Below are 57671 nucleotides of genomic sequence, written 5' to 3'. Positions count from 1 at the left end.
CTGTTCGACTTACGGGGCAAAACCCATCGCTATTGAAAGGCGGTTTTTGTGGGAGCAGGGACCGCCGGATTGACGCAAAAACCGCTTTATTTCATTAACTTGCCTGGAAGTCCTGACCCTTTTTCCTTTGCCGAACGTGTTTATGAAACCGATCGTCCGTTTGAGTCTTGCGATTGCGGTGCTGATGACCCTAACCTCGCTGGTCTGGCTGAGCGTGCGGGAAGATCGCGTCGATTTCAACACGCAGATCAAACCGCTGCTCAACAAAAACTGCATTGCCTGCCACGGCGGAGTCAAAAAAGCCTCGGATTTCAGTTTGCTTTTTGAACACGAGGCCACCGCCAAAGCCAAATCCGGAAAGCATGCTATTGTTCCCGGCAACGCCGACGCCAGTGAATTGATCCGCCGGTTGTCGCTCACCGATCCGGACGAACGAATGCCGCTGGATGCGCCCCCGCTGAAACCGGACGAAATCGAGCTGCTGCGCAACTGGATCGATCAGGGCGCCGAATGGGGCAAACACTGGGCCTACCAACCCGTCGAAAAACCGGACGTTCCGGCAATTGGCACCTTCTGGTCCCGACTCGGAGTGACCGACCGCGAAGAAACAACCTGGGCCCAAAACGAAATTGACCATTTTGTGCTGGCGAAACCCAAACCGGACGGCCTGAAACCATCGCCCGAAGCCGACCGCGTGACGCTCATCCGCCGGGTGGCGCTTGACCTGACCGGTTTGCCGCCCACCGAGCCGGAGGTGACGGCTTTTCTGAACGACAAAGCCCCGGATGCCTACGCGAAAATGGTGGACCGGATGCTGGCGTCGCCCGCGTACGGCGAACGCTGGGCGGGTTTGTGGCTCGATCTGGCGCGCTACGCCGATACGAAAGGTTACGAAGCCGATCTGTCGCGACCCATGTGGCGCTACCGCGACTGGCTCATCCGGGCTTTTAACGACGACAAACCGTTCAATGATTTTACCGTTGAACAACTGGCGGGTGATTTACTGCCGAAACCAGCCCCGAAAACCGGCGCTTCAGAAAGCGCTACCGATAACCCGCTGATTGCGACGGCGTTTCACCGCAACACGATGACCAACGACGAGGGCGGAACGCAGGATGAAGAATTTCGGGTGTCGGCGGTGATCGACCGCGTGAATACAACCTGGGACGTTTGGCAGGGAACGACCTTTGGCTGCGTGCAGTGCCACAGCCACCCCTACGATCCGTTCGTGCACGAGGATTATTACAAGTACATGGCGTTCTTCAACAACACCCGCGACGAGGACGTACCGAGCGATACGCCGACCCTGCGGTTTTACAGGGAAGCCGATTCGCTCAAGCTGCAGGGCCTGAAGGACTGGGTCCGCCAGCAGGGGATTGATTCGCGGCAAAAAGCGGATTTTCTGCGGTTTATGCGGCTGACCGAACCCAAGGTCAATTCGCACAGTTTCGACCAGTACGTGAATGCGTCGCTGATGGGAGCCATGTACACCGCCCTCCAGCACGGCGGTTCCACCCGCATCAAAAACCAGGATCTGACCAACAAAAACCGGCTCATCATTGCGTGGGGAACCCGGTCCAAAAAAGCCGTTGTAACCGTTCATCAGGACAGCCCGACCGGCCCGGTTTTGCTGCAGCAACCGGTGCCGAAAACCGGCAGTCCGTGGCGAGACACGACGCTGGTGCTGGCGCTCCCGGCGGTTTCGGGCCGGCATCACCTGTATCTCAGCCTCGACAGTCCGGGCGAGCCGCAGGAATGGGTGATGGTGAAATGGGTGGCGCTCCAGGCGGCTTTGCCCGGCCAGCCCAAAACCGCCCTCGGCGAAAAAGACCGCACCCTGGCCGAACTCCTGAACGCCAAAGCCGAAGTGTTGCCCGTGATGCAGGAAGGCACCGGTGATCAGTTTCGGGAAACCTTTGTTTTCCAACGCGGTAACTGGCTGGTAAAAGGCCGGAAAGTTACGCCGGATGTGCCCAAATCGCTGCCGCCAATGGACAAGGAATTGCCCAGAAACCGCCTGGGACTGGCGAAGTGGATGGTCAGCCGCGAACAGCCGCTGACGGCACGAGTGGCCGTCAACCGGTTCTGGGAGCAGCTGTTCGGCGCCGGAATCGTCGAAACCGTGGAGGATGTGGGCACGCAGGGCATCCCGCCGACGCACCGCGAATTGCTCGACTGGCTGGCCGCCGACTTCATGGAAACCGACCACTGGAGCGTCAAAAAATTACTGAGGAAAATGGTGCTGTCGGCCACCTACCGCCAGAGCTCCAAAGCCTCGGCCGAAGCGCTGGCCCACGATCCGAACAATGCGTTTCTGATGCGCGGGCCGCGCATCCGGCTGAATGCCGAGCAGGTGCGCGATCAGGTGCTGGCCGCCAGCGGTTTATTGAGCAAAAAACAGTTTGGCCCCAGCGTGATGCCCGCCCAGCCCGACGGCATCTGGCAGTCGCCCTACAGCCCCGAAAGCTGGAAACTGAGCCAGGGTGAAGACCGCTACCGCCGGGCTTTGTATACCTACTGGAAACGCACGGCCCCGTATCCGTCGATGATCACCTTCGACAGCCCCAGCCGGGAGTTCTGCCAGTTGCGCCGGTTGCGCACCAACACGCCCCTGCAGGCCCTGGTGACGCTCAATGATCCGGTGTACGTGGAAGCGGCCCAAAGCCTGGCCGACTGGATGCGATTTCAGGGAAAAACGCCCGAACAGCAGATTCAGGCCGGTTTTCGGCGAATTATGCTCCGGCCTTTGCCCACCGCCAAGCTGGCGGTTTTGACCCGGCTTTACCGCCAGACGCAGGCCCAGTATCAGCAGCAACCCGACGAAGCGAAAAAGTTACTGGCCTGCACCGAAGCCACGCCCGAACTCGCGGCCCTCACCGTGACGGCCAACGCCATGCTGAATCTGGACGAAGTGGTGACGAAGGAGTGAGAAGAGCCAGGAGCGGTTGGTCTTTTTTCTATCCTCTTTTTTGCCTCAGCGCCTGCTCGACTTCTTCCTTGTAATTACGGCCAATCGGAATCTGGTTACCGTTGATGATGAGTCGGTTGCGCTCGATGCGGGTGATGCGCGAAACCGCCACGATGAACGATTTGTGGACGCGGATGAAGCGGTTTTGGGGAAAAATATCGTGCATGGCTTTGATCGACCCTTTCAGGACGATTTTGCCGGTTGGGGTGTGAATGATCGCGTAATCTTTCAAACCCTGAATGTGCGTCACGTCTTCAAAATGCAGCTTGATGCGCTGCACACCACTTTTCACAAAAACGGAGCCCAGCGGTTCGTCGGCCGGGCTGTCGTCGAGCTTCGCGTTCTGGTCTTTCAGGGCTAAGAAGTCGCGAATTTTCTCGATGGCCTGCAAAAACCGGGCGTACGAAATCGGTTTCAGCAGAAAGTCGATCACGCCCAGCTCGAAGCCTTCAAAGGCGTAATCGCGGTAGGCGGTTGTGAAAACCGTCAGGGGCGGCTGCGGTACCATTTTCAGGAAGTCGATGCCGTTGAGTTCGGGCATTTCAATGTCCAGAAACAACACATCGGCCTCGTGGGTTTTCAGGTAATCGAGCGCGTTGCGGGCCTGGCCGAAGGTGCGGACTGAGCCCACAAAATCCAGCCGGTTCAGGTAGCTTTCCACCAGTTCACGAGCCAGCGACTCATCATCAATAACCACGCATTTCAGCATAAACAGGGTGGGATGTACGGTTTTCAGCGCGCGTCTTCCAGAATAAAAATGGCATTGGTATTCAGATCGTAAAAGCCAAATTCGTTGGTCTGCCAGGGCGTATGGGCCCGAAAAGCATCCGGCAAAACCGTACCCCGTTCAACCAGTTCGTCAAACAAGGGTTTGATGTTTTTCACCAAAATCCGGACCACCGAACCGCCCCGCAACGGATCGTCGGCCGTATCAGCGTGCCACTGCAGATGAAGGTACTGCCCGCTGCGGCCCAGAACGGCGTACATCGCGTCGCTGAACAGGCACACAAAACCGGTTTTTTCGCGGTACCAGGCCACATCCCGGGCAATGTCGGCCGACGGCAACACCGGAATCAGGTTTAACAATTCGGTCGTCATGAGCGGTCAGTTCGCTACGCGGTTCAGCGTATAACTTAAATAAGAGTCGCCAACCCGAAAATTACGCTGCTGATCGAGCACAAACAAGACGTTGTCATCCCTTTTCAGCAGGTAAATCGAAACCTCCGGCTGGTCCGGATCCAGTTGAATCACCACCGCGTCGGGGTCGGTTTTCGTGCCGCGCACCAGCGCCCACTTCCCTTCGCGGGCCGGGCGGGTTAACCGATAGGTCGTCGGCTGATGGGTTTCAGCGTCGTGATAAAGGGTCAAACGCCACTTCATCTTCACGCATTCCGGCCGAACGGGCTGCTTCCAGTCCTGATGAATTTCGGCGCAGGGAAACCGGCCGTCGAAAACACCGAATACCGGCGCCCCCTCGGCGACCGGCGTCCGGGACGTGGTTTTGGAGGGAACATTCGCAGCCCGGGCTTCCTGCGCGCGGGCGGTTTTGACGCCCAGCAGCAAACCCGCAATCAGAACCCACAAAAGGCGGTTTTTCATGGCCATAGAAGGTTATTTTCGGTTCAGGGTGTAACTCCAGCCGCCGTGCCCAATCATCAGTTTTCCGTCCGAATCGAGCAGGTGCAGCAGCTTATCGTCCAGCCGGACAAAGGAAATCGCGGGATTGGCATCATTGGGCGTCAGCCGATAAATGGTTTTGTTTTTACCGTCTTTCAACAACGACCAGTTCCCTTCTCTCAGGCCGTTCACCCGATCCGGCATGAAATCCGTGGTGGAAGGTTTCGGCTGGCCGTAGGTGTAATTCAGTTTATAAAAAGTCGGATTCTGGTTACGCGGGTCCCGGTAAAGCGTCAGTTCCCACTTGATCATTTCGCACTTCGCCGGGGCCGGAATCGACAACATCGCGCGGGGAATCTGGTCGCAGGGGCTGGTGGCCCAGAACGTCGCCGGATCGGGCGAAACGCGGCTGGCCGGCACAAAACCGACGGCCAGTGCCAGGAGCAAATACGGAATTGTTGCTTTCATGGTCGTTCTACTTTTTAATTTGACTGAACCTGCAAGCTCTAGGCGACCCCGTCTTCAAGACCTTGAGGTTGTATCGTTTACGAAAACAGAATGCTCAGCGACACTTTGTAACTATCCGGTTTTTCTTCGGTCTGGAACGTGTGCCGACCGGGATACAGCAGTTCGAGCCGTTTCCGGAGGTTGGTCAGTCCGATGCCGCCTTTGGCTTCCCTGAGCTGGGTTGCCGGTTTGTTGTTTTCCACCGTCACCTCCACCGCCGAGGGGTCGAGGGTGATTTTGCCGCGCAACCAGGCTTCTTTCGCCTGCCGGCCAACACCGTGTTTGAACGCATTTTCGATCAGCGGCAGCAGCAGCAGGGGCGCAATTTCCTGGCCGTCGGGATTGCCGTTGATCTCCAGCGCAATGTCCGAATGATCTCCGCAGCGGATTTTTTCGAGCTCAATGTAGTTTTGCAAATACCGGATTTCCTTTTCGAGCGGCACCCGCACATCATCACTGTCGTACAGCATGTACTCCATCATTTCGGACAATTTAAGCACCACATCCGGCGCCAGATCCGACTTTTTGAGCGTCAGCGCGTAGAGGTTATTGAGGATGTTGAACAAAAAGTGCGGATTGACCTGCGAGCGCAGAAAATTTACTTCGGCCTGCAATTTCTCGACGGTGATTTTCTGCAAAATCCGCTGCTGTTCGTACCAGTCGATGCTCAGTTTCAGCGCCACCATCAGCCCCAGGTACCACAGGGTGCTGAAAAAATTATACGACAGACTTTCCCACAAATCGCTGTTGCGCATCGGCCCGATGACGTAGCCGTACAGGTAATAATCAAACAGGCTCTGCGCAATCAGGTAGGCCAGGATCGACAGCAGCACCAGCGAAAAATACCGGCCATAGCGTCGCATCAGGAGGTAACGCGGCAGAAAATAATGCAAATTCAGGTAGGCAATAACGATCAGCATCGACACCCTCATTATCACGCAAACCGTAAAATACGACAGACTGGCTTTGTAGATCAGGTAGCGCTTTTCGTAGAGAAAAAAACCGGTGATCAGAATCCAGTAGACCGCGTGCACCAGCGCGTACTTGCGCGGCACCGTGCGGTTGGAAAGCGGTAGTTTGATCGGTTTGTCCAGAAAGTCCATGACGAATAACGAAAATACGGGTACGGTTTTTCTCCGTATTTCGCTGTAAATGAAACCAAAAGAACCGTACCCTTAAAATTATATCGACCAACGACCCAAAAAGTAGAGAAAAATAGGGGTCCGCCCTCTCCTCTACTTTTTGAGTCGTTGATCTACTTTTTTTGGCGCTCTTCCGAAACCGGTGTTGGTTTGCTTCACCAACGCATAAATTTACACCATGAAAAAGCCAATCATTGCCCTGTTCCTCAGTTTCAGCGCGGTTACGCCGGCCCTCTACGGTCAGAAAGTGGGCGGCCCCTGCGAGGGTTGCGAAGCGATTTACGAAAATACCGTGCCGTTCGAAAAGCTGGAGAGCTTCGTCAAACTGCCGGGAGTGACCTGGGACGGTAAAAAACCGCTGGGCATCAACGGCACCGTATACAGGGCCGACGGCAGCCGGGCCGCCGGGGTCGTGCTGTACCTTTACCACACCGACGAAACCGGCCATTATACGGCCAAAGCCGACGCGAAAGGCTGGGAAAAACGGCACGGTTCGATCCGGGCCTGGGTGCGTACCGACGGGAACGGTTTTTACAAATTCGGCACGCTCCGACCGGCCCCCTACCCCGGTCGCGATGAACCGGCCCACATCCACATCACGGTGAAAGAACCGGGCCTTAATGAGTATTACATCGACGAATTTGTGTTTGATGACGACCCGCTTTTAACCGCCGATCAACGGAAAAAGCTGGAAAACCGGGGCGGCAGCGGCATCGTCAAACTGGTCGATGTGGGGACTATGTACAAGGGCGAACGCAACATTTACCTCGGCAAAAACATCCCGAACTATCCCGGCACCAGGACCCAAACAACCCCCTAAGCTTTCCAAAAACCGCCCATTTCCGAACCGCACCCCCGGGCGCGGACGGCTACCCGCATGCCCAACCTCCGGTTAACCCGCTCTTTACTCCCGCATCAATCCAGTATGAAACCGCTCGTTTTCTTTCTGTTTCTGTTTGGCTGGCAACCGGCTTATCTGCGGGCGCAGGAGCTGGCGGATCAGGGCCGTGTACAAGGCGTGGTCGCGGATTCCCTGACCGACAAAACCGTACCCTTCGCAACCGTTGCCCTGTTTCGGGGCGATTCGCTGCTCACGGGAACGCTCACCGATAGTTCAGGTCGTTTCGAGTTGCGACGGATTCCGTTTGGCAGGTATCACCTGACGTTTAGCAGGGTGGGTTACCGGTCGGCGCAAACGCCGGTCTGGACGCTGAGCGCCGGAAAGCCCGGTCTGGATTTGGGAAAAACCGCGATTCGTCCGGATGCGAAAACCCTGCAAACCGTCACCGTTCGGGGGCAAAAACCGCTCGTTGAGCAGCGGGTCGACGGCCTGACGTTCAACGCGGAGAGCTTACCCGCCATTGCCGGCAGCAACGGCGCCGACGTGCTGCGCAGGGTGCCGCTGCTCACGGTCAACGCCAACGGCGAGCTGTCCATGCGCGGCAGTTCGCAGATCCGGGTTTTCATCGACGGCAAACCGTCCGAAAGTTACGCGACCTCGGTAGCGGATGCCCTGAAAGCCATCCCGGGCGAAACCATTGTCAAAGTCGACGTAATCACGCACCCGTCGGCCCGCTACGATGCCGAAGGAACCGATGGCGTGGTGAACATCATCACCCGGCGCAACCGCGAAAACGCCACCAGCGGCACGATCCGGGCGGTTTTGGCCAACCGCAGCGAACAACTCATGGCCGATGTGCAGCGCAAGTCGGGGCGGTGGCTGCTGAAAGCCGACGGTTTTCAGCAAGTCTACTGGAACCGGAACGGTGCCGTGCTGGAGCGGGAAACCGGGCGGTTTCGGATCGCGCAGAAAAGTGAATCCCGGCAGCGGGGCACTTATTTTTTCGGCGGGGCCAGTCTGCTCTACAGCCTGGATTCGCTCCATACGCTCAATGTGGGCTACCGCGCCCGGTCGACGCCGTTCCGGACCAAAACCGTATCGGACAATTTTTATGCGGAAAGCGAAATCCGGCAACCGGCCTTCCGGCGGACCATCGACGCGCCCATCGACAACCAGGGCCACACCTTCACCCTCGGGTATACGGGTTCGTCGCGCGACCGGCGGCAGGAATTTTCCCTGCTGGGCCTGTATTTTCGGTTCGGCGGCCTCAGCAGCTACGCACTGGATCAGGAACGGGACCACGCGATGGAGTACCGGGAGAACTTCAGGAGCCTGACCCAAAACCGCGATCTGATGCTTCAGGCGGATTATTCGCTCGCCTTCACGGATCAGCTCAAGTGGGAAACCGGGGCCAAGCTAACCCGGAAAACACTGCGGAGCGACAGCCGGTTTGGCATCTATGATGTTGATCAAGAAACCTACGCAAACGATCCGGTTCGCTCGAATTTCTTTTCCTACGTCAGCACGGTGTATGCGGTTTATACCAGTCTCAGTGTCCGCCGGAAAGCCTGGCAGCTGGTGGCCGGAACGCGCTATGAGCGAACGGATTTGGGGGCGGTTTTTAAAACCACAGCCCTCGAAATTCCTTCTTTTCAGAACCTGGTTCCCAATCTGCTGATCAGCCGCACGCTGAATCCGAAAAGTACGCTGAAAGCAAGTTATACCGTCAAACTGGTCCGCCCCTCTTTCAATACCCTGAATCCGACCGTAAACAACAGCGATTCCCTCAACATTCAATTTGGCAATCCGCGGCTGCAACCCGAACTGACGCGCCGGTATCAGTTGAGTTATGCCCGCAATGCCACCCGGTTTTTCACCGACATCAGCCTGTTCTACAACCACAACCGCAACAGCATCGAAAGCATCCGGACCGCCCGGCCCGACGGCGTTTTTGAAAGCACCTGGCAGAACATCGGCCGAAACCGGCGGCTCGGTTTGTCGCTTAACCTGAGCTGGAAACCGTCTTCCCGGCTGAACCTGAGCGCAACGTTTACTCCGCAGTATGGCTGGCTGGAAAGCCGGGTGCTCCACCTGGCCAACCGGGGTCTGATGCGCGAGCTGGTGCTGAACGGCAGTTACAAGCTCCCCCGCGGATTCAGCATCGACTTTTACGGTTTTTTCGAAGGCAACACCCTCCGGTTGCAGGGCTACCGGACCGGCTGGAAATACTACAGCCTGACCTTCAACCGGGAATCGACCAGCCAACGGTTCGTGATGAGTCTCCGCCTGGACACCATCCTGACGCCCCATACGTTCATCACGGAAGAAACCCGCACCGACGCCTTCCACCAAACGCAGACCTACCGCGTTCAGAATCAGCACATCCGGCTGACCTTTTCGTATAAACTCGGCAAAAAAGAAATCAAGGGACCGCGCGTCCGGCAGGCCGAAAACCCGGATTGACCCCGATTGTCCCGCTGGCGGCTGTGGTTACTTCGTCCGTTTGGCCGAATCTTTTCTGGTTTTGGGGCTCCCTTCCGGCGCTTTTTTCAAATACGGTTGGAGCTGGGCCGCCAACCGCCGGTAGCCTTCGGCATTGGGGTGCAGGCCGTCGCTGAAAAACGCTTCGTCGATTTTGCCGTCCGGTTTCAGAAAAACCGTACCGGGCTGGGCAAACCGGACGTTCGACTCCCCGGCGATCTGCGCCAGTTCCTCGTTGAGCGAAGCCAGTCGCTTTTCTTCGTTTCGGCGGGGCAAAATGCCGATCAGCAGGATTTCGGCCGTGGGCTGGCGAATCTTAACCGCCTGAATCAGAAACTTCAGTCCGGCGGCAATTTCGGCGTCCGAATTCCACTGGAGGTTGTTGGTGCCGATCATCAGCACCACCTGCGCGGCCGCGTAGTCATCCAGTTCGCCGTGGTACACCCGCCAGAGCACATTTTCGATACGGTCCCAGCCGTAGCCCAGGTTCTGAACACCCAGCGGTTCCAGCACGGTTTTCCAGGAATCGGCCCCCTGCGCGAGGGGCGCTTTCGGCTCCCCACCCCAGTAATGCGTAATGGAGTTGCCGATGTAAACGATGCGGGGCGGGTTGGTTTTCAGCCGGTCCATGATCGCGCGGTGGCGGGTTTCCCAGTCGTACAGACGGGAATCGCGGGATTGAATCCGGGGTTTCATGGTCGAAACCGGGCCCGATGGTTCCTGCAGAATGACGCGCAGCGTTCGTTCGTACGCATCGGCGTACTGCTGCATCCCCAGATCGGTCGGGTGCGTGCCGTCCACCATCGCGTCCGGTTCCAGGTTGATCTGCGCTTTGGGCAGCGAATAAAGCCCGTCGATGCCCTCGCCTTTCAACTGCAAAAAGGCCTGCCGCATGATTTCGTTGACTTCACCGTACGACCGCCGACGCCCCGGGTTGATCTCGCCGTCGGTATAGCCCGCGTGCTCGACCAGCAGAATCGGCACCGCCGGGCGTTTCTGCCGCAGCGTCCGGACCGACTCCAGAATGCGGTTTTTTACCTCTTCCGCCGTTCGTTCGGGCGTCGTGATCAGGTTGGGCAGGCAATCCAGCACGTAAATTTTAGCGTCGATTTGCGGCAGTAGCTCCACAATTTCCTTTTCCAGCCGTCCGTTGCCGGAAAAGGCCAGGTTGATCAGCGGCCGGTCGAGTTTCCGGCCCAGAATCGCCGTCCAGGCCATGCCGGGCCGCGACGCACAGGCGCCCTGCGCAATGGACGTGCCGTAAACCACGATGGGCTTGTCGGGCCGGACGGGCAGGGGCGTCAGCGTTACGTTTTTGGGCACTCCGATTTCGAGCCATTTCACCGAGTTATACAGCGGCAGATACAGGCGGTATTCGCGGCCTTTCTGGTGGTAGGTGTCGTTGGGTTGCAGGTTGGCAAACTGGTACTGGATGGTATCGCCAAAGGTAAACTTCCCGGTGCAATACAGCCAGTCGCCGTCGCTAGTTCCGGCGTAAAGATCGACCCCACTGGCGCCGGTTGCGGCCATGTGCGGCAGGGCGTGCTTGCCCTCAACGGCGTACCGGACCACGATCTTATCGGTGCTGGCCCGAAACCGGATCATCAGACCGGCGGCATTGCGGGACAGGTTCCAGACCGCTTTTCGAACGCTCCGCTCGGATTCGGACGGCAAGCGATCGTACGGATTCCGGAGGGTCTGGCCCGACCAGGCCTGGCCTTCGATTACCGGAACGGTGACGCTGGCGGGATTCCACCAGACGTAATCATCGGCGGTTTGGGCCAACGGGGCGGGTCCATTCAGGAAAATGAACAGGGCAAAAAAGAGCAGCGTTTTTTTCATCGGAGTCGGGTTCAGGCGCCGGCTGGCGGGGCAGCCGGTGATTCGTCAAAAATACGCAGGAACTCGAAAAATCCACTTTTTATTCAGCCGGTTTCAGCATTAGGTCCCGGCAATGGCTCCGGCTAGTTTTCAAACCGAAGCGGGAAGTTGGGGGCGGATGCTTGTTTTGACAAACGTTCTGAAGATGAGGATAAAACAAACCCGGCCTAAAATAGGCCGGGATGTAATACATATTCTCTGTCTTACCTAAACACAGGTAAGCGCTACAAATTTTGCAATTTTAGCACCGAGTAACTCCTGTTTAACAAAAAAGTTTTTCTGATTACAAAAAAGTTATAAAATGATTTTTGCGTAAAAGCCATCTTATTGGTTGCTGAAACGATTAAACGGGTCACTTTCAAGCGATAAACAGTCAATTCTAAACTTCCACGCTCGTCTTTGTATGTACTTAAATCTATAAATAATCCTATTCATTTAATTTTAGCAGCCCATCTCCTCAACGGCCGCCTTTCCTGCGGGAAGCAATTTGATGCACACTATGGGCAATATTTACCCCACGGATAGGGCTACCCGGATCAGTACTTCAGGAAATGATTTGTCCAATTTTCCCGGTGCAATGGAAAAACCAAACCATTTACCGGCCGGCCGGACGAATCAAAATGTGCCGGGTTCGTATCTGTTGGCCTTTTTTATCAATGAGCTGGGCGATATGGTAGCCGAATTCCGTTTGAAACGGTTTGGTAAACGCATGGACCGCTAGCGCTCTGACTTCCTTCTCGAAGGCATCCACAAACGTACCCGGTTTTGACCACCCTAAATCCCCACCCTTTTCACCCGATCCTACATCCTGGGAATACTGACGGGCCAGCTCCCCAAAATCGGCGCCTTTTTGCAATTGGTCGTACAGCTTTTCGATCTGCTCTTTGGCCTGCTGATCCGTATACGCCAGCTTGTTCTGAGCCGCTACAGGCACCGCCAGACCGAAAATGAAAAGCAAAGAAACAAGTATATTGTTCATCAGGTATGGGTATTTAAAGCAAGTAACGCAGCCCATACCCGCCGATTATGCCGCTATCTCCCTTTTTAGCTTAATTTAACAAATCAGGCGGGTCCGCGCCCTTTTTACCGAAGAAAACCGGGGCATCCGCTTTCAGCGCGGGCGGTGCGGATCCGAAAACCGGGGGTTATTGACAAAAACCGTATCGGTCAGCAGGTTCAGGAAAGCGAGGAGATCGGTTTTTTCGGCACTCGTCAGGCCCAGTCCACCGGCCCGGCCCGGAATCAGTTCGCGGGGCAGCGCGGTATTGTCCTGAACGTGCTCGCTGTAATGATCGAGCACGGCCGCCAGCGTGGCAAACCGGCCGTCGTGCATGTACGGAGCCGTCAGCGTGATGTTGCGCAGCGTCGGCACCCGAAACCGGCCGTGATCGAGCGTCAGCCCCGTCACCTCCTGCCGCCCCGGATCGGCAGCCTGCTGATCCAGCCCGTTGTTATGAAATAACTCCTGCATGAGCCGGGGGCCGCCGTGGCAGTGGGCGCAGCTGCCACCCCGAACGCCTTTTTCGGGGTTGGGAACCGCCGAAAACAAGCGCAAGCCGCGCTCCTCCGGGGCCGTCAAGGAATACGTCCCGGCCAAATACCGGTCATAAGGCGAATCGGCCGATATCAGGCTGCGCTCAAACTGCGCGATGGCCTTGCTGATCCGGGCGTCGGTGATGGTGTCGGAGCCAAAAACGCGCCGGAACAGGGCCGGATACGGCGCGTTTTTCTGCAACATTCCGGCCGCGTCGCCCGGCCCCGCGCCCATCTCGTCGGCGTGTGCCAGCGGAAGTAAAGTCTGTTCTTCGAGGCTGCCCGAGCGTCCATCCCAAAAAAACCGCCTGACCCACAGCAGGTTCACCAGCGACATGGCATTCCGGCGCGTCGGTTTGCCACTCACGCCAACGCTCAGCGCCAGCCCGTCCGTAAACGCCCGCGCCTGCTGGTGGCAACTGCCGCAGGAAATCGTACCGGTTTTCGACAGACGCGGTTCGTAGAACAAAAGCCGCCCCAGGTGAACGCCTTCCTGCGTCATCGGGTTGTCGGCCGGAATGCTGAACCGCCCGCCAAACGAAGCCGGAAAATGCAGGAGAAAAGGCCCAGTCGGCACCGGATCGTCAGCGGTTTTCCAGGCTGCCAGCCCGGCCACCGACACCATCCCGAAAAGAAGTAACCACCTGCCGATCATGACCTTTATTTTGCAAACCGCACCTCAATGCTTTTCACCTCCCGAACCCAGCGAGCCGGTTTTTTCTCACCGGGAACCACAATCCGGTACGGCCCGACGCCCGTAGGCAGGGGCGCTCCATCGACGCTGTCGGCGAGAAGGATGGTCCGCGTTGCAAAGTCCGGGTCCAGTTCGGGCAGCGCAAACAGCGCTTCGTAACCGTCGATGGCCTTAACAACCACGTATTTCATCAGGTTTTCGCCCCGCAGCTCCCCGCCCTGCGTGGCGCCGGCCTGTTTGAGCAACTCGGTCAGCGGAATACCCGCATACCGGTGTTCTTTGCCGTCGCGGTCTTTGCCGGTCACCTCCACGTGCGGCATCGCTTTCAGATCGGCGGCCTGAAGCGCCAGCGGTTTGGTGACTTCACCGGAAATGGATAATTGCCCGAAACTGCTGCCCGCCAGCAGGCAAAGGGCGAACAGCCCAGCCGCCCGGCGAGCCAAACCAGAGCAAAGCGAAAGTGGAAGCCTCATAAATTGGTGATCAAAAGGTTGATAAAGTAAGTGCGGCCGGGTTCGGGGAAGCCTTCAGCCAGCGCGTAATTGCGGTCGAACAGGTTGTTTACGCCCCCTTCCAGACTTATGTAACGCCAGATTCGGACGGAAGCCTTGGCGTAAGCCACCAGAAAACCGCCCGCCCGGGTGCCGTAACTGGTGCTGTAGCGAGCCGAATTGTGTTCGACATTCGCCACCAGCGTTGCCCGACGCAGCAGCTGCGCCTGGGCAAAAACAAGCACTTTATGATCGGGCACATCCAAAAACTTCAGCTCCGGATTGCTCAGGTTCGCCCGGTGAATGTACGAATACTGCGCTCCGGTCTGGAAAGCCGCCCCGATTGGCACCCGTACCGACGCATCTCCGCCGTAAAACTCGGCGCGGCCGGTATTCTGAAACTGATAAACGCCCGGCTGCACATTATTCACCTGCTGAATGGCATCGCTTAACCGGCTGTAAAACAGATTACTCTGAAAACTTACGGCCCGACCCGGTTGGCTCATCGCAAACTGACTGGTGTATGCGGCTTCAAGGTGCGTGGCCGTTTCGGCTTTCAGATCCGGATTCGGGATGGCGGCTCCCATGCGGTACGAATACCGGTCTTTGATGGTGGCAAACCGGGTTTTCCGCGCCACCGTCAGGCTCCATTGCCGGTTTTCGGCCGGATTGTAGAATAAACCGGCCTGCGCGTTCAGGGCCGAACTGTTGTTGCCGGTGAAGGGCGTAATCAGTTTGGTGGTGCTTTCGTAGTTTTCCGCCCGCAGGCTCTGCCGGGCGTTGTAGCTGACGCCGGGTACCAGCGACAGCCGGCTGGTCAGGCGATACACCTCCTCGACACCCACCGACAGCGTCTGGTCGATAAACGTCCTGACCGGTTCGCCGAGGTTGTTTTCGCGGTGCCGATCCTGTTTGTAGTGAAACGATGCTTTCAGATTGTGGCGGTTGCCCAAGCGGTTGCCGTATTCAAGCGAACCGCCTTTCGTATCGTCGTTGTAGTAACTATTGAACGATGCCCCCCGTCGCTGGGTCGAGTAGGTGTTGTCGTCGAAAGCGCTCAGGAGGTTTTTGAAGCGGTCGTAAAACAGCCGGATTTTCAGGTAGCTGCTGGTGGTCAGGGCCGTGCGTGAGATAAAATACCAGCTTTCCTTGTTCCAGTAGGGCCACTGCCAGAACCGCGCATTCTGCCGGGAATCGGTGCCCGCGTAGGGCGGGGTGCCCTTGGTGCCCTGCTGGTTGACGTAACTGAGGGTGTATTCGTCGGTGGCGTTGGGCGTAAAACCGGCTTTCAGGCTGTATTTCCGGTCGTTGCGGTAGGCGTTTTCCCGATTCCCGCCGTCCTCCTGCGGCCGGGCTTCAAACTGGCCCGAAAGCGGAAACGTTTCCTGCTTCAATTGCGAAACGGAACCCTGGAAGTAAAATTTCCCCAGGTTCGTACCGAGATTCAGGTTCAGCCGGTGTCCCTGGCCGCTCATCAGACCGGCCCGCCCTTCAAATTCCAGCCGCTGCTGCGGTCGGCGCGACACCAGGTTGATGGCCCCTCCCATCGTGTTCGGCCCGTAGGTGACCGATGAAAATCCTTTGGCCACATTGACCTCCGCCAGATCGAAGGTGGTGAACCGGCCCAGGTCCACGTAGCCGTCGTAGGGCACATACACCGGAATTCCGTCGATGAAAACCGGCACCTGCCGCAGATCAAAACCGCGCACGTGAATCATCGTTTCGTTCCGGGCGCCCACGTTCGACAGTGTAATACCCGGCAGCAGGTTGAGTGCCCGCCCCACGTCGAGCCGGTTGAACGCTTCCATCTGGCGACTCGGGGCCGTGCTGGTCGAATCCAGGCTCCGGCGGCCCAAAACCGTTACCTCCCCCAACCGAAACACCCGGCCTGAGTCGACCTGACTAACCGATTGCGCACACGCCGGCTGGATCAGGGAAATCAGGCCAAGAAAACTTCCTAAAAAGGTGCAGCTAGTAGTGATTTTCATCCAGTCAGGGTTAAAAACAAAGCGTTATATTTTGACAAATATAACGCTTTTACTGAATGGACAGGGGCCGTTGGCTACAAACCGGCGCTTCTCAGTGAAAAAAGTGGACGCCGATCATCAGCAGGTGCAGCACGACGTTGATCGCAAAAAGCTGGAGACAAAACCGCACGGACAACAGCCCCAGGTTGGAAACCAGCACGGCAAAAAAGCCAGCCACGGCGATTCCGGCAAAAACGTCGCTGTAACCGAAATCAAAATATTGGAAAATCAGCAGCGAAATCGGGCTCAGGATGCAGCCCTGCACCATCAGCATGGCGCCCATCATGGTAAACCGGTAGTCGCCGGTTTCGATCAATTTGATCAGGTTCGTATAGCGGGTAGACCCGTTTGTGGCCGTGTTGGCAATCGGTTGGGCGGGAAGAGCAAGTTTCGTGTTCATCGTCGTATCAGGAAGAAGTTGATGACACAAAGATGGCCGTTGCAATGCGCCGGAGGGATGACCGCCGTCAGTCGCCCGCCTGATCTTCCCATACGGTTTTGGCTGAGGATCGTTAGCCGGAAACCTGACGAATGTCATGGCAGAAAACCGGCCGAACCGGAACCTTTGCGGGAAATATCGACCGGATGGAATCCTCAAAAACGTCAATCAGTGCCCCGGACCCGCTCCAACTGGAGTATTGCCGCACCGAAAACCAGCGCCGGACAACGGCCCTGACCACTTATCAGCAGGAAATCAGCCAGTTACTGGCGTTGCTCGACGACGTGCTGGCGCAATATAATCACCCGAATCTGCGGCACCGGGCCATCGACTACCACCAGCGGCTCGGCCAGTTGAAAAGCTGGTTTAGCCGGCTGCGTTCCGACCTGATCTGCGAAACCTGCGCGCCCCACACCCCGCTGCCCTGCCAGGCCGTGCGGTTTAGCCGGACGATCCCGCTTCCCGCCCAGTTCGCCAGTCTGTCCGATGAGTTTGCGCGCACCAAAGCCGGTTGCTATCAGTTTCTGTCGGTCATGGTGCAGTTGAATTTGCTGTAAGGCACAGGAAGAATACGGTGCGGGATAGCAACGGCGCCGACCGCCCGGTTCTACCCCGTACGACGGTTCAAGCCTCACCTGCAGCACGCGGCTGGTTCAGCATCGGTTGCGGTTTCCAGTACGTCAAACTGCGCCAGAGCCACTCCAGCGGGCCAAAGCGGAAGTAATGCAGCCAGATCGGCGAGGCAATCAATTGAAACAGCCACACCGCGCCAACCACGTAGAAAAGCGCGTGGTACGACAGTTTGCCGTAATACCCCAACCCGTATCCGTTGAAAAACAAGGTGCAGATCAGGCTCTGCATCAGGTAGTTGGTAAACGCCATTTGCCCAACGGCGATCAGCGCCTTCATCAGCCAGGGCACGACGCCGGAGCGGTAGATCAGGATCAGTAAACTGGCGTGGCCGACCGCCAGCAACACCCGCCGAATGTCGTACAGAACAAACGGAAACACGCGGTACGCATCCACCGCCGACCCCTGATCCCGGAGGTAATTTTCGTAAAACTGGACATAATTCCAGCTGACAGGCAGGCCCAGACCGTAGCCCAGCAGCAGGGTGACGGCGTAGGTTCGGGTGGATAATTTGCCGGATAGAAACCCCCAATAGAGCAGGGCCATGCCCACAAACATCATTCCCAGCATGTCCCAACCGCCCGAATAGGTCCAGATTTCGCTTTGACTGCTCTGGGGCATGATGTGGGCAAAAACCGCCGGATAGTCGCCCCGCATTTCCGTCAGCGTTTTCGCATCTTTGGCCGAATCCGCTTTGAAATAACCCGTAAACGTCTCCCAGCCCGCTTTGGCTTCCAGCTGTTTCGGCGACGGTTTTTTATGCTGCTTTTCGAGTTTGACGGCTTCGAGGTAACCCGCCCGATTGTCGCGGACCTGACTGTCCCACTGGTTATTTTTAAACACGCCGATGCCCGCACAACAAAGCGCCAGCCCCAACAGCCAGCCCGGTTTCAGCCGCCGGAACGGATAGAGCAGCATCCCGAGCAACCCGTAGGCAAAGAGAATATCGCCCTCCCACAGCAGCACAAAGGCATCGAACAGCCCAAACAGCACCAGCCACAACAACCGGCGGTAGTAGAACTCAACCACCGACGGACCGTTCGCCAACTCGGGTTTGTTGGTGGCAAACAAAATCATACCCGCCCCAAACAGCATCGAAAAAAGCCCGCGCATGGTGCCTTCGAACGCCGTGCCGACAAACATAAAGGCAAAATAATCCCAGCTGTCGTGGTGTTTAACGATATCCAGCACGCCCGACCGCAGGTAACCGAAGCTGGGAATGTTCATCATCAGGATGCCCAGCAACGCAAAACCCCGAATGAGGTCAATACTGGGCAGTCGCTCGGCACCCGAAACCGGGCGGGGCGACTGGGTTGGGGGTGCCGCTGTATAATCGGCGACAAGGGAGCCACCGGCCGTGTCGGTAATGGCTTGAATTTGTAACGGATTCACTTCCATAATACACTGGTTTGGCAATCGGATGATGAGGAAAGTCAGGTTGTTGCAACGGCGGTTTGGGAAGCCGCAGCGACCGGTTCGGACCGGCGGAAAGGCGGTTTTTCGCCGTAGGTCAGCGATCGCCAGAGCCATTCGGCGGGTCCCAGGTGAAAATACCGCAGCCAGACCACGCTAAAGACCAGTTGCAGCAGCCAGATTTCGGCCACCACCAGGTAGAGTTTGTAAACCGGCAAACTGCCGAAATAGCCCAGGCCGTAGCCGTAGAAAAAAACCGTACCAAACACGGTCTGCATCAGGTAGTTGGTCAACGCCAGTTGCCCCACGGCCCCCAGGGTTCGCCAGAGGCCCGCTCCCACGCCCAACCGATACAGCCACACCACCAGCCCGGCCCAGCCAACCACCGAAAAACCGCGTTCGAAGGGCTGCACCAGTTCGCTCCACGGCAACGTGCCCGACCGGTGCAGTTCGGTGAAATTTCCGATCTGGAGTTCATACGACGGCAGCGCTGCCCAGGCCAGCGTTTGCCCGATCACCAGACCACCGACGCCCAGGATCGCCAGCCGGCCGGTGGTCAACCCGCCGGTAAAAAAGCCCCACCGCAGCAGCGCCATGCCGAGCAACATCATCGACAGCACATCCCAGATGCCCCGGCGGTAGAACGCATACGACTGGAGCGACTGAAGCGGTTCCATCAGAAAATTCCAGACTGTGGCGTAATCGGAGCGCATCGAGGTGATGTCGGCCTGGACGGTTTTTGCGTCGTAAGCCCGCCATTTCGTCACGCTTTCCCAGTCCGATTTGTCTGCTTTCTGTTCATCGGTCAGCTTCACTTTTTTGTTTTTTTTCTCCAGCGCCACCACCTTCGCGTACTTCTGGTATTTCTGCTGCTGTTCCGCGTAATTCCAGTAGCTTTTCCCGCTGAAAAACAGGCCGGTCACCAGCGCGCCCACGAGCAGCGCCCGCGCCGACAGCCGGTGCAGCGGAAACAGCAAAATACCCGCCACGCCGTATTGAAACAGCAGGTCGTTCGGGCAGAGCAGAATCAGGGCGTTGACCAGCCCGAAAGCCATGAGCCACAGTTGCCGCCGGAGAAACAACTCGGGAACGGCCAGCCCACCCGGTTTTTTGGCTTTGGTCAGAAACAGGATGAGTCCCGCGCCGAACAGCAGCGAGAACAGCGCCCGCATTTTGTGCTCGACCAGCACATGCGCGATAATCAGCAACCAATAATTGCCGCCCTGGGGCCCGGCGATGAGTTGGCCAACCTGCATTTCCGTCAGGCCGAAGCGCAGAATGCTGATGAGCAGAATGCCCAGCACGGCCAGTCCGCGCAATATGTTGAGGGTCGGGATGCGGCCGGTCCGATCCATTCCGGAATGCGGAAACGGTTCAGGCGCGGCCGGATGCAGTTCGGCCGTAACGGAAACAGAAGATTCCATTCAGACAAGGGGTAGGTTAAGAGATGGTAGATAATAAATCTATGTAAGATAAACACTTACGATTTTGTCCCAATTAAGTTTTGATTAAAAGGCAAAACCCTCGTTAGGCATCGGAACGCTTCGGTTTTTACCAAACCGGTATCCTAAACCGGAAAACCGCCCGGATCCGATCCGGCGCCAATTGAAACGGAAACGCCTTTTTTTATTCGGCGGATCCGGTTTTTCGCCGGATTGGTTTTAGGCAAAGTCCGGTTTTGCATGACTTAACGAAGCTACGAAGGACATCCGGACGGTGATTGTATTTTTGCGACATTCGCCCGCGCAGGGGATGGTGGGCTGTCGATCTTACCGGATGCGGAGGTGAAGCACCTATTTAATCCCGGCCTGCTTGTCCAGCTCCGGCAGTTGCTTTTTGTATTCGGCCACATCCCAGGCGATGTTCCAGCGTTTGACGTAATCGGCCAGGGGCGGCAGACCCACCTCCGCCCGCCGTTGATCGACGTGATCCGGATCATTCAGTGGCAGCACGTAGGCTTTGCCGGTTTTTTCATCCTGCCCGATCTGGCTGCCGTAGCTCTGGCGTCGGCCTTCGCCCAGCGCCACGCGGTCTTCGAGCAACGCCAGAGCGCTGGCCTCCGCTTTTTCGTCTTTCACGGCCTGTCGCATCATCGGCAGGTACCGCTGCTGCGTAGCCAGATCCGCGTGCTGAATCACCAGAAACAGCGTCATGTTGGCTTGTGGCCCCACTTTGTCTTCGCCCACCCAGCCGTGCTCATCGAGAATGTTTTTTATCTGAATCAGATTCAGGCTGTCTTTTTCCTCAATGGTTTTCCAAAGTTCCTTGATCTCTTTCGACTCAAAACCGTATTTTTCGCCCAGCTCATTGATTTTCAGCCGGTCTTTCTGGTCACTTTCGTAAATCGCCAGCAGCCGGTTTTGCAACGGTTTATCGTAACTCGCTTCAAGTTGATCGACCTTGGTTTGCAGGTTGGCCACCAGCTTTGTCCACGCCGTTCGGCCGTGCAGCCCGGTCAGATCGCGGTCGGTTTTCAGGTGACGGATGTTAGTGAATCCCTGGTCGATGGCCTGATTCAGCCACTTCAGCGCCAGTTTCGAATCTTTCGTCAAAGCCGCCGAACAGGCCGCATTGTAAAAATCCGAGCCGGTTTCCGATTCCAGTTTGAAGGCCTTTTTGTAAAGACTGACCGATTCCTCATACGCTTTATCGGTGTATTTTTTTTCGGCTTCGCGGATCAGCGAAGCATACTCCTGCCCGTGGGCCAGCGCGTGAAACAAACCAAAGAAGAGCAGAAAGGCGGTTTTCATGGGCGGTTTTGCAGAATGGGCCCGGCAAGATAACTATATAGCTAGTTATTCTTTAGCCTCCCGCTGAAAATTTTAAACCGGAATTTCCCGCTGCTCGTCAAACTGGCTGCTGTACTCCGTAGGCGTCTGGCCAAACTGGGCGCGAAAAGCCCGGCTGAAGTACTTCGGATCGCTGAAACCGACCGCAAACGCCACCTCGGCGACGGACGCTTTCCGCTGTTGCAGCAGGTGTTCCGCTTTTTTGAGCCGCGTAGTCCGCAGCATATCAATGACCGACAAGCCCGTCAGCATCTTCACCTTCCGGAACAAAACCGGGCGGCTCATGCCCATCTCGCCCACCAGACTGCCCACGTTGAACTCGGCGTCGCTCAGGTGTTTGTTCAACACGCCCATCAGCTGGCTCAGGAATTTGTCGTCGGGATGCTCCAGCGCCTGCGTTTGCGGTTCCAGCATCACCATGCGGTGGTACTTCGTCTTCAGTTGCTCCCGCAACAGCAGCAGATTCGTCACCCGGGCCTGCAGCAAAACCGGGTGGAACGGCTTGGTTACGTAATCGTCGGCTCCGGTTTGCAGGCCCGTCAACTGATTTTCCGTGGTTCCTTTCGCCGTCAGCAGAATAACCGGAATGTGGCTGGTCCGGGCGTCGGACTTGATGCGGTGCGTCAGCGCAAAACCGTCCATGAGCGGCATGGCCACGTCGGTAATGACCAGATCGGGCAGCAGCTGCGCGGCTTTTTCCCAGCCCGCCCGGCCGTCGGCGGCTTCGATCACCTGAACCATTCCGCCCAGCAAATCCCGGATGTACGCCCGAATATCTTCCTGATCCTCCACCACCAGAATAAGCTTTTTGCCCGGAACCGTCCCATTTTCCGCGTCCGCCGGCGCGCCGATGGCATCCGCAAAAGCCGGGAATTTCACCGACAGCGGTTCCGGTTCGGCGGCCCAGTCCAGCCGGGGTGCGGCCAGGTCGGGGCGGGTTGCGGGCAACGTAATGAGGAACCGCGTAAAGCCCGCCGTTCGGTCCTGCTGCTCCCGGCTCTCGACGCGGACGTGCCCCTGGTGCTGATCGACAATGCGCTTGCTCAGCGCCAGACCCAGCCCAAAACCGGTGTCGCGCCCGTTGACCTGATTGACCTGATAAAAGGGATTGAAAATATGATCGAGTTCAGCCGCCGGAATCCCGCGCCCCGTGTCTTCAACGGTGATCACGGCCTGGTCCGGGGTTTCCGACGCGCCAAAATCGGACTGCAAGCGGACCGTGATGGAGCCACCGGCGGGCGTAAATTTGAACGCATTCAGCAGCAGGTTAGACACCACTTTCTCGATTTCACCGGCGTCGATCCAAACCAGAAAAACCGCCACTTCCGATTCATTGATCAGCGTCACCTGACGCGAGCGGGCGTGTTCGCGAAACGAATCCGTGATTTTTTCGAGAAAAACCACCAGATCGGTTTCCCGTTTTTGCAGGCTGACGTGCCCGGTTTCGTGCTTTCTAAAATCCAGCAACTGGTTCAGCAGCCGCAGCAGCCGGTCGGTGCTCCCGCGCATAATGGTCAGTTGTTTCTGCAGAAATGCATCGTCGGGGCGGTGGCTGGTCAACACCTCGATGGGGGCCATCACCAGCGTCAGCGGGGTGCGGATTTCGTGGGCAATTTCCGTGAAAAAATTCAGCTTGGTCTGGTGCAGCTCCTGCTGCCGGGCTTTTTCGGTATGCTCCAGTTCCAGTTCGTGCGTCAACCGCAGCCGGTTTCGGTTGACCCTCGACCAGAGCCCCAGCAAACCCAGGAAAGTCAGGACGTACAGCCCGTACGCCCAGGCGGTTTTCCAGATCGGCGGCAACACCGTGATGCTCAGTTCCAGCGGTTTAGCGTTCCAGACACCGTCGTTGTTGCTGCCTTTCACCTGAAGCACATACGCGCCGGGGGCCAGATTCATGTACATGGCCCTGGGTTCGCTCACGTAATTCCAGTCCTTGTCGAAGCCCAGCAACTTGTACGCGTACCGGTTTTTAAAGGAATTGACGAAATTGAAAGCCGCAAAATCCAGCGAAAACACGTTTTGCCGGTGCGTAAACGTCAGCCCTTTTTCGTACTGAATGCCGGCCGCCGACAGGCTGCTCACGGGTTCGTTGAATAACCGCAACTGCGTGAACGCCAGCCGGGGTGGCGTGGTGTTGCGCCGGATGCTGTCGGGGTGGAAATAAACGATGCCGTTGTAGCCGCCGAAATACAGAAAACCGTGGCCGTCCTGGTGCGCCGAATTAGAGGTAAACTCCTTGGAAACCAGTCCGTCGTACTGGTTGTAGGAAACGATTCGGGACGTTGCCGGATCGAGTTGCGCCAGGCCGTTGTCGGTGCTGATCCACAAGCGCCCCCGCGCATCTTCCCGAATCCCAAAAACCGTGTTGCTGGGCAACCCCTGCGCCGTGGTGTAGTGCCGGAAGGAGCGCTGGTCGGGCAGGAGCCGGTTCAGGCCGCCGTCGCGCGTGCCGATCCAGAGCCGGTGCTGCCGGTCTTCAAAAAAACAGGTAATGTGGTTGCTGCTGATCGAGCGGGCGTCGTGGTCGCGGTGCAGAAAGTGCACAAACGCAGCGCGGCCCGGCTGTTTCCGGTTTAAACCGCCCGTCGTGCCCACCCACAACTGGCCCCGGCTGTCGATCAGTAAACTGGTGGCGTTGTTCGAGCTGAGCGAGTTTTGATCCGCCGGTTGATGGCCCAACTGCACAAACGACTGCGTTTCGGGCACAAACCGACACAGCCCGCCCAGGTTCGTGACAATCCAGAGGGTTCCGGCCGCATCGCGTTTGAGGTCGTAAATGCGGTCGTTCGGCAGCGAATGCGGATTGCCGGGTTCGTGCAGATACCGCGTGATCGTTTGCCGGCGCAAATCGAGGTAATTCAAGCCCTGAAGGGTGCCGATCCACAGGCCGTCCGGCCCGTCGGTCAGCAGGCATTTTACCTTGTCGTTGGACAGCGAATGGCGGTTTTTGGGGTCGTGGACGTACTGCCGGGCGATGGTTTTGTCGGCATTGAGCAGAAAAAGGCCGCGATCTTCGGTGCCGAGCCAGAGCTGATCCGGGGTGCTGGCGGGCAACATCGGGCCCGCAATTTTAAACGGCATTCCGCCCGCGTCGCCCAGGGGATGGTAGGACCCAAACTGCCGCGCCAGCGGACTGTACTGATCGACGCCCCCGTAATACGACCCCACCCAGACCGAACCGTCGCGGTCGCGAAAAACCGACCGCACCGAGTTGTCGCTGAGCGAAGCGGGATCGGTGGGCTGGTTGGTCAGCGTGCGAAACCGGGTGCCGTCCTGCGTCACAATGTGCAGTCCCGACATCGTTCCCACCCAGAAATTGCCTTTGCCGTCCGGCTGAATGACCCGAATCGCCTGCGTACTGAGGTCCAGACCGGGTACGGCATTCCACGAAATCACCCGGCCGCGCTGCTTATCAAACCGCGCAATTCCGTGCCGTTCGGTGCCCAGCCACAGCCGCCCCGCCCGGTCTTCGGCTATCGTGCTGATGCCGTTGAACGGGTTGTGATACACCAGATCCGTTGGTTCGAGCGAATACGGTTTCAATTGGTACTTCCCGGAAGGAGTCGGACGCAGGCTGACCAGACCGCCGTTCGTACCGACCCAGAGGGTATGGTCCGCGTCTTCGTGCAACGCCCGAATCTGCTGGTTTTTCAGGTTCAGCCGGTCCGGAAGCAGCTTGGCCAGCGGTTCAAACCGGCCCGCGTTGTCCGGCTGTAAGCGGTATAAACCACGCAGCGTTCCAACCCAGAGGTGACCCCGGTGGTCTTCGGTCAGGCTCATGATCGTGGAATCCGCAACGGCCGCCGAACCGGGATCGTTGAACGAAAACCGCTGAAAATCATTCCATTCAGGCCGAAACAAGGCCAGGCCTTTCGTCGTACCGATCCACAGCCGCCCCTTTTGGTCGACCAGCAAGCTGTTAATGGTGTTGGACGCCAGGCTCTGCGGATCGTCGGGCCGGTTTTTGTAGACCACCACCTGGCGGGAATCGTAGCGGTTCAGCCCGTCGCGGGTACCGAACCACATAAAACCGCGACCATCCTGCGCGATGGCATACACGCTGCTTTGCGACAATCCTTCCTCCACGCCGAGGTGGCTGAACGCCTGGCCGCCCGGCTGTCCAAAAACCGCCGGAAGCAGAAAAAACGGATGGAGAACGCCCAGCCAGAACCAGGCGCGGAGTTTGTGATGAATCATCTTCGTATTCATAAACCATTCCGCCACCGGATTAATTGCCTACCGGAATGCATTTATTGTACAAAGATGCCGAACGGTTTTTCCTCCTTACGGACCCACGGACTTTAGTCCGTGTTTATAAAGTCCGTGGGTAGCTTACCAGCGAACGGCCTGAAATTTCCAGCCGGGTTGTTTTTTCTGCATTTCCGGCTCGTCGTCCCGTTTTTTTAAGCCACATGCCCCGTAATTCTGGTGCAGGGCGGCCAGGGCCGTGCGGTCGAGCTCGACGCCCAGACCGGGCTCCTGCGGCACGGCAACGGCGCCTTCTTCAAACGAAAACCGCCCGCCCACAATGACTTCGTCCGACTGCCACGGATAGTGCGTATCGAGCGCATACGGCACCTGCGGCAGGGCCGCGCCGAGGTGCACCATGGCCGCCAGCGAAATGCCCAAATGGCTGTTGGAGTGCATGGACAAGCCCCGACCGAAGGTTTCGCAAATACCGGAAAGCGTCATCGACGACCGCAAACCGCCCCAGAAATGGTGATCGCTCAGGATGATATCTTCGGAACCCAGGGCAATGCTGCTCGGAATGTCTTCGAAAGAGGTCGTACACATGTTTGTCGCCAGCGGGGTTTTGAGGGCTTTCCGCACCTTCGCCATCGCTTCCTGCCCCCGCACCGGGTCTTCGAGGTATTCCAGAATCGGCTCCATTTCCCTGCCGTACTGAATCGCGGTTTCCACTTTCCAGAGCGCATTCGGGTCGATGCGCAGCGGTACATTTGGCCCAAATTCCTGGTGCAGCGCAAACATAGCGTTGACCTCCTGCCGGGGCTCAAACACGCCCCCCTTGAGCTTGATCGACTGAAAACCGAACTCGGCACACATGGCTTTGGCCTGGGCCACAATTTCGGCCGGATTCAGGGCGCTGGCCTGCCGGGCAGCCGCCCAGCCCGTGGCGTGCGGATCGGTGTTGAAGGCCAGCTGGCCACCGGCCCCTTCGTATTTGTAAAACAGATAGGCCGAAAACGGCACCCGGTCGCGCATTTTGCCGCCCAGCAGATCGACCACCGGCCGGCCCACCACCTTCCCGATGATGTCCAGACAAGCGACTTCAATGGCGCTGAAAATGTGCACCATCTTGCGCTGATCCCAGGGCGCATCGCCCCGCTGCGCGGCCGTGTCGGTGCCAAAATGCTGGATCAGCACCTGCCGGATTTCGCTGAGCTGAAAAACGTCGCGCCCGATCAGCAACGGTTTCGACGCTTCCAGGGCCGCGTCGATATCGCTGTTTCCGGGAATTTCACTGATGCCCGAAATGCCGTCGGCCGTCACCAGCTCCACGATCGTCCGCAAGGCATACGGCGCGTGCAAACCGGCTGCGTTCAGCAGGGGCGGGTCCACAACGGCAATGGGCGTAATCGTAATTTCCCGGATGGTCGGCCCGGTTTTGTCAATGATGTTCACCTTCATACGCAACGCATTAATCCATTCTGTTAACTTCTTACTTCATCCGAAACCGCCTGCAACAAGCCTTTGATGTACCCGTAGGCAAACGAAAAGGCCTGGGGTCCGCTTGCGTGATCGGCGTGGTGCGGCACGTGATCCGGCATCACCATGCCGGAAAAACCGACATCGCGCAGCGCCCGCACGACGTGCAGGAAATTCATGTCGCCATTGTCCGGATACACCTCCTGAAAGTTGTTCCAGCCGCCTTTGATGTTCCGCAAATGAACGTTAAAAATCTGATTCCGCTCCCCCACCCACTTAATAATCGGCAGAATTTCGGTTTTCGGGTCTTTCAAGCCTTCCGCAATCGAACCGATGCAAAAGTTAAAGCCGTGGTATTCACTGTCGTAGAGTTTGGCAAACCGCTGAATGCCCTTGAACACATCCGGGCTGTTCCAGCGCGTAATGCCCCGGTAGCCCACGGGTGCCGGCGGATCGGCGATGTGGTTGGCCAGCCTGACCTTGTATTCCTTCGCGACGGGCAGCAGCCGGTCCAGCAGGTACGTAATGCGCTCAAACATCTGCTCGATGGTTACGTCGCCCGCGATGGTCTTCGGGTGGTTTTGCTTCAGGGCCTCTTCGTAATTCCAGGTGCTGTAGGTAGCATTGCCGCGCTTCACATCGGTGGTGCGCCCGGTGCGCAAAACCGGCAGGATCGTGGTGTTGTAATTCAGGACTTTAATGCCGGTTTTGCCGGCCACCTGAATCATCTGCTGCAAAATCTCGATGTCGCGGTCCCGTTCCGGGCTTTTGCCGAGCATGATGTTGGGGTATTCGGCTTTGTCGATGCCGGACGAAGCCAGCGGAAAATGGTAGGCATCCAGGCTGATGCCGTATTTCTCGCAGGCTTCCCGTTTTTTCATCGAGTCGTCGAGGTCCCAGCCTTTGCCGGCGATCGTTTTGGGCGCTCCGCCATCGAGGTTGTAGACCCCGTGCCGGGCTTTGAATTCGAGGTTTTCGACCGTCGTTCCGCCCGACTGGCAGCCGACTTTCATCAGCACTTTTTTGGGCACGGCGCTGCTTTCAGCGTTCGCCGATTCGGGGCCGAAAGCAGCCGCGCCGACCGACCCCACTGTAATTGCCTGGATAAAACTTTTCCGTTTCATGCTGGTAAGGGCTTTTTGGTGAATGGTTTACTCGTAAGCTGTTCGCGGTTTGCTGCCGCTGCTGATCAGGGGTTGTTATCCTGACGAGCCGTTTCCAGTTGCCGGACAATCGCGCTGTGGTCCAGTTCCGCGTCACCGGATTCGATGGCGGCTGTCATTTGTTCGGCAACCAGGGCCGTGGCTTTCAGCGGCACCGAAAATTCTTCGCCCGATTGCAAGGCGATTCCCAGGTCTTTTTTGTGGAGTTTGATCTTAAAACCGGGCGTAAAGTTGCGCTCGATCATTCGCTTGCCGTGCAGGTCGAGAATCCGGCTCTGGGCAAAACCGCCCAGCAACACCTCACGCATTTTTTCGAGATCGACGCCGGCTTTTTTTGCGAGCGTGAACGCTTCCGAAACCGCCTGAATGGTGATGCCGACGATCATCTGGTTGCAGGCTTTGGTCGTTTGCCCCGCCCCCGGTTCGCCAATCAGCACGATGTTTTTGCCCATCGCCTGAAAAACCGGCAGGGCGCGCTGGAAAGCCGCTTCGCTCCCGCCCACCATGATCGACAGCGCGGCCGAAACCGCCCCCACCTGACCTCCCGAAACCGGCGCATCCAGCGCGTCAACGCCTTTTTCCTGCATCGACTGGTGGATGGTCCGGGCCGTGGAAGGCGAAATCGTGGACATATCAATGAACAAAGCCCCCGGCTGAATGCCCTCCAGAACACCATCCGGGCCGGAAACCACCTGCTCCACGTCCGGCGAATCCGGCAGCATGGTAATCACGATGTCGGCCTGTTCGGCCAGGGCTTTGCGGTTCGGAAACGCGCTGGCTCCGGCTTCCACCAGTTCACCAGCGGCCTTGCTTTGTTCCAGAACCGCTACCGGAAAACCGGCTTTGAGCAGGTTCAGCGCCATCGGTTTTCCCATGATGCCCAAGCCAATGAATCCTATTTTTTGCATGTTTTTAATCGTTTACGGATATACGGTTTTCGGTATACGGTTTACAGTATTCGGTCTACAGTATTCGGTTTACGGTGGGCTGACGCGTGCTCCCTGCCGGAACCAGTAGATAGACCACAAGAATGCGGCAGCCCACCGTAAACTGAAAACCGTATACCGAAAACCTATTTTTTTAAATCAACGGAAACAGTTGCGCGCCGATCATGATGACCACCAGACCGGTTAGCCCCATGACGACCAGCAGGGGCGAAATCGTTTTCAGCGCTTCCTGTTCGGTTAAGTTGCTCAGTTTGCAAATGATCCAGAATCCGGCGTCGTTCATCCACGGCACCAGCTTGGAGCCGCAGCCGATGGCCAGGCCCAGATAAACCGGATGAAACTCCAGGTTCGCGTTGGTCGCCATGCCCGACAAAATGCCGGACGCGGTAATCAGCGCCACGGTGGCCGAGCCCTGCGCGGTCCGGACAACGGCGGCAATCAGGAACGCCAGCGGAATCAGGGCCATCTGGTATTCTTTGGTCATGTCGGCAATGCGGGTGCTGATGCCGGTTTGCTGCAACATGCCGCCAAAGGCCCCGCCCGCAGCCGTGATCAGGATAATGCCGCCCCCGCTCATCAGAGCCGCCTGCACAAAAGGCGTCAGCCCTTCTTTGCGGTCTTTTTTCTGACTCGCCAGAACCAGCAGCGCCACAATGCCCCCGGTGACAATGGCAATGTTTTTATCGCCGAAAAACTTGATCAGTTTCAGGAGGTTATTCAAAAAAGCCGACTCCGTCAGCGGTTGGCCGGGCGTCGCCATCGTGTTCAGCGCGGTATCGGCGCAGATAAACACCAGCGGAATCAAAACCGGCAGCAGCGAAACGCCCAAACCGGGCAGGTGGCCGTCTTCTTTGGCCGCAATGATTTTGATGTCTTCCAGCTTCGCATCGAGTGAATCGCGCAACGGAATCGGCCATTTGCGGTTGGCCCAGAGCGCGAAGAAATAGCCCGCCGTGATGGTAAAAAGTCCCACGATGGTCCCGGCAATCATCATCAACCCAATCGGGATGTGCATTTCGCCCACCAGAAACAGGGGTCCCGGTGCGGGCGGTACCAGGGAGTTGGCCATCGCGGCCCCCGCCATGATGCACAGCACCAGCAAGAGGTAATTCTTTCCGATGCGCAGGGTCATGGCTTTGGCGAGCGGCATCATCAGGAAAATAACCGTATCGAAAAAAACCGGGATGCCCAGAAAGAAGCTGCTGACCAGAAAGGCAATCGGCGCTTTTCCGATGCCCGTCAGCCGCAGCATGGAACGAATGATGCGTTCGGCGGCCCCGCTTTCCAGCATGCACTTGCCAATGATGGCGGCCATGGCAATCAGGATGCCGATTTTGCCGCAGGTGTTGCCAAACTCGGTGGCGATGCGCTCGCCGATGCTTTTTTTCGCCAGCGCCTGGGCGGCTGTCGGGGCCGTTCCTTTGGCGATGGCAAACTGTTCGATGGCCGACGCGGGCGTCATCAGGGCTACCACGAAAGCGCCCAGCAGGAGCGCCAGAAAAGGGTGCAGTTTTAATCCAATGATGCCACCGACAACGATCAGTACACCAACGGCCAGAATAAGAAGCGGATCAGACATCAGGGCGGTTTTAGGGTTTAGGCATTTTGAGTTATTGAGTCAGTTATTTCGCGGAGTTAAGCGGAGTTTTTTATAAAAATTCGTTTCCTTCGCTTACCTCGGGGCAACTCCGCGAAATAATCACTTGTAAACATTTCGGAAGGCATCCAGCTTTGTGGCCAGATTCCGCGCACCGTCGGCGACGAAGGTTCCGTCGGCACCGCAGGCAATCATCCGGATGCCCAGCTCATGGTACCTCCGGTAATCGTCCGGATTGAAAAAGAGAATGCCGGTGGCTTTCCCGGCTTTTTGGGCTGCGTTGACGGTTTCGCGCAGGGCTTCCCTGAACCGGGGGTGGTCGAACTGCCCGAAAATGCCGAGTTCCATCGACAGATCGGCGGGTCCGATGAACAGCACATCGACCCCGTCGATTGCGGCCACTTCGTCCAGATGATTCAGCACCTCGACGGTTTCGATCTGCACCACGCCCAGAATGGTGTCCCGGGCGTCGGCGTAATACTGCGGGAAGTTTTGCGCAAAACCGGTGGCCCGCACCATCTTGGCCACCCCGCGACTGCCGTGGGGCGGATAATGCAGGCCGTTGACGACCTTTTGCGCGCCCTCCGGATTCAGAATTTTCGGACACATGATGCCTTCCGCGCCCATGTCCAGCACACGGTGAATCCGCTGGCTTTCGGAGCTTTCGACCCGTACAATGGCTCCCGCAGCGGTGTGTTCCAGCGCCTGCAGTTGATACAGCACGTCTTTTTCCGACCCCGCCCCGTGTTCCAGGTCGATCAATACCCAGTCAAAACCGGACTGCCCCACAATTTCCGCCGTGAGCGAGCTGCCCAGATTTAACCAGCACCCGTTCAGGGTTTCGCCTTGTTTCAGTCGTTTTTTCAGATTTTTCATTTCCTAGAAAGGCGAAAAAGAGCCAGGATTACTTCTTGTCCCACCAAATGCGGGTGTCGAGCAGATTGGGCCCCTGTCGGCCAATGGCCTGATCGACATTTGCTTTGTTTACATTCAGTTCGGCATCGGTGTAGGTCAGTCGCCGGATGAAGTCTTCGGTTTTCAGGTCTTTGCCGGGATAGGGATTCGGTTTCAAAACCGGAAAACCGCTCCGCCGGAAATTGGCCCAGGTTTCCGGCCCGATCAGAAACGACGCCACCCAATACTGGGTGTTGATTTGCTCCAGTTCTTTCCCGGCCGCCAGCGGATTGGCGTCCACATACGCGGTAATTGCACTTTCCGCCACGGCCGTATTCGCGCCGTAGGCTGCCAGTTGCTGCATGTGCGCCCGGATGCCGTTGGCGTAGAACGTGGCCGCCGTGCCCGGGGTCCATTTCCGGAAAGCCGCTTCGGCCAACAGGAGTTGGGTTTGGGCGTAGGTAACCAGAAAACTCGGTGCGGTCAGACCCGCCATGCGGGTTTTGTCGAGCTGGCTGTAATCCCACAAACTGGCTAGTTTGCTGGCCGTCACCGCCAAACTGATCGTCGTATTGTCGTACCCCTGCGGGGCTCCAATCTGGACAGCCGCCGTCCGGTTGGCCCGCGATTCCACCTGCTGCGCTCCGCTGGTGGCCCCCACATACCGAACGGCGATGGACGCCAGGCGCGGATCGTTGTTTTTTTGCAGAAAGCTGACAAACTCCTCGTCCAGGTAGAAAAAGGCGGATTGCCCTCCGTTGAGCTGGCTCCCGACGGGGTTCGTAAAACTGGCGTTGTGCCGGATGATGGCGTTATCGGCATTGGCCTGCATCACCCCGCCCGCTACGGCCTTAGCCACGTACTCAGCCGCTTTGGCGGGATTTACCTTGGAAAGCCGCATGGCGCCCCGCAACAGCAGCGAATAACCCAGGCGCTTCCATTTGACCACATCTCCGTCGTACAGCACGTCGCTGGCGACTTTCGTTTTCGACGCATCCAGGGCCGCCGAAGCGGCATCCAGCTCCGTCAGAATATCCATGTAAACCGACTCCTGCGTGTCGTAAACCGGTTTTACGATTCCTTCCAGGTAGCTTTTTCCGGCCTGCCCGTACGGAATGTCGCCGTAGGTGTCCGTCACCACCATGAACGAATAGGCTTTCCAGATCCGCGTCATGTTGTAGAGGTTGGAGCGGGCCGGATTGTCCTTGGTCTGGGCAATCACGTCCACCAGCTCCCGGATGATGGTCCGGTAATAGGTGTTCCAGTTGCCGTTGGAGACGGTCCGGTTGTCCTGGTTAAAATTGGCCGCCGACCCCTGCCCGCTGAAGGGCGTGATCATCTGCTTGACGATGGTAGTTTCGTAACTCAGGTTTCCGTAGGCGGGGGCGCTGTTGACGATGGCGTTGTTCAGTTGAAAGGCCGGTTCCACCGCCGTAAGGGCAATCGGATTGATGTTCATTTCATCAAAACCGTCGTCGCAGGCCGTCAGCGAAAGAGCGAGGAAGAGGCTTGTCAGTATCTTTTTCATGGTTTCAGTACTGGTTTGGGAGTGCGGGTTGTTTCGCGGAGTTGAGCGGAGGAGAGCAGCGTAAGCGGAGAAAATAAAGGTAAAAAGATTCTCTGCTCAACTCCCTTGGCTCCGCTTAACGCTGCGAAACAGCCCTCATATACTTAAAATCTGACGTTAAGATTGAACCCAATGCTTCGGGTGATCGGCAAACCGGTGGCTTCGAGTCCGACGAGGTTGTCGGACGGGAAACCGAACTGCTCGGGGTGAATATTGGGCACCCATTTTTTGATCACCGCCACGTTATTCGCCACCGCATTCAGCCGCACTCCTTTGATAAACCGGGCATTTGTCGGTATGAATTTGGTAAAATCGTAGCCCAGCGTGATTTGCCGCAATTGCCACAAACCGGCGTTGTAGACAAACTCCTCGGCGATGTTCTGCGAGCGGACGGTTTCGTAGAAAGCCTGCACGCCCGACCGCGTCTGGTTTACTTCGCCGTTCGGGTTGACGCCCACACCGATCACGTAGCCTTCTTCCCGGCCCACCAGCGTGGCCTTGTGCAAACCGTGCCGCCAGGCGTTGTGGTTGGTGCCCGAAATCATCTTGTGCCCCAGCTTAAAGTCGATCAGGAACGACAGGTTGATGCCTTTGTAGGTAAAGCTGTTGGTAATCCCGCCCACCCATTTGGGCAAGGCGCTCCCGAAGCTGATCTGCGTGGCGGTTCGCAACGGGCGGCCGTTTCCGGCGTCGAACACCTGGCGGCCCTGGGCATCGCGCAGGTAGCCAAACCCGAAGAGCTGTCCCATCGGCAAGCCCACCACCTGCCGGAGTTCGCCACTGAAATCGCCGGTGCCGACGGTAATCATGTTGTCGCTCACGCTGGAACCCAGATCGAGCACTTTGGTGACGTTGTACGATGCGTTGAAGGTCGCATTCCAGGTAAAGTTGGTCTGTTTGACGGGCGAGAGATTCACCAGCATTTCCAGCCCTTTGTTGCTGCTTTTCCCCACGTTGATCAACTGCGTCTGGTAACCGCCCGCGTCGGACGTCTGGGCGCGCAAAATCTGGTCGGACGATACTTTGTCGTAGTAGGTCAGGTCCAGCCCCAGCTTGTTGTTAAACAGCCGCATTTCCAGCCCGATTTCTTTTTCCGACACCCGCATGGGGCGCAGGTTGGCGTTCGGAACCGTCGTTCCGCTGATGCTCGCCAGCGGCTGGGCCACCCCGCTGGGCGACGGAAACTGCTGTGCGTTGATGCCGTAAAAAAGGTTATTGGCGTACGGCGACACGTCGGTATCGCTGCCCACTTCGGCATAGGCCGCCCGGATTTTTCCGAACGTCAGCCAGACGGGCAGGGACGTAGCAAAGGCCTGCGAAAACACAAAGCTGGCCGTTACCGACGGGTAGGCGATGCTGCGGTTGGCGGGCGACAGGGTTGAAAACCAGTCGTTTCGCAGCGTTCCGTTCAGGAAAATAAAATCCTTGTAAGAAACCTCCGCCGAGCCGTAGAGCGAGTTCACCTGCCGTTCCGAGAGTTCATAGATGGCGTCGCGCTGCCGTCCGTTGCCGATGGTGTACAGATCGCGGACGTAAAAATCCTGCACAAACACGTTGTGCCGGCTGATTTTCCGGTACATCTGGTTACCGCCCAGATTGACATTTACGCCAAAAACCCCGAATGTTTTGTTGGCATTCAGCAAAAAATCGGCGTTCAGTTCCCGCACCGTCCGCGTATCCTGCACATACTGTCCGTTCACAAAACCGGCGGGGGCTGCGGGCTGGCGCTGGGTGCCGGTCGGCAGGTTGTAATCCTGTTCGCGGGCGTAGAAATCCTGCCCGATCCGGGCCTGCAGAAACAGCCAGTTCGTGAAATTGTACCGGGCCGTCAGGTTGCCGAAAACCCGGTCGGTGCTGATGTTCTCGAAGCGTTTCAGCGCAAAATACGGGTTCGTCCGGTTCGTAAACCGCGACCAGACGGTTTCGTTGCCGTTGGCGTCCGTCGCGTATTTTTCCAGAACGTCCAGCGGCATGGAGTTCGCCATGCTGAAGATGATCACCGGGCTGTAATCCTGCTCGGCGATGTTGGGCGGATTTTTCCGCAACTCCCGGGAGTAATTGACATTCCCCGACACCGTCAACTTCTTGGCCAGCGTTTGCGTAAAGCCCAGGTTGACGGTTTTTCGGTTGTAATTCGATCCGCGCAGAATGGTGGTGTTGTCGAGGTTGGACAGCGACAGGCTAAAACCGCCGTTTTCGCCCCCCGACGACAGCGTCAGCGTGTTGGTCCAGGTGCTGCCTTTCCGGTAAAAATCCGTAATCTGGTTCCGCACGGGCTGGTACGGAACGGTGATGTTGTCAAACAGAACCTGCGTCATGCCCGGCTGAAATTTCTCGCCGAAACTCCACTGCCCCGAGGTCGGAAACGGCGTTGTCGGGCGCACGCCGTTTTCGCCCTGCCCGTATTCGTACTGGTAATCGGTATAATCCAGCGGGGTGTCGGACGTAAAATTGGAGTTGTATTCCAGGCCGATGCCGTTGCCGGTTCCGCGGGTTTTGGTCATGATCATGATCACCCCGTCTTTGGCGCGGGAGCCGTAGAGGGCCGAGGCCGCAGCGCCTTTCAAAACCGTCATGGTCTCGATGTTGTCGGGGTTGATGCTGCTCAGGCCGTCGCCACTGTCGGAGGTGCGGTTGCTGCCCCGGTCGGACACATCGCCCCGCGCGCCGTAGTTGGTGTTGTCGATCGGAACGCCGTTGACCACGATCAGGGGTGAGTTGTTGCCGCCAAACGACGACTGCCCGCGAATCCGGATTTTGCTGGTTCCGGCCGGTCCGGAGCCCAGCGAGGTGATGTTCACGCCCGCCATTTTTCCCTGCAACGCGTTCATGAAGTTGGCCGTCCGGTTGATCGTCATCTCTTCCGAGCCCACCGTGGCCGTGGCATACCCGAGGCTTTTGGCTTGTTTCTTAATGCCCAGCGCCGTGACCACCACCTCGTTCAGGGCTTTGCTCTCGGGCACCAGCGCAATTTTCAGGTTGGTCTGGTTGCCCACCGTCACTTCCTGGCTGACGTAGCCGACGTAGCTAAACACCAAAACCGTGCTGCCGTCCGGCACGTCGAGTTGAAAGCTGCCTTCGGCGTTGGTGGTCGTGCCTTTCTGGGAGCCTTTGAGCAGAATGCTCACCCCCGGCAGCCCCGCGCCCTTTTCGTCGGTTACATTTCCCGACACCATCCGTTTGGGCGCCAGGGCCTCGACCCGCTCGCGCAGATCGATAAAACCGGGATCAAAAACCGGGGCCGTGCTGGCCGACAGCACCACTTTTCGGCCCACCAGTTCGTAGTCGACCGGCAGCGGTTTGAAGTACTTCACCAGCACTTCCTCCAGCGTCGAGTTGTTGGCCTGGATGCTGATTTTCTGCTTTCGCTCGATCACCTGGGAGCTGTACACAAACTGCACATCCGTTGCTTTTTCAATATCCGCCAATACCCGTTTTATATCCTGGTTATCAGCGTGTAACGTCAGGCGTCGGCTCAGATACTCCTGAGCCTTGCTCGGGTGGGCGAACGACGCGCCCACCAGCGAGAACAGGACCAAACTTTGTGTCAGTGAAAACCGCATAAGTTTCAACCAGAGTTGCCCGGAAAGGTGTTTTTTCATAGTTTTGTTAAGGTTGACCTGTTCTGTTTTCGGAACATTTTCCACTGAGTGATTACTTTGGCGAGCGATGCTCAGTGAATAGACCGGTTGGCAGTGACGCAAGCCACTGCCAATTTTTATTGGCCCATTTATCGATACGCCTTTCGGCTGATGATGATCTGGCCGTCCGTGATCTCGTAACTCGCTGAGGCTGCCTTGCAGAGCAAATCCAGTTTTTCGTACAGCGACTCACTCGACAGAATGGCGGTAATTTTCGAGGCTTCAAACGCCTGCTCGTCGAACTGGATCGGAATCCCGTAACTCTTTTCCAACTCCCGCAGAATAACCGGCAGGGGAACTTCGTCGTACACAAACGGAATGTCTTTCGCCTTGCGCTGAATCGGTGCGGGATGGGCCACCAGCGTTTTCGTCAGATTACCGTCGCTTTTCTCAAAAATAGCCGCCTGGTTGGCGTTCAGAATCAGCCCTTTCACTTCCTTGGCGTCGGCCATCCGCTCCGGTTTTGATTTGTATACCGACACTTTTCCCGACAGCACCTGCACCGTGATTTTTTTGTCCCGTTCATACGCTTTCACGACAAACCGGGTGCCGAGCACCCTGGTGATCATGTCGCCCGCATGGACGATAAACGGCTGGTTCTGGTGCGTTACCGAAAAACTTCCTTCGCCCTGCAAGTACACGACGCGGGCGTTTCCGGAAAACTGCGAGGGATACCGCAGGCGGCTTTTGGGGCTGAGCAGCACTTCCGAACTGTCGTTGAGCACCAGCCGTAAAAAATGCTGCGTCTCGTTGCTGGTTTCGACCAGCTGACCCGCCCGGCTGTCATACACAACCGGTGTCGCCAGCGTTGGCTGCCGGGTGGAGTAATACCAGCCCAAACCCGCCACCAGCGCAAAAACCGCGGCAATCGCCAGGCGCCAGCGCCCGGTGGCTGGCAGCCGGCTGGCCGGGTTCGACACCCTGAAATCCGGCTGACGGTCTGGCCTATACGCACTGGCCCTGTCGATGAATTTTTCCGTTTCTTTCCGGATTTCGGCCTCGCTGAGTCGTTCGGGCGTTGTGTTGGCCGCGCGGACAAACTGTTCGGCCTGCTGAAAAACCGCCCGTTTATCCGGGTACTTTTCCAGAAAAGAGCGCCAGAACCCCTCCCGATTGCTACGTCCCCGCACCCAGTCCTGGAACTCGTCGTCCTGAATAAAATCTTCCAGCGTATAGGTTTCGTAGTTCTTCATGGTTGACCGGTTTACGATACACGGTTTACGGTTTTCAGTATACGGTTTACGCCGGGCGACGCTACGCCGGGCGACGCTTCGCCGGGCCGACGCTTCGGTTTCTGACACGCGGTTTTCACGGGCATCAGCCCCCGAAAACCGTATACTGAAAACCGTAAACCGCAAACGGAGTGATCAGGAACGAAACACTATTCACCGTCCAGTTTTTCCGCAGGCTGATCAGGGATTTCTGGAGCAGGTTGTAGACCGACTGGCGGCCCAGGTGCATCACTTCCGCAATTTGCTCGAAACTCAGGTTCTGGTAAAACCGCAGGTAAATCAGCTCCTTCTGCCGGTCGGGCAGGTGGTTGATGACGCGCTCCAGTTTGCGGATCTGAAAAACTTCGTTTTCTTCTTCGATCCACTGCACATCGGCCGCAAATTCCACCGCAAAAGCGTATTCCTCCGAGAGGGTCGATTGCTGCGTCGTGTGCTTCCGCGAAAGCTCGCGCAGGATGCGGCTTTTCAGCACTGCCAGCAGGTAAGCCCGGATGTTCTCCACCTCCTGCACGGATGCCTGTTGTTTCCACAGGTTCAGAAAGACTTCCTGAATGCAGTCTTTGACAAACTCCCGGTCGGCGTGCAGCCGCATTCCCCAGTGATAAAGGTCGGAATAATAGCTTTGCATGATATTGGCAAGCGCGTACATATCCCCCGCCCGGTATTCCTGCCAAAGCTCTTGTGCTTCTCCCGAAAGTAGCCGTTTACTCATACGTGCCGAGTTACAGTGCCTTTAGGATCAAGAGCCGGTTTTTCGGAAAACCTAACCCCCCTTTTTAGATTATTTTTTTAAAAAACTAGAAAATAGTTATAAAAAGCGTCTGAAAGACCGCTAACAGGACTGCGGCACACCCGGTTTTCCAGGAGCCATGACGGTACATGACGAACCTGAGAAGCCGATTCGTTTTCTTTATTCCCTATTCAGTGTTGCTTCTTCATTATCTCCCAACCGAATGAACTCAAGAACCTCCCATCCGCTGGCTTCGCCCGTCGGCACCACCCTCGACCGGCACATCATCAACCGGCAACACGCGTTTGCCTACGCCACCGGGGAGTTATCGCAGCTGCTGCGGGACATTGCCCTGGCCGGAAAAATCATTCACCGGGAAGTAAACCGGGCCGGACTCATCGACCTGACGGGGGGCATGGGCGTTCAGAACGTGCAGGGCGAAAGCCAGCAGAAACTGGATGTGGTGGCCGACATCCGGTTTAACCGGGCGCTGAAAAATGGCGGGGAAGTTTGCGCCATCATTTCCGAGGAAGAAGAAGACATCATTCTGACGGGCAACAACCGGGCGAAATACGTGGTGGCCATCGACCCGCTCGACGGTTCTTCCAACATCGACGTCAACGTGTCGATCGGAACCATCTTTTCCATTTACCGGCGCGTCACGCCCATTGGCAGCGAGCCCACAATCGACGATTTTTTGCAGGGGGGTCACGAGCAGGTGGCAGCCGGTTACATTCTGTACGGTTCCTCCACCATTCTGGTTTACACGACCGGCCACAGCGTCGACGGTTTTACGTACGATATGTCGCTGGGCGAGTTTATTCTTTCGCATCCCGACATCAAAAGTCCGGAAGACGGAACGATTTATTCGTGCAACGACGGCAACGCGGATGCGTACCCCGCAGCGGTTAGAAGCTATCTGGCGGCCTGCCGCGAGAAGCAGCACACGGGCCGCTACATTGGTTCCCTGGTGGCCGATTTTCACCGCAATCTGCTCAAAGGCGGGATTTACCTGTACCCGCCGACACCCAAAAATCCGGACGGCAAGCTCCGGTTGTTGTATGAATGTTACCCCCTTGCGTTCATCGCCGAACGGGCGGGCTGCCGGGCCGTTGCGCACGCGGGCACCATTCTGGACCTGGTACCGCACAGCCTGCACCAGCGGACGCCGATTTACATCGGAGCCCCCGCGATGGTCAGGAATCTGCTCGATTTGTTTTAGCGAAGCCGGAAAGACAGGGAGGTTTGCCGGAAAGCAGCAAAAGGAATTCAGAAAAACCGGATGATTGCTTTACGTCGGCGTTACAGAAACCGGGTGAAAGTTCACGAAAACATAACCTCAAAAACGCCCGGAAGTCAGGGATTCGCAGCAATTTCGTCCGTCGAATTTAGAACCAGAACTTTTCTTTAACCCTTGCATTTTTCGTTATGGCGACTTCCGATTTTTCCGCATTGCCACCGGCCGACGAGTTTGTCGATCAGTTGGACGATTTCCGCACGACCCTCAAGAGCGCCATCGTACAGGTGGTGACCAAGCTGGGCGACGAAGCCGATGCGTCTGATTTTGATTTGCGGTTTTTACCCCTGACGTTAAGCGATTCCGGCCTGGAGATTACGGGTTTGACCCTGAACGATGATGAAAGCGACCCGCTGACGCTGAGCTTCAGCGACGATAACGATGTGGAGCTGGACGAGCTGTCGACGGACGATCTGGTGAGCTTATACCAGGTGATGAAAGATGCCGCCGACGAGCCGGAAGAAGATGATGATGACGAGGAGGACGACGAGTAATAAGCCGAAAAATTCATACATAATAGGATAACAACCGTACAGACCCCGGCTCTCTGCCGGGGTTTTGTATTTTAGGACAAACTGACGGTCAGGCGTTTAAACAGCACCCGACAGATAAAAACTGTGCGACTTCAGCACCAGCTTGGTTTCGTGGTAATGCTCTTCAAACAAGTCCTGCAATTCGTGAACGTACTGAATATACCGGCGGGTGTTGACGCACAGCCAGCGGTCCATGCCAGCCACCAGCCGGGCGTTTTCGAAGCTCCACGCGTTGGCCGACCGGTCGGGCTGGAAGCCAAACGCCAGCATCCAGGGTTTGGTCAGTTTGATGGGCTGGGGTGGTGTCTGCAAATCGTTGAGGTGCGCTTCGGTTAATAAAACCGGCTCGTTGTGAACGACGTAATACCGGTTTGTCTTGGGGATGTTGGGCATTGTGCAGGTGGATCAAGTAATACCCCTTGTACGCCGACCCCCGGAACAATATTGCCCGTCGGCGCAAATTCCGGCAGAACTTTAGTGAACGGGACTCGAAATTAAGTTACAAAATGCCCCGAATTTCATCTTTCAACCCATTTCCGGCACCATCGCCACCTGCGTTTGCGGGTCTTTTTGATTCAAGCCCTCCTGAAAAGACAAAACCGGCTAAGCAAGCCGGCTTGTAATATTTTTTCTCTGTCCTATTTCCCTGCGCGGTGATGGCACAGGTACTTACAGTGACATTTACAGGCAAAAACAGGGCCAATGTTACTTAAAGTGACATTTTGGTAACATTTTATAATTTAATGCTAAAATCCTTCAATTGCCCCCCCTAAAACCGCTTATTCGCGGTTTTTAGAATTGGCATAGCCCTTCGCTTCCGCTTCCAACGATTGAGAAAAGTCTGGCTTCGCTGATGAACGGCGGCTTTCCGGCTTGCCCGCCCGCTTACCGTTTCGCCCCGGTCGGTGCCGCAGCCGGAGCGATGGTCAGCACACGAACCGGACCCAGTAAACCGGCGGGCAGCAAGGGCGAATCGGCTTTATAAACCGGCATGGCCGTGAAGGTGATTTTCTGCTTCGCACCGGGCTGCTGGTCGCCAATGATGCGGTTGACCCAGGTGTTGGTCACTTTGATTGCGATGGTGTTCTCTCCTTTTTTCAGGGCCGGTGTAACCTCCACCCGAAACGGTTTTTTCCAGACAATACCCCGGTTTTGACCGTTGACCAGCACTTCGGCCAGGTTTTTCACCTCGCCCAACTCCAGGATGTAACTCGCCGATGGCTCGACGGCCGTCAGCCTGAATGTATTTTCGTACGTCGCCGTGCCGGAGAAATACTTGATGCCGGTTTCGGGGTGGTCGGGCCAGGCCGTCAGTTTAGCAAAAGTCGCCTGCTGCGGTGCGCCCCGGCCTTCTTCAAACCGCACGGTCCAGGGGCCGTCCACCGTCAGCACTTCCGTGGTTTTCGGCGCGGGTCTGGTGTAGGCCGTCGTCGTGGCCGTGCCGCTAAAAACAATGAAATACGCATCCCAGGATTCGAACCGGAGCGGCACAATCGTCCGGCCGTCTTTGATCTGATACGAAACCGGCTCCACTTTCCCGGTTTGCGGATTCCACAGCGCGGGCACTTTTCCGGTTACCCGGAAACTCACTTCGGCCGGGGTCGGCGTATCGCTCCGGTTGTTCAGCCAATACAGCTCCTGGCCCGCCGTCCGGCGGTGGCGATACCGAATTTTCGAGGCCGCGTTGCTGATGATCACATCTTCACCGATCGCCAGCGTTTTGAGGGCCTCGGTCAATGAGCCTTTCAGCACGTTCGGACTGTTCCAGATTTCGGTGATCACCGCCTGGACGTCCGACGGATTATCCGCCAGACTGGGCGACTGTTCGGGCTTCGTTCCCGTCACTTTCGCACCGGCTTTCACCAGATCGCGCAGTTTCTTCAACACGGGCAGGGTCATGAACCGGGCCGATTCGTCGAGCACCAGCAGCCGGTAGTTATTGCCGCTCCGGGCCACCAGCTGACCGTTTTGTACCGCCATGACCGTCGTTAAAGCCGTTGCGTTGACGAAATCGAATTCATAGCCGGCCGGAACCGGGGGCAGCTTTTCGCGCGTCAGCCAGGTAACATTCTGGTTTTCGCCGTAGTAATACAGAATATCCGCTACATTTTTCCCCTGCTGCAGGAGGTAACAGCTCCGGCCCAGGTACGCCATCCAGGCTTTGCCGGTTTCGGCCCAGGTTTCCTGGCGCGTAAACCACTGCCCGAAAGGCCCCAGTGAAAAACCGGGTTTCTTATCGTCGAGGGGCTGGTGCACCGACGTATGAATTACGAACCGATTCAGGCCAGACGCCATTTCGAGGTCGGCCGTCCGTTTGAGTTTTTCGGGATACGACGAAAAACCGTTCCCGGCGGCTGTCATCGATTCGGCGGCCACCAGATTCTGTCCATAGAGATTGGCCACCGAAGCCGACTCCCGAATATCGCCCTCGCTCCGCACTTCTTCGTCATTACCGCCGGTCAGACTACCGGGGGTCCACATGGCCGACATGGGCACCTCGGCGTTCCGTTTCACATCCATGCCATCGGCCAGATAAATGCGGCCGCCCTCGTGCGATTCGGTGTAGCGCTTCATGCCCCGTTTGTGCAATTCCTCACCAATCACGTCATAGTGGGCATCGGCGATCAGCTCACCGATGGTTTTCCGGAAATCCCACAGAAATTTTTCACTGGCTTCGGCGCTTTTCACGACGCGCCCCGTCAGCACGGGCAGCCACGGCAGAATGGCGTACCCCCGGCGTTTCTGAAATTCGGCGGGAAACGTTTTGGTCCAGGTCATGTGACCGGCTTCGTAGCTGTCCAGCACCATGTATTGCAGTCCTTTGCCGCCCATCATCCCGCCCGTGGCCGCCTTGTACATATCCAGATAGGTGTTGATGTAGGTGCGGACGGCTTCCCGGTCGAGCTTATCCACTTCCAGCCCCGTCGCTTCGGGGGAAGCCGGGTGATTCTGGCGTCCGGTCAGCGAATATCCCAACCGCACAACGGCCCACCGGCCCTCGGGGGCCTGCCAGTCGAGCGTGCCATCGGGCCGCATTTTCGCCGTCAGATCCAGCACGTTCTCGGTCGGAATCGCGTCGGCCGTTGCGGGCTGAAACGTTTTGGTGCCTTCCTTCCAGGGCGTAAAACCCGCTTTGTCCTCAAACTGGTCGATGCGGTCGGTGTTGTAAAGCACAAATTCGGCCACGTTCACGCCTTCCGATTTGGCCTCGCCGGCGCTGCCGCCCATCATCCCGGCAAAGGGGTTGACGGGCGGGGGCAGGGTCTTCACGGCGAGTCGCCAGTATTTAGCCGTCGTGGGGGCAAACGAAACCGTGTTCTGGGCCGCAATGCTTCCCGGAATTTTGGCGACTTCCCGAAACGTGGTGCCATCGTCGCTGACCTGCAACGTACGGTTTTCGGAGCCACCCCGAAATTCGGCCAGCGCACTTTTGATGGCCCCCACCACGGCGAGGGCTTTAAAGGTCTGGGGCGTATCAAACGCGTATTGAATCCACATGTCCTGCCCCACTTCCAGCGGTGGCAGGTAGGCGGTTTTGCCCAGATCACCGTCGGTAAGGTCGCTGAGCGCAAAGTTCCCGCCACTCGAGCTGACGTTGGGTTTCAGTTCCGCCAGGCTTTTTTCGGAAGCGGGCAGCCGGTACGCCATCACGGCGGCATCCTGATAGAACGCGGGCAGTGTGCCGACAAAACCGCCCAACAGGCCGTCGCCTTCAATTTTCACGTTCTGAAAGCTCCCCGTCACGTTCGACGGTTGCGGTAGTTTGGCCGTAACGTTTTGACCACCCGCCACGATCGTCTCCGTCCAGACGTATTTTTTCATAGCGTCTTTCGGTTCTACCCAGGGGCCGCCCGTCACGCTCCAGCCCGGCGAACCGGCAATGGCCATTTCCAAACCTTTCTGACTGGCCTGTTCGGTCGTAAACCGGAAGGCTTCCTTCCATTCGGGGGTCATGAAAACCAGCTTTTTGGGCACCACGACGGGCGTAAACAGATTGGCGTCGAAATTCTGAAAACCGCCGATCCCGACCCGACTCATCCATTCCAGGTCTTTCTGAATACCCGCCTGGGTGATGTTGCCGTTCATCCAGTGCCACCACACGCGGGGCCTGGCTGCCGGGGGCGGAGTAACGAACTGGGCGAGCTGGGCGTCCGTGGTCGGAGCGGCCGTCGGCTTGCTTGTTTTCGTTTGCCCGACGCTCGTCCGGGCGAAAAGCAGAAAAGGCAGGAAAAACAGGGTCAGGTCCTTCATGGCGAAGCGGGTTTTACGGACGCAGGATTGGCGGCTAGATACAACAAAACAGCCTATTTTTTAGTTGTTTTTTCGTATTTTCTCTCCCTAATCGGGCTTACTCCCCGTTGGTTGGCTTATCCTTCCCAACCAGCGGGCGGTTTCCGGTAACGTGCATACGGGTTTTAGCAGGGTTTCCTGGCAGACCGGAATGCGGATCGGTGGGGTAAATGAATAGCTCTTCCCAATTCGGGAGCCGGCTTTTGGGAATCAGCACCCGGTTTTATGAAGGTGGAAAGTGACTTCCGAGCATGACGGGAAGCATAGGAGGATCGTCGTAGTCGGGCCGTGTTGAAGTAGAAGCTGCCGGTTTTCGGGGCCGTGAACATCAAACCTGCAAGGTCTCCAAGACCTTGCAGGTTTGATGTGGGTGGTTTAAATAAGTCAGGCCTACTCCTGTTTCAGCCTTTTGGCCGTGGTTTCGTACGAATTCATCAGGGTGCCTTTGAGGTTATCATTGTCAACCTTGGTCAGATCAATGGTAACGTCGTAGCCCTGTGCCACAAACGACAGGCCCAGTTTGTCACCGTTTTCCTCGATGGCCGTAACGGGAATTTTCTCCGCATTCGGGTCGGCTGCGTTGGTCAGCTGGCCGGTTAATTTGCCGTCTTTCCGGACCAGATCCGCCACCAGTTTAGAATCACCGTTGGGCGTACCCGTCACCGTGATTTCCCATTTTCCGGCAAAAAAGTCGGCCGGGGCGGTGGTTTGCGAAAAAGACTGGAAAACGACGCCCAGCAGGAAAATGAACAGCACTATAGTCACTTTTTTCATATGGAGATTGGAGTTATTGGTTACATCCTGTTGCTAAAAACCGGGTGCGGCTTCGGCCAACCACCCCAAACTACTTTTCTATTTTTCCAAAACCGCCTTGCCTGCGCCGACCGACCGGTTTTTTCTTTCCAGCCGGTTTTCCGTTCCAAAAAAACCGTCCGTAATCCACTGATTGACAACACCATACTGGATAGAAGAACAACCAGTCGTCGCGAACGGGACAAAGGTAGGAAATATTTTTTCTTATTGTCTATCACAGTAGACAATAATTTTTTTACAATTCTATACCTTTGCAATCCAACCTTTCTGAAGGGGGTAGTATCCGGTTTGGCGGCCTCAAAAGGCGACTTCGCTCATACCTGAAAGCCGCAGCTTCTTGTCGGCGGTCGCGGTGGGCAGGGCAAACGTTGGGCCCGGAAATTTGTCACTAGCGAATAAGAAACCGTACGTTTGTGAAAACGAGCCTGTATGCAGTCACCGAGCGAGCAAGACTATATTCAACAAGTATCCATTGACTGTGTCATCTTTGGTTATCAGGGCCGGGAGCTGAAAGTGCTGGTCCCGAAGCTTTCATTCAAAGGCGGTTTTTGGGCGTTACCCAGCGGGTTTGTGTATCAGAACGAAGATATTGACGATGCCGCCCGCCGAATTCTTCAGGAGCGAACCGGAATCAGGGCCATTTATCTGGAACAGTTTCAGGTGATGGGCCGGGCAACGCGCAACAACAAAGCGTTTCTGGATCGGCTTATCGAACTGAACCCGGAGCTAAGCCAGTGGAGTTCGGGGGATGCCCAGGACGGTCAGGCCCACCGGCGGGAGTACGACTGGTTTACCCGGCGGTTTATTTCCATCGGGTATTACGCCCTGGTGGACATCAGCAAGGTGGTTCCGCAAAAAACCGCCCTCGATGAGGTCATCGCCTGGTGTGATGTCCGGGAGCTACCCGCCCTGATCATCGACCACGCTGAGATGGTGGCGAAAGCCCTCGAATCGCTTCAGCTCCACCTGGATCAAAAGCTGAATGCGTTTAACCTGCTCCCCGAAACGTTCACGATGAAGGACGTGCAGGAGCTTTACGAAACCATTTTCGACAAAGCGTTTGCCCGCAATAATTTTCAGAAAAAAATCCTGAGCCTGAACGTGCTGGAACGGCTGGAGAAAAAGTATACGGGGGCCGCCAACAAGGCCCCGTATCTGTACCGCTTTTTGAAGTAGGTAGTGTAGGGAGACCCGGTTTTCGGCCGTTTCAGCAATGCGGGCAAACCGGCCCCGAGCTGCTCTGAACGAGTCTTGCATACGTCGTCACGGCCTGAAGCAGTAGTTGGCAATCAGTAAGCATCCCAATAAAGTATCCTGAACTAACAAAACGTGCGGAGTCCGGTTATCTGGATAAGCCAATCCCTTATCCCATGTGTTACACGGTCAAAGCAGAAACGCCCCTGGCGCAGCTCGTCAAACAGATCAAGGCTTCGCAGGCTCCCGAAAACGATGAATACAACCCACCGGGCCGCGTCTCGGGTTTTGCCCATCCCCTCCTGCCGGTCGTCACCGAGGAAGAGCCCGAAGCCATTCAGCTTTTCAAGTGGGGGCTGATCCCGTCCTGGGCCAAGGAGGACAAAGCCGATGAGCTTTCCAAAATGACGCTCAACGCCCGCGAGGATTCCGTATTTGAAAAACCGTCTTTCAAAGGCAGTATTCTGGAAAACCGTTGCTTTTTGCTCGTGGATGGTTTCTACGAATGGCGCCACGAAGGCGCGAAGAAGATCCCCTACTTTATTTCGCTAAAGGGCAACAAGCCGTTTGCCCTGGGCTGTATTTACGCGGACTGGAAGGGCCAGCACACCTTCTCGATCATCACCACGCCGGCCAATCCGATGATGGAATACATCCACAACACCAAAAAGCGCATGCCCTTTGTCTTGCCGCTGGATGCCGCCCGCGAGTGGATCAAGCCCGATCTGACCAAAACCCAGATCAAGGAGCTGATGCAGCCGCTGGATGAAGACTTGATGAAATCCGAGGTGCTGGAAAAGTAAAAACCGGTGGTGGGCCGTTTGGCTTTCTCCACTAAAACCAATCGCCCGGCTTTTCTCTTGAAAGCCGGGCGATTGGTTTCGTACACTCCCTTCAGACTAAACTGGCGGGATCTATTTCGTCGAGGTTAGCCCGGTTGGAATTGGTGTGATTACCGAAGCGCTTCTCCAACTGACGCTGTAACTTGGCCACCACGCTGTTGAGCAAGCCGTACCAGTCGTCGCCGGAATCGTCGGCAAAGACATCGTTCCCGGGCACACCGTATTTGATGCCCACGTGTTTTTCGTTGCTTCGCTGGTTGGGTTCCAGTTTTAAATACACATCGGCCGTAATGACGTCACCTTTGTAGAAGCGTTGCAGCTTCGAGAGCGCGTCCAGTACGGAGGCTTGCAGGTCGTCGTCCAACGTAAAGCCCACGGCCTCAATGTCGAGACGGACATTATCTAAGTTCTGATCGGGTTGCATAACACGCACGTTTATTTGAAACCGCTGTTGAGCGAAATACCACCGCGGTCTTTTATAAAGACATCCGTCAGGAATTTGTTTAAAAATCAACAGGGGTTTTAGTCACTGCTCCGGCTGAAATTTGGCCCGTATGCGGTAAAAGAGGTAGTAAAATACGGGCAGTCACACACTGGGTACGCTTTCCGGAATGGCAATCCGCAGGTCACAAAAAACCGTATCCCGCACTTGTTCGTCCGAAAGCAGGCGGGCCACGGCGGTCGACACATTGAGTTGCTGGCAAAAGAGCAGCGCTTCGTTGCCCTGCATGTGATCGTTGGCAATAATCGTGTAACACCGTCCGGGAAGCATGGCGGCAAAGTGCGCGCCGGAGATAATGATCATGGGCGTTGATGAAAAAAAGAAAGCGAGCCGTTAAACAACCCGGTTTTTATGGCGGGGCCGATGGTACTGATTGAATTCACTGTAAACGCTTTAAGATTTCGGCCTGCCCCTGCTTCAGGCTCCTGAGTTCGGCCAGCAGGACTTCCTGCGTTGGCTCCGGGTCGGGAAACACATCCGACATGACCATCACGTATTTCCAGATTTCCCGAACTTCTTCCGCCGGCACCATGTAGGGCTGGTACTGCGGGTTGAGCGAATGGAGTTCAAAGCGCTGCTGGGTTGCGAGCTCGTTAACGGCTTTCTTGAAAACGATGCCATCATCCCGCAGCACGAAAATGTAGCCAAGCCCATTCTTCACCGTGTACCAGTCCTGCACGTATTCGCCCACCACGTACGAACCGTCCTGAATCGGCAGCATCGAATCCCCTTTGGTCGGAAAGGCCCGGTAACTGCGCCCGCTTTTCACCCAGGGCAGCGGCAGCTTGAACTTGGGCAGTTTGCCGATGAATTCCTCACTCTCGAAGCCCCCCTGCGCGTAGCCCATCACCGCCGGGATGGGGACCAGATCAATCAACTCGTCGTTGTGCTCATTGACCGTATGCACCACCTCCCGCACCTGCAACGACCGGCCCCGGTAGGTTGGGTCGGGAGCGGCCATCAGTTGCTGAAATTGCTTCGCAGAATATTTTGCCAGCTGATGATTGAGCAGCACATCCAGCGACACTTTGTAGAGCAACGCCAGCCGACCCGCCACGTTGGTGGGCGGCATCGCCAGTCCTTTCTCGTACTTGGAAAGGGTCTGCCGCGTCAGGTCCGTTAGCGTAGCGACCTCTTCCAGATTCAATTGAAAATGACTGCGTAAGCTCACTAGATTCTCGTGGATGTACATAGCCAAACCGGGTCGGTGTAATGAAAACAAAGATATTAATTTGGGACGGATTTTTAACAAGGCTATGCAACAATAATTTACATTCGTAAACAACGAAAAAAGACCGGTTTTGTACAACATTTCAGTCTACTGATAGGGATGAGGTTCAAGTTATGTTCCCCGAGACGTTAAAAATAGTTTCCAGTAATTGTTAACAAAAGTTGCATTTGAATGTTAAAAGTAGTTACGTTGCAGGAAATCTGCTTACCGGAGATCAATACGACCTGTCTTATGGATCAGCGAACAGTCTTACACACGGATCTTGACGCCTTTTTCCCCTCGGTGGTGGTGCTGCAAAACCCCTCCCTGAAGGGAAAACCGCTTCTTGTGGGGGGGGCAGGGGATCGGGGCGTGGTGTCCGGGGCCAGCTACGAAGCCCGGCGGTTCGGCGTTCGTTCGGGGATGCCCATGCGACTGGCGCGCCGGTTGTGTGCAGAAGCCGTCATTGTCAAGGGCGACTACCAGGCGTTTGACCGCTACTCGAAACTGGTGACCGAAATTCTCACCGAAAAGGCCCCGGTGGTCGAGAAGGCTTCGATTGACGAATTCTACGTGGACATGACCGGCATGGAAAAATTCGTCGGCTGCGTTAAATGGGCGGGTGAGCTGAAGCAAAGCATCGTCCGCGAAACCGGGCTATCGGTCAGCTGGGGGCTGTCGGTCAACAAAACCGTCAGCAAGGTCGCGGCTAATGAGGGCAAACCCAATGGCGCCCTGCAGGTGGCACTGCCCGATGTTCAGCCGTTTTTATGGAGTCTGGACATTGCCAAGCTACCCGGTATTGGCGAAAAGATGGCCCATACGCTCCGCTGCATGGGCGTTACCAAACTGGGCACGCTGGCCCAGATTCCCCGCCGGTTGTTGGAGCGCACGTTCGGCAAGACCGGGCTGTTTCTCTGGGACCGGGCCAACGGCATCGATCCCACGCCGGTTGAGCCTTCGCACCAGCAAAAGTCGATGTCGAAGGAAATGACCTTTCAGACCGATACGACCGATGGGCAGTTTCTGCAGGCCACCTTGTCAAGAATGGTCGAGACGCTCGCCTACGACCTGCGCAAGCGGGGTTTCTGCACCAGCAAGCTCACCGTGAAAGTTCGCTACAGCGACTTCCAGACGTTTACGAAACAGATTACGCTGCCCGCCACCAGTTCCGACCACGCGCTGACGCTGGCTGTGCTGAAGGCGTTTGATACGCTTTACGACCGCCGGGTGCTGGTGCGGCTGGTGGGCATCAGCTTCGGCAGGCTGGTCCGGGGCACCGAGCAGCTCAGCCTGTTTGATGCCGCCGGGCAGGTCGCTCAACCCAAGTTGCCTTCGCTCTACCAGCAAACAGACCGGATTCGCGACCGGTACGGCGAAGGCCTGATTGGCCGGGCCAGCACGTATCACTTAGGAATTTAACCCATTAACGCCTACAACCATGTCTTTTGCTTTACAGTGCCGGGTCTGGGATACGCAAAACCGGCAAATGCACTACCTCTCGTCACAAATGACGCGCACCAACACCTTTCAAACCATCCTGCTGGAGGACGTACTGGCGTTGGTCAATCTGGCTAATCCCGCCGATATTCGCCTGTACGAGACGACGGAACCCTGGCGGCTGATGCTGTCGGTGGGTCAGCAGGACCGGGAGGGCACGCTGCTGTTTGATTACGATATTGTCGAATGTGACGGCCACCACTGGATCATTCAGAATCATCCCGAACGCTGCGGCTACAGCCTGTTTATGCTCAATAGTCTGGGGCTGCCTCCCTACCTGCGGCTGGATCGGGAGCTGGCCCAGCTGGTCAAACAGGTGGGCAATTTCTTCGAACATACGCACCTGATGCTGGACCTGCCGGCGGTACCGCTGCGGTGGGCGGCTTAACCCGACCCGGCCATGTACCTCAACGTTCACAGCTACTTCTCGCTTCGTTACGGCACCCTCTCACCGAAAGATTTGGTGGATCGGGCCGTCATACTGGGGATCCGGACGCTGGCGCTGACGGATATCAACACGGTTTCGGGCGTCTTCGAGTTTGTGAAGCGGTGCCGGGATGCGGGTATTAAACCGGTGGTGGGGGTCGAAGTGCGCAACCACCACGAACTGGCTTATGTCTGTCTGGCCCGGAATCGGGACGGTTTTGCCGAAATCAACCGGTTTTTATCCCAGCATTTGCTGACGGGAAAGGACTTTCCAATGCGGGCGCCGGCCTTTGTCCATGCCTATGTCATTTATCCCCTGAAACGGCTGGATCACCTGATGCCGGTCAGCGAAGGGGAGTTTGTGGGGGTGCGGGCTTCGCAGCTCTCCCAACTCTGGTCGCACCGAAAAAAACTCCAGGCTCTCAAGGTCGTGCTGCTGCAACCGGTCACCTGGGTCGATAAAGTGGGGTTTAACCTGCACAAGCTGCTGCGGTGCATCGCCCACAATTGCCTGGGCTCCCGGCTGGCCGAGTACGAAACCGTTGCTACCGATGAGGACTGGCTCTCGCCGGAGCAGCTGGCCGGGACCTTCGGGGACTGGCCGCACTGGATCGACACGACCCGCCAGCTGCTGGCCAGCTGCTCGTTCGACTTTGACTTCAACACCGCAAAAAACCGCAAGCTGTACACACCCAGCCGGGCCGATGATCGGGCCCTGCTCCGCAAGCTGGCTTTCGATGGGATGAGGCAGCGCTACGGCCCCAACCAGGCTGAGGCTCAAAACCGGGTGGAAGACGAACTGAAAATCATTGCCGACCTGGATTTCACCGCGTATTTCCTGATCACCTGGGACATTGTGCAGTACGCCCACAGCCGGGGTTATTTCCACGTCGGGCGCGGCTCGGGTGCCAACTCGATTGTTGCGTATTGCATCGGTGTTACCGACGTCGATCCCATTGCCCTGAACCTGTTCTTCGAGCGGTTCATCAATCCCCACCGCAGTTCTCCCCCCGATTTCGACCTGGACTTTAGCTGGACCGATCGCGATGAGCTGACCGACTACATTTTCAAAAAGTGGGGGCGCGAGCACGTCTGTTTGATGGCCACCTACGTCACTTTCTCAGGCCGGGCCGCCTGGCGGGAGCTGGCCAAGGTGTTTGGTTTTCCCAAAGCCGAGATCGACGCCCTGATAGCCGATCCCGCCCAGTCGCTCAGCAGCCCCCCCACCCGCCTGATTGCCCGGTACGCCCGTTTAATGGAGAATTTCCCCAACTACCTCGGTATTCACGCCGGCGGAATCCTGATCAGTGAAGAACCGTTGTATCAATACACCGCCCTGCAACTACCGCCCAAAGGCTTTCCCCTCTGCCAGTGGGACATGTACGTGGCCGAAGACATCGGCTTTGCCAAGTGGGATATTCTCAGCCAGCGGGGACTGGGGCACATCAAAGAAGCCGTTGACCTGGTCCGGCAAAACCGGCAGATCAGCATTGACATTCACCGCATCCAGGATTTTGTCGGCGATGAGCGCATCCGGCAGATGCTCCTTACCAGCCAGACGATGGGCTGCTTTTACATCGAAAGCCCGGCCATGCAGCAGCTGATCACCAAACTCCGTTGCAGTGACTATCTGACGCTGGTGGCGGCTTCGAGCATCATCCGCCCGGGTGTGGCCAGCAGTGGCATGATGGATCAGTACATCGAACGTCACCATAGTCCGGGCAGCTACATTCCGCTGCATCCCAAAATGCAGGAGTTGCTGAAGGATACCTACTGTGTGATGATCTATCAGGAGGACGTGCTGAAAGTAGCCCACGAGTTTGCCGGGCTTCCGCTGGCGGAAGCGGACATGCTTCGCCGGGGCATGAGCGGCAAGTCGCGCTCCAAAGATGAATTTGCCCGCATTCAGGCGAAGTTTTTCGCCAACTGCCGGGCGTTCGGGTATCCGGAAGCGATCACGGCGGAGGTCTGGCGGCAGATTGCCTCGTTTGCGGGCTACAGCTTTTCGAAGGCGCATTCGGCCAGCTTTGCCGTCGAAAGTTACCAGAGCCTGTACCTAAAAACGTATTTCCCGCTGGAGTTCATGACGGCGGTGATCAACAATTTTGGCGGTTTTTACCGCACCGAGTTCTATGTTCATGAGGCCCGGCGCTGGGGTGCCCGGATCGAAGCGCCGGATTTGCTGGAGAGTGACCCTGTGGCCCGCATCGACGGTAGTACAATTTGGCTGGGATTTGTTTTAATCAAAGGACTGGAAAAGAACGTCGTTGAGGAGCTGCTGCGCCAGCGCCGGCTACGGCCCTTCGCCCACCTGGAGGATTTTTGCCAGCGGGTGCCGGCGGGTGTTGAGCAGTTGACGCTGTTGATCCGGGCCGGCGTGTTTCGCCGGTTCGGCCACAGCAAAAAAGAATTGCTGTGGCACGCACACGCGCTGGTGAATGCCTACGCCCAGCACGAAGCCGTTCCGGAGTTGTTTGGGCTGGAGGAAGTGAATTTCGCCCTGCCACAACTGTGGCAGGATCCGCTCGAAGATGCCTATGATGAAATCGAATTGCTGGGCTTCCCCCTATGCTCCCCGTTTGATCTTTTGCCCGAAGCAGTAGAGGGCATCGGGGCCCGCAGCCTGCCGGAAAATCAGGGGCGGACCGTGACGATCACTGGCTACCTGATCACGACGAAGGTGATCCGGGCCAAAAACAGCAAGGTCATGGCGTTTGGCTATTTTGTCGACGTCGAGGGCCATTACTTCAATACCACGCACTTTCCGCCTTCGTGGCAGCGGTATCCGCTGCGGGGCATGGGCCTATACCGGATGGTGGGCAAAGCGGTCACCGAGTTCAGCGCCCCAAGCCTGGAAGTGTACCAAGTGGAGCGGCTGCCGTTTCGCCCCGATCCGCGGGGCGGGGGCGGGTTCTATTTGAATTGACCAAACCTGCCGTCTGAACGAATCGACTTCAAAGTAAAACCGCCTGTCAATCAGGCGATGTTGTGGCTAGTCAGGTTCACCCGATCAATAAAACAAAAAAATAACTGGCTCCGGGTAAGTTGTTTTCGGACCTTTGCAGCCTTAAAAGATGGATTATGAACTACCAACCGCTTCCTCTTCCCGAAAAATACCGCTTGCTCGATCATTCAGTCCGTTTAGTCTGGGAGAATCTCACCCATGCTCAGATCAACTGGCTGGTGAAGCAGTCCTTCTATTTCAAAGAGTTTCTGTTTGCGGATTTGCCTTATTACGGCCAGGTCTTTTCCCTCGACATCAAGATCGGCCCGGACCAACTCACAACGCTCTTTTTCCCAAAATCCGAAATCGGCACCATGACCGACGAAATGATTCGGCAAATTACGGACGAACTGGCCAGCGTTCCGGAAGAATGGCAAGTTGCTGAAGTAGACCAGTAGCACTAAACTCGAAGGCCTGGGCAAAACACCGTAAATTGTTGAGCGGCATCACTTCCTGAAGATTTCGGGGCATGTAGTCTAATTTCGTTTCAACAAAGTTGTAGTTAGCGAGTTTGGTATTCAACCACAAACGAAATGACTAGTATGGAAAACAAGCCAGATCAAACTCCGCAGCAGCCTTCGCAAAGCGAATCCACGCCGGAGCGTGAAGAGCAGCATGATTTTGCAGGAACCGACGATGAAGGCAATGTGCAGGGAGGGGGCGCTTATGGCTCTGGTTACGGCACAGGTTCATCGGGTGCGGACGAAAGTGAAACGTCGGGCACCGAATCGAATCGCAGTTAGGAGTCATTAGTCCGCCGAAAATAAAGTGAAAAATAAAGCGTCCTGCTTCCAGCCAGCACACTAAAAAGGCGGTATTATCGTTTTTAGTGTGTATGTTTTGAATGCCCCGGTAGTCCAGCCACCGGGGCATTTTTATTTCTACGTCCGGGCTTTTTTCTTCGTTTTTTAGAAGCTGGAGTACTCCCTAGACTCGTATGCAGGACATAAAACAAAAGCCCTGAAGTAAACAGGGCTTTCGATCGCTTTATCTTTTTGCCTCAACTAGCCAAAAAATTGACGGCCTGCTTCAGAGTCCGCTCGTTCTGGTTCTCCGGGTCGGTGTACGAACGCTCCCCTACCTCGATGGTTAATTGTTTACCTTCCAGAAGTTTGGTGTCGAGTTCCTTTCCGGCCTGGGCATCAATTCCTGCCATGTCAAACAGCTTGATGATGGCTGGCATACCGGCAGGCGATTGATAAAAACGCTGCGATACATACCCGTCCTCGTTCTCAAACCGAACAGCAAAAAAAGGGATTTTTTTATGCTCACTGACGCCTTCCTCAATCTGGGTAATGGTAACGGTCTGGCTACCATCTTCCAATACTGTCTTGTCCTGTCCTTCCTCGATCGCAATTTTCATACCGTTGACTTTATGTTTTAGTTGTATTATAAAAAACTACACTGGAGTCAAATTGTTCAGAAAAATTGTTGGGAGACCGGCTATAAATCGTCAATTTCGGTGCAAAACAGGGAATGGCAAGCCAAATTGCTGTGTTTCAGTTGTATTACCCAAAAGGATATCCCCATTTTAGAATAGTCTTTTGGGTAGATAGGACCGATTGGTTCGTACAGTTCAGATCAGAAAAAGTGCGTTCAATTGACGGCCACAAACCGGGGCGCAACCGGAGCTTGTTGCGTGGCCAGCGATACTTCTTTGACTGTGGTTTCGGCTCCGTTGGAAATCGCCACCTGATAAATGCCGTCGGGCAGGTCGCTCACGTCCAGCCGCAGTCGCACTGCCTGCTGGCGTTTGCCGATCTGCTGGACAAAGACTTCTTTTCCTTTCGCATCCAGCAGCCGGACCATCACTGCATTCCCGACTTCCTTGTTGACGGCAATCTGGAGTTTACCGTCGATGGTGGTGTACAGGCCACTCTGGAAGGCGGCTGCTTTCTTGGGTTCTTTCGGGCTGGCATTGGCGGCATTGAAACTGGCAGCGGTCAGGGTCAGGGCGACGAGCAGGGTGTTGAAGATGATTTTCATGGCGTATCTTGTTTAGAGCGTTTTTGTGTCTGTTTTGATGAATCAAAGGTCGGCACGCGGGCGCTGAAAGCCTGTCACAAATGGGTCAACTCCTGCTACTTTTGGGAAAAGGGTCTAAATGATGCGAAGACCGACTGGCAACGGGTCGGTTTGTTACGGATTCAATTGCAATGGCTTACGAGAGACTTTCGAATACCATACCCGCTTCCTTACCTGGAAACGAAAAACATTCATGCCATTGAACAGTGGACTGACAAGCCCGGATCCTGCCCGATTCGCTGCGGGTGAAAGTTGGTGTGAGCCTGAAACATCCGGCCCTCCCGGATGCGATCGCATTCTCTCCACAACGAGTAACAAAGAAACGCAGACAAAGGAAATCATCGGAAAAGCCAAGAAGGTACGAAATGCAAAAAGTCCTGAAAATCAGGACTTTTTGTTTCTTTTGCTTTCCTTCATTAGAAGAGTTTTGTACCGGGAACGGGAATCGAACATTTGCATTGAATTACCTTGGTTTTCTTAAAAATGCCTTTAATTGGAGCCATAAAGCCACTTTTTGAAGCGAATAAGAGAAAGTGAGATTAAGCAAATGAAGAAAATGTTTCAGTAATGTTACAGTAATACTTTCGGAATGGCTATCTTGGTAGAGCACTTATTAACCTCGAAAAAATGTTTGAATCAGAAGCCTCGCCAACCAAAGGACGAAAGAGAACCAATTCTATCTCTTTCACTGTGGAAATCAACAACAAGCCTAAAAAAGGAGATCTATACCCTCTTTTCATGCGGATTACCGAAAACCGAAAACATCGTAGGGTCTACCTTGAATTTGATATACCTCTCAAAGATTGGAACCCCAACAAAAAAGAGGTGCGAAAGACTTATCGGCTTCATGCTGCTCTAAATGCCAAGATCGACTCTATAAAAGCGGAAGCTATCCGCCTGAAAGCGGACCTCAAAGAAGTTTCAGCTGCAGTAATCGCAGATAGCTTAAAAGGAAAATCGTCAACGTTCTTTTTCCAATATGCTTATGGCATTCTGACAAATAAGACGTATAATACCGCTAGGAACATGCGTAGTGAGATCAATAAATTGCTTGAGTACACAAAAGATGAAAAGTTATTATTTGCTGTATATCGTCAACTTAAAGTGGACAGATGCGGGTGAAAAGAGAAGAGATACTTTAAGC

The 57671-nt window shown here is 56.3% G+C and carries 49 protein-coding genes (1 of these 49 running past the window's edge); 16 read left to right on the top strand and 33 right to left on the bottom strand.

The window, feature by feature from the left end; all coding sequences use genetic code 11:
• Both ACYVHX_RS05165 and ACYVHX_RS05160 read left to right on the top strand, forming a co-directional pair.
• Positions 1–36, top strand: partial view of a glycosyltransferase family 39 protein gene (locus ACYVHX_RS05165; protein ID WP_460670555.1) — the 3' end only. Its footprint begins 1728 nt before the window's first position; 36 of the gene's 1764 nt are visible here — the last part of the coding sequence; the start codon falls outside the window, past its left edge; the stop codon is at positions 34–36.
• Positions 37–142: 106 nt separating this feature from the next.
• Positions 143–2929 carry a DUF1553 domain-containing protein gene (locus tag ACYVHX_RS05160; RefSeq protein ID WP_460670554.1) on the top strand — a complete coding sequence of 929 codons (2787 nt, stop codon included), beginning with the start codon at positions 143–145 and terminating at the stop codon, positions 2927–2929.
• 28 nt (positions 2930–2957) lie between these two features.
• Here the strand turns inward: ACYVHX_RS05160 and ACYVHX_RS05155 are convergent, their stop codons facing one another.
• From ACYVHX_RS05155 to ACYVHX_RS05135, 5 genes are all read right to left on the bottom strand, one after another.
• Complete coding sequence (locus tag ACYVHX_RS05155; RefSeq protein WP_460670553.1) at positions 2958–3677, bottom strand: LytR/AlgR family response regulator transcription factor; 720 nt, start codon at positions 3675–3677, stop codon at positions 2958–2960.
• Positions 3678–3700: 23 nt separating this feature from the next.
• On the bottom strand, positions 3701–4066 hold the full coding sequence (locus tag ACYVHX_RS05150) for a VOC family protein (protein WP_460670552.1): 366 nt from the start codon (positions 4064–4066) through the stop codon (positions 3701–3703).
• A gap of 6 nt (positions 4067–4072) precedes the next feature.
• Positions 4073–4567 carry a hypothetical protein gene (locus tag ACYVHX_RS05145; protein ID WP_460670551.1) on the bottom strand — a complete coding sequence of 165 codons (495 nt, stop codon included), beginning with the start codon at positions 4565–4567 and terminating at the stop codon, positions 4073–4075.
• 12 nt (positions 4568–4579) lie between these two features.
• Positions 4580–5053 carry a hypothetical protein gene (locus ACYVHX_RS05140; RefSeq protein WP_460670550.1) on the bottom strand — a complete coding sequence of 158 codons (474 nt, stop codon included), beginning with the start codon at positions 5051–5053 and terminating at the stop codon, positions 4580–4582.
• Positions 5054–5130: 77 nt separating this feature from the next.
• A complete protein-coding gene (locus ACYVHX_RS05135) occupies positions 5131–6195 on the bottom strand; it encodes a sensor histidine kinase (RefSeq protein ID WP_460670549.1) in 1065 nt (354 codons plus the stop codon).
• Between the two features lie 217 nt (positions 6196–6412).
• On the opposite strand from ACYVHX_RS05135, the gene ACYVHX_RS05130 reads away from it, so the two are divergent.
• Together ACYVHX_RS05130 and ACYVHX_RS05125 are read left to right on the top strand one after the other, a co-directional pair.
• Positions 6413–7054: a dioxygenase family protein gene (locus ACYVHX_RS05130; protein WP_460670548.1), complete on the top strand. Its 642-nt coding sequence runs from the start codon at positions 6413–6415 to the stop codon at positions 7052–7054.
• A 105-nt stretch (positions 7055–7159) separates the two neighbouring features.
• The gene (locus ACYVHX_RS05125; protein WP_460670547.1) at positions 7160–9538 is read left to right on the top strand and encodes a TonB-dependent receptor; all 2379 of its coding nucleotides are present in this window, start codon (positions 7160–7162) and stop codon (positions 9536–9538) included.
• Between the two features lie 27 nt (positions 9539–9565).
• On the opposite strand, the gene ACYVHX_RS05120 is transcribed toward ACYVHX_RS05125, so the two are convergent.
• From ACYVHX_RS05120 to ACYVHX_RS05095, 6 genes are all read right to left on the bottom strand, one after another.
• Positions 9566–11398, bottom strand: coding sequence for an SGNH/GDSL hydrolase family protein (locus ACYVHX_RS05120; protein ID WP_460670546.1), 1833 nt, complete (start codon positions 11396–11398; stop codon positions 9566–9568).
• Positions 11399–12032: 634 nt separating this feature from the next.
• The gene (locus tag ACYVHX_RS05115) at positions 12033–12416 is read right to left on the bottom strand and encodes a peptidylprolyl isomerase (RefSeq protein ID WP_460670545.1); all 384 of its coding nucleotides are present in this window, start codon (positions 12414–12416) and stop codon (positions 12033–12035) included.
• A 132-nt stretch (positions 12417–12548) separates the two neighbouring features.
• Positions 12549–13625, bottom strand: a complete 1077-nt coding sequence (locus ACYVHX_RS05110; RefSeq protein WP_460670544.1) for a cytochrome-c peroxidase — start codon at positions 13623–13625, stop codon at positions 12549–12551.
• Between the two features lie 5 nt (positions 13626–13630).
• A complete protein-coding gene (locus ACYVHX_RS05105; protein WP_460670543.1) occupies positions 13631–14137 on the bottom strand; it encodes a molybdopterin-dependent oxidoreductase in 507 nt (168 codons plus the stop codon).
• On the bottom strand, positions 14134–16143 hold the full coding sequence (locus ACYVHX_RS05100) for a TonB-dependent receptor plug domain-containing protein (protein WP_460670542.1): 2010 nt from the start codon (positions 16141–16143) through the stop codon (positions 14134–14136). Before ACYVHX_RS05100 ends, ACYVHX_RS05105 begins: the two co-directional genes overlap by 4 nt.
• A 91-nt stretch (positions 16144–16234) precedes the next feature.
• Positions 16235–16582, bottom strand: a complete 348-nt coding sequence (locus ACYVHX_RS05095) for a hypothetical protein (protein WP_460670541.1) — start codon at positions 16580–16582, stop codon at positions 16235–16237.
• Positions 16583–16713: 131 nt separating this feature from the next.
• Between ACYVHX_RS05095 and ACYVHX_RS05090 the strand changes: the two genes are divergently transcribed.
• The gene (locus tag ACYVHX_RS05090; protein ID WP_460670540.1) at positions 16714–17178 is read left to right on the top strand and encodes a hypothetical protein; all 465 of its coding nucleotides are present in this window, start codon (positions 16714–16716) and stop codon (positions 17176–17178) included.
• 67 nt (positions 17179–17245) lie between these two features.
• On the opposite strand, the gene ACYVHX_RS05085 is transcribed toward ACYVHX_RS05090, so the two are convergent.
• From ACYVHX_RS05085 to ACYVHX_RS05025, 13 genes are all read right to left on the bottom strand, one after another.
• A complete protein-coding gene (locus ACYVHX_RS05085; protein WP_460670539.1) occupies positions 17246–18643 on the bottom strand; it encodes a DUF418 domain-containing protein in 1398 nt (465 codons plus the stop codon).
• 41 nt (positions 18644–18684) lie between these two features.
• Positions 18685–20088 (bottom strand): DUF418 domain-containing protein, encoded by a 1404-nt coding sequence (locus ACYVHX_RS05080; RefSeq protein ID WP_460670538.1) that lies wholly within the window; start codon positions 20086–20088, stop codon positions 18685–18687.
• Between the two features lie 369 nt (positions 20089–20457).
• The gene (locus ACYVHX_RS05075; RefSeq protein ID WP_460670537.1) at positions 20458–21414 is read right to left on the bottom strand and encodes a DUF6624 domain-containing protein; all 957 of its coding nucleotides are present in this window, start codon (positions 21412–21414) and stop codon (positions 20458–20460) included.
• 72 nt (positions 21415–21486) lie between these two features.
• Positions 21487–25662: a hybrid sensor histidine kinase/response regulator transcription factor gene (locus tag ACYVHX_RS05070; RefSeq protein ID WP_460670536.1), complete on the bottom strand. Its 4176-nt coding sequence runs from the start codon at positions 25660–25662 to the stop codon at positions 21487–21489.
• Positions 25663–25785: 123 nt separating this feature from the next.
• Positions 25786–27102: an enolase C-terminal domain-like protein gene (locus ACYVHX_RS05065; protein WP_460670535.1), complete on the bottom strand. Its 1317-nt coding sequence runs from the start codon at positions 27100–27102 to the stop codon at positions 25786–25788.
• Between the two features lie 23 nt (positions 27103–27125).
• Positions 27126–28244 (bottom strand): mannonate dehydratase, encoded by a 1119-nt coding sequence (locus ACYVHX_RS05060; protein ID WP_460670534.1) that lies wholly within the window; start codon positions 28242–28244, stop codon positions 27126–27128.
• A 65-nt stretch (positions 28245–28309) separates the two neighbouring features.
• Positions 28310–29191, bottom strand: coding sequence for a 2-hydroxy-3-oxopropionate reductase (locus ACYVHX_RS05055; RefSeq protein WP_460670533.1), 882 nt, complete (start codon positions 29189–29191; stop codon positions 28310–28312).
• 172 nt (positions 29192–29363) lie between these two features.
• Positions 29364–30809: a GntP family permease gene (locus ACYVHX_RS05050; RefSeq protein ID WP_460670532.1), complete on the bottom strand. Its 1446-nt coding sequence runs from the start codon at positions 30807–30809 to the stop codon at positions 29364–29366.
• A gap of 120 nt (positions 30810–30929) precedes the next feature.
• Positions 30930–31703 carry an HpcH/HpaI aldolase family protein gene (locus ACYVHX_RS05045; protein ID WP_460670531.1) on the bottom strand — a complete coding sequence of 258 codons (774 nt, stop codon included), beginning with the start codon at positions 31701–31703 and terminating at the stop codon, positions 30930–30932.
• Positions 31704–31731: 28 nt separating this feature from the next.
• Entirely contained in the window at positions 31732–33249 is a 1518-nt protein-coding gene (locus ACYVHX_RS05040) for a SusD/RagB family nutrient-binding outer membrane lipoprotein (protein ID WP_460670530.1), read from the bottom strand.
• 143 nt (positions 33250–33392) lie between these two features.
• Entirely contained in the window at positions 33393–36890 is a 3498-nt protein-coding gene (locus ACYVHX_RS05035; protein ID WP_460670529.1) for a SusC/RagA family TonB-linked outer membrane protein, read from the bottom strand.
• A gap of 128 nt (positions 36891–37018) precedes the next feature.
• Entirely contained in the window at positions 37019–38122 is a 1104-nt protein-coding gene (locus tag ACYVHX_RS05030) for a FecR family protein (RefSeq protein ID WP_460670528.1), read from the bottom strand.
• Positions 38123–38246: 124 nt separating this feature from the next.
• Positions 38247–38873, bottom strand: coding sequence for an RNA polymerase sigma factor (locus tag ACYVHX_RS05025; protein WP_460670527.1), 627 nt, complete (start codon positions 38871–38873; stop codon positions 38247–38249).
• A 241-nt stretch (positions 38874–39114) separates the two neighbouring features.
• Here ACYVHX_RS05025 and fbp point away from each other — a divergent pair, with 241 nt between their 5' ends.
• A complete protein-coding gene (gene fbp, locus ACYVHX_RS05020) occupies positions 39115–40113 on the top strand; it encodes a class 1 fructose-bisphosphatase (protein WP_460670526.1) in 999 nt (332 codons plus the stop codon).
• A gap of 206 nt (positions 40114–40319) precedes the next feature.
• A complete protein-coding gene (locus ACYVHX_RS05015; protein WP_460670525.1) occupies positions 40320–40682 on the top strand; it encodes a hypothetical protein in 363 nt (120 codons plus the stop codon).
• A 96-nt stretch (positions 40683–40778) separates the two neighbouring features.
• Here ACYVHX_RS05015 and ACYVHX_RS05010 read toward each other — a convergent pair whose 3' ends face one another.
• The 4 genes from ACYVHX_RS05010 to ACYVHX_RS04995 form a co-directional block, all read right to left on the bottom strand.
• Positions 40779–41114, bottom strand: a complete 336-nt coding sequence (locus ACYVHX_RS05010; RefSeq protein WP_460670524.1) for a hypothetical protein — start codon at positions 41112–41114, stop codon at positions 40779–40781.
• 106 nt (positions 41115–41220) lie between these two features.
• A complete protein-coding gene (locus tag ACYVHX_RS05005) occupies positions 41221–41424 on the bottom strand; it encodes a hypothetical protein (protein WP_460670523.1) in 204 nt (67 codons plus the stop codon).
• Between the two features lie 182 nt (positions 41425–41606).
• Positions 41607–44972, bottom strand: a complete 3366-nt coding sequence (locus tag ACYVHX_RS05000; protein ID WP_460670522.1) for a glycosyl hydrolase — start codon at positions 44970–44972, stop codon at positions 41607–41609.
• 429 nt (positions 44973–45401) lie between these two features.
• Positions 45402–45785 carry a hypothetical protein gene (locus ACYVHX_RS04995; protein ID WP_460670521.1) on the bottom strand — a complete coding sequence of 128 codons (384 nt, stop codon included), beginning with the start codon at positions 45783–45785 and terminating at the stop codon, positions 45402–45404.
• On the opposite strand from ACYVHX_RS04995, the gene ACYVHX_RS04990 reads away from it, so the two are divergent.
• From ACYVHX_RS04990 to ACYVHX_RS04980, 3 genes are all read left to right on the top strand, one after another.
• Positions 45786–46148: a hypothetical protein gene (locus ACYVHX_RS04990; RefSeq protein WP_460670520.1), complete on the top strand. Its 363-nt coding sequence runs from the start codon at positions 45786–45788 to the stop codon at positions 46146–46148.
• Between the two features lie 105 nt (positions 46149–46253).
• Complete coding sequence (locus ACYVHX_RS04985; RefSeq protein ID WP_460670519.1) at positions 46254–47000, top strand: NUDIX hydrolase; 747 nt, start codon at positions 46254–46256, stop codon at positions 46998–47000.
• Between the two features lie 194 nt (positions 47001–47194).
• Positions 47195–47821, top strand: coding sequence for an SOS response-associated peptidase (locus ACYVHX_RS04980; protein WP_460670518.1), 627 nt, complete (start codon positions 47195–47197; stop codon positions 47819–47821).
• Positions 47822–47912: 91 nt separating this feature from the next.
• Here the strand turns inward: ACYVHX_RS04980 and ACYVHX_RS04975 are convergent, their stop codons facing one another.
• From ACYVHX_RS04975 to ACYVHX_RS04965, 3 genes are all read right to left on the bottom strand, one after another.
• Positions 47913–48284, bottom strand: a complete 372-nt coding sequence (locus ACYVHX_RS04975; RefSeq protein ID WP_460670517.1) for an HPF/RaiA family ribosome-associated protein — start codon at positions 48282–48284, stop codon at positions 47913–47915.
• A gap of 162 nt (positions 48285–48446) precedes the next feature.
• Entirely contained in the window at positions 48447–48665 is a 219-nt protein-coding gene (locus ACYVHX_RS04970) for a hypothetical protein (protein WP_460670516.1), read from the bottom strand.
• Between the two features lie 76 nt (positions 48666–48741).
• On the bottom strand, positions 48742–49554 hold the full coding sequence (locus ACYVHX_RS04965; RefSeq protein ID WP_460670515.1) for an XRE family transcriptional regulator: 813 nt from the start codon (positions 49552–49554) through the stop codon (positions 48742–48744).
• A gap of 270 nt (positions 49555–49824) precedes the next feature.
• On the opposite strand from ACYVHX_RS04965, the gene dinB reads away from it, so the two are divergent.
• From dinB to ACYVHX_RS04940, 5 genes are all read left to right on the top strand, one after another.
• Positions 49825–50994: a DNA polymerase IV gene (gene dinB / locus ACYVHX_RS04960; RefSeq protein ID WP_460670514.1), complete on the top strand. Its 1170-nt coding sequence runs from the start codon at positions 49825–49827 to the stop codon at positions 50992–50994.
• A 19-nt stretch (positions 50995–51013) separates the two neighbouring features.
• Entirely contained in the window at positions 51014–51460 is a 447-nt protein-coding gene (locus tag ACYVHX_RS04955) for a hypothetical protein (RefSeq protein ID WP_460670513.1), read from the top strand.
• A gap of 12 nt (positions 51461–51472) precedes the next feature.
• Entirely contained in the window at positions 51473–54424 is a 2952-nt protein-coding gene (locus ACYVHX_RS04950; protein ID WP_460670512.1) for a DNA polymerase III subunit alpha, read from the top strand.
• A 155-nt stretch (positions 54425–54579) separates the two neighbouring features.
• On the top strand, positions 54580–54900 hold the full coding sequence (locus tag ACYVHX_RS04945) for a hypothetical protein (protein WP_460670511.1): 321 nt from the start codon (positions 54580–54582) through the stop codon (positions 54898–54900).
• Between the two features lie 144 nt (positions 54901–55044).
• The gene (locus ACYVHX_RS04940) at positions 55045–55245 is read left to right on the top strand and encodes a hypothetical protein (protein ID WP_460670510.1); all 201 of its coding nucleotides are present in this window, start codon (positions 55045–55047) and stop codon (positions 55243–55245) included.
• Positions 55246–55502: 257 nt separating this feature from the next.
• On the opposite strand, the gene ACYVHX_RS04935 is transcribed toward ACYVHX_RS04940, so the two are convergent.
• Entirely contained in the window at positions 55503–55865 is a 363-nt protein-coding gene (locus ACYVHX_RS04935; RefSeq protein WP_460670509.1) for a hypothetical protein, read from the bottom strand.
• Positions 55866–56098: 233 nt separating this feature from the next.
• Positions 56099–56488 carry a T9SS type A sorting domain-containing protein gene (locus ACYVHX_RS04930; protein WP_460670508.1) on the bottom strand — a complete coding sequence of 130 codons (390 nt, stop codon included), beginning with the start codon at positions 56486–56488 and terminating at the stop codon, positions 56099–56101.
• 666 nt (positions 56489–57154) lie between these two features.
• On the opposite strand from ACYVHX_RS04930, the gene ACYVHX_RS04925 reads away from it, so the two are divergent.
• Positions 57155–57649: an Arm DNA-binding domain-containing protein gene (locus tag ACYVHX_RS04925; RefSeq protein WP_460670507.1), complete on the top strand. Its 495-nt coding sequence runs from the start codon at positions 57155–57157 to the stop codon at positions 57647–57649.
• Positions 57650–57671 lie beyond the last annotated feature (22 nt).

The organism is Larkinella ripae, assembly GCF_054780775.1.
Note: the sequence above shows the minus strand (reverse complement) of the source record. Positions and strands in the feature narration are given on the sequence as shown.

Coding starts and splice junctions, on each gene's coding strand:
- ACYVHX_RS05160 (WP_460670554.1), top strand. CDS start 143: ATGAAACCGATCGTCCGTTTGAGTCTTGCGATTGCGGTGCTGATGACC.
- ACYVHX_RS05155 (WP_460670553.1), bottom strand. CDS start 3,677: ATGCTGAAATGCGTGGTTATTGATGATGAGTCGCTGGCTCGTGAACTG.
- ACYVHX_RS05150 (WP_460670552.1), bottom strand. CDS start 4,066: ATGACGACCGAATTGTTAAACCTGATTCCGGTGTTGCCGTCGGCCGAC.
- ACYVHX_RS05145 (WP_460670551.1), bottom strand. CDS start 4,567: ATGAAAAACCGCCTTTTGTGGGTTCTGATTGCGGGTTTGCTGCTGGGC.
- ACYVHX_RS05140 (WP_460670550.1), bottom strand. CDS start 5,053: ATGAAAGCAACAATTCCGTATTTGCTCCTGGCACTGGCCGTCGGTTTT.
- ACYVHX_RS05135 (WP_460670549.1), bottom strand. CDS start 6,195: ATGGACTTTCTGGACAAACCGATCAAACTACCGCTTTCCAACCGCACG.
- ACYVHX_RS05130 (WP_460670548.1), top strand. CDS start 6,413: ATGAAAAAGCCAATCATTGCCCTGTTCCTCAGTTTCAGCGCGGTTACG.
- ACYVHX_RS05125 (WP_460670547.1), top strand. CDS start 7,160: ATGAAACCGCTCGTTTTCTTTCTGTTTCTGTTTGGCTGGCAACCGGCT.
- ACYVHX_RS05120 (WP_460670546.1), bottom strand. CDS start 11,398: ATGAAAAAAACGCTGCTCTTTTTTGCCCTGTTCATTTTCCTGAATGGA.
- ACYVHX_RS05115 (WP_460670545.1), bottom strand. CDS start 12,416: ATGAACAATATACTTGTTTCTTTGCTTTTCATTTTCGGTCTGGCGGTG.
- ACYVHX_RS05110 (WP_460670544.1), bottom strand. CDS start 13,625: ATGATCGGCAGGTGGTTACTTCTTTTCGGGATGGTGTCGGTGGCCGGG.
- ACYVHX_RS05105 (WP_460670543.1), bottom strand. CDS start 14,137: ATGAGGCTTCCACTTTCGCTTTGCTCTGGTTTGGCTCGCCGGGCGGCT.
- ACYVHX_RS05100 (WP_460670542.1), bottom strand. CDS start 16,143: ATGAAAATCACTACTAGCTGCACCTTTTTAGGAAGTTTTCTTGGCCTG.
- ACYVHX_RS05095 (WP_460670541.1), bottom strand. CDS start 16,582: ATGAACACGAAACTTGCTCTTCCCGCCCAACCGATTGCCAACACGGCC.
- ACYVHX_RS05090 (WP_460670540.1), top strand. CDS start 16,714: ATGTCATGGCAGAAAACCGGCCGAACCGGAACCTTTGCGGGAAATATC.
- ACYVHX_RS05080 (WP_460670538.1), bottom strand. CDS start 20,088: ATGGAATCTTCTGTTTCCGTTACGGCCGAACTGCATCCGGCCGCGCCT.
- ACYVHX_RS05075 (WP_460670537.1), bottom strand. CDS start 21,414: ATGAAAACCGCCTTTCTGCTCTTCTTTGGTTTGTTTCACGCGCTGGCC.
- ACYVHX_RS05070 (WP_460670536.1), bottom strand. CDS start 25,662: ATGAATACGAAGATGATTCATCACAAACTCCGCGCCTGGTTCTGGCTG.
- ACYVHX_RS05065 (WP_460670535.1), bottom strand. CDS start 27,102: ATGAAGGTGAACATCATTGACAAAACCGGGCCGACCATCCGGGAAATT.
- ACYVHX_RS05060 (WP_460670534.1), bottom strand. CDS start 28,244: ATGAAACGGAAAAGTTTTATCCAGGCAATTACAGTGGGGTCGGTCGGC.
- ACYVHX_RS05055 (WP_460670533.1), bottom strand. CDS start 29,191: ATGCAAAAAATAGGATTCATTGGCTTGGGCATCATGGGAAAACCGATG.
- ACYVHX_RS05050 (WP_460670532.1), bottom strand. CDS start 30,809: ATGTCTGATCCGCTTCTTATTCTGGCCGTTGGTGTACTGATCGTTGTC.
- ACYVHX_RS05045 (WP_460670531.1), bottom strand. CDS start 31,703: ATGAAAAATCTGAAAAAACGACTGAAACAAGGCGAAACCCTGAACGGG.
- ACYVHX_RS05040 (WP_460670530.1), bottom strand. CDS start 33,249: ATGAAAAAGATACTGACAAGCCTCTTCCTCGCTCTTTCGCTGACGGCC.
- ACYVHX_RS05035 (WP_460670529.1), bottom strand. CDS start 36,890: ATGAAAAAACACCTTTCCGGGCAACTCTGGTTGAAACTTATGCGGTTT.
- ACYVHX_RS05030 (WP_460670528.1), bottom strand. CDS start 38,122: ATGAAGAACTACGAAACCTATACGCTGGAAGATTTTATTCAGGACGAC.
- ACYVHX_RS05025 (WP_460670527.1), bottom strand. CDS start 38,873: ATGAGTAAACGGCTACTTTCGGGAGAAGCACAAGAGCTTTGGCAGGAA.
- fbp (WP_460670526.1), top strand. CDS start 39,115: ATGAACTCAAGAACCTCCCATCCGCTGGCTTCGCCCGTCGGCACCACC.
- ACYVHX_RS05015 (WP_460670525.1), top strand. CDS start 40,320: ATGGCGACTTCCGATTTTTCCGCATTGCCACCGGCCGACGAGTTTGTC.
- ACYVHX_RS05010 (WP_460670524.1), bottom strand. CDS start 41,114: ATGCCCAACATCCCCAAGACAAACCGGTATTACGTCGTTCACAACGAG.
- ACYVHX_RS05000 (WP_460670522.1), bottom strand. CDS start 44,972: ATGAAGGACCTGACCCTGTTTTTCCTGCCTTTTCTGCTTTTCGCCCGG.
- ACYVHX_RS04995 (WP_460670521.1), bottom strand. CDS start 45,785: ATGAAAAAAGTGACTATAGTGCTGTTCATTTTCCTGCTGGGCGTCGTT.
- ACYVHX_RS04990 (WP_460670520.1), top strand. CDS start 45,786: ATGGAGATTGGAGTTATTGGTTACATCCTGTTGCTAAAAACCGGGTGC.
- ACYVHX_RS04985 (WP_460670519.1), top strand. CDS start 46,254: ATGCAGTCACCGAGCGAGCAAGACTATATTCAACAAGTATCCATTGAC.
- ACYVHX_RS04980 (WP_460670518.1), top strand. CDS start 47,195: ATGTGTTACACGGTCAAAGCAGAAACGCCCCTGGCGCAGCTCGTCAAA.
- ACYVHX_RS04975 (WP_460670517.1), bottom strand. CDS start 48,284: ATGCAACCCGATCAGAACTTAGATAATGTCCGTCTCGACATTGAGGCC.
- ACYVHX_RS04970 (WP_460670516.1), bottom strand. CDS start 48,665: ATGATCATTATCTCCGGCGCGCACTTTGCCGCCATGCTTCCCGGACGG.
- ACYVHX_RS04965 (WP_460670515.1), bottom strand. CDS start 49,554: ATGTACATCCACGAGAATCTAGTGAGCTTACGCAGTCATTTTCAATTG.
- dinB (WP_460670514.1), top strand. CDS start 49,825: ATGGATCAGCGAACAGTCTTACACACGGATCTTGACGCCTTTTTCCCC.
- ACYVHX_RS04955 (WP_460670513.1), top strand. CDS start 51,014: ATGTCTTTTGCTTTACAGTGCCGGGTCTGGGATACGCAAAACCGGCAA.
- ACYVHX_RS04950 (WP_460670512.1), top strand. CDS start 51,473: ATGTACCTCAACGTTCACAGCTACTTCTCGCTTCGTTACGGCACCCTC.
- ACYVHX_RS04945 (WP_460670511.1), top strand. CDS start 54,580: ATGAACTACCAACCGCTTCCTCTTCCCGAAAAATACCGCTTGCTCGAT.
- ACYVHX_RS04940 (WP_460670510.1), top strand. CDS start 55,045: ATGGAAAACAAGCCAGATCAAACTCCGCAGCAGCCTTCGCAAAGCGAA.
- ACYVHX_RS04935 (WP_460670509.1), bottom strand. CDS start 55,865: ATGAAAATTGCGATCGAGGAAGGACAGGACAAGACAGTATTGGAAGAT.
- ACYVHX_RS04930 (WP_460670508.1), bottom strand. CDS start 56,488: ATGAAAATCATCTTCAACACCCTGCTCGTCGCCCTGACCCTGACCGCT.
- ACYVHX_RS04925 (WP_460670507.1), top strand. CDS start 57,155: ATGTTTGAATCAGAAGCCTCGCCAACCAAAGGACGAAAGAGAACCAAT.